Consider the following 52,069-nt stretch of genomic DNA (forward strand, 5'->3'; position numbering starts at 1 on the left):
ATCAGTTCTTTAGCGATTACTAATTTACAAAGAAAATTCGACAAACTGTTATTTTCCTATCTATTTATTAGGGTGGGAAACTTTAGTAAAGAAATAAATCGGAATATGTTTTGTCGGGCAGCTCCCTTGGCTTTCGTTGTCCGACCTGAAAAAGAATCGTCTCGTTCGGAGCATATACAGCTTTGTTTATCGGAGCTGCTCACCTTTTTCAACCTGATGAAACGGCCTTCTTCGCCATCCGTAACTACAAAGTTGCCATGGCGGGGAATACTGAGCTGACCGGCCTTCAGACGATGTGACAATGATAACATATTCTCTTTATAACATCTCCATACAAAGTTTGGATGACAATATTCTAAATTTTTAACATAATGCAAAAATAACAGTTTTCATGCTAAAATCCCTGAAAGCAGTGCAGAAGGGTTGCATAATTCTTGAAAAGAACATAGTTTTGCAACCCTAAAAATTATTATGGTATAGAATAGAGCACATGAAAAAGAAATTCGTTTATTTGTTAGGACTTTTGGTAATGGCTGTGGCTGTACAGGCACAGATTCTGACCCCTGTTAAATGGAAAATCCAACTGGAAGACTCTGAATTTGCAGAAAAGACTGTGACATTCACGGCAACGGCCGATCGGGGCTGGCATATCTACGATATGAACTTACCCAAAGGTGGACCGATTTCAACTTCGATCACCTATGAGAAACTCAAAGGCGTCGAGTTGCTTGGAAAGCCTGTGTCATCGGTAGCTCCCAGCGTTGTGCGCGACGAGCAAGCATATCCCGGTCTCGAATTGCGGTGGTATTCGGGAACCGTGACGTTCACTCAGAAGATCAAGGTGACCGATCCGAAAGCATTTAAGATGGTCGGTGAAGTGGAATACATGGCTTGCAACGACGAGTCTTGCCTGCCTCCCGAAGCGGAATCGTTTGCGTTCGATTACAGACACGTAAAAAAAACGACACAAGCCGCTGAAGCCGCTCCTTCCGACACGGTAGCCTCCGAAGAGCTTGCGGATGGAATGACACAAGCAGAGGGAGAGGATGCCATGCAAGCGTTGGAACTTGCTCCGGCGATGCACCATACCACAAAAACAGCAGCCCCCGATGGCGTGCTTACGCTTAGACAAGAATTGTGGACACCGGTGATCGGAGACCTCAAATCGTTCGGTGACGCGACGATTTCGGCTACCGATACTTCGTGGCTCTATATCTTTCTGGCCGGATTCATCGGCGGGTTGATTGCTTTGCTGACGCCTTGCGTTTGGCCTATGATTCCGATGACGGTAAGCTTCTTTCTCAAACGTAACAAAAGTCGCCAGAAAGCGATCCGCGATGCTCTGATTTACGGTGTCTCCATCATCGTAATCTACCTCACGATGGGACTTCTTATTACGGGTATCTTTGGAGCCAGCGCATTGAATGATCTTTCGACGAATGCTGTCTTCAATATCATTTTCTTCCTGTTACTCGTATTGTTTGCCGTGTCGTTCTTCGGGGCGTTTGAGTTGGTACTCCCGGCTTCATGGACGAACAAAATGGACAGTAAGGCCGATTCGACTTCCGGCATTTTGAGCATCTTTTTCATGGCCTTCACGCTGGCACTCGTTTCGTTCTCCTGCACAGGTCCGATTATTGGGACGTTGCTTGTTGAAGCCGCTTCGCAGGGTACAAGTATCGCTCCGGCCATCGGAATGTTTGGCTTTGCATTGGCGCTCGCCATTCCTTTTGCGTTGTTCGCCGTGTTCCCGAACCTGCTTCAGAACATGCCGAAATCCGGTGGATGGCTGAACTCGGTGAAGGTCGTTCTGGGCTTCCTCGAACTTGCCCTCGCACTCAAGTTTCTCTCCGTTGCGGACCTCGCATACGGTTGGCGAATTTTAGATCGTGAAGTATTCCTTGTGTTGTGGATTGTGATCTTCGTGTTGCTGGGTATCTATCTGCTCGGAAAGCTCAAACTCAAGCACGACAGCGACTTGCCTTATGTTTCCGTGCCGCGTCTCTTTATGGCGATCATCTCGCTTGCGTTTGCCGTTTATATGATTCCGGGGTTATGGGGAGCGCCGCTGAAAGCCATCAGCGCCTTCGCGCCGCCACTCTATACCCAGGACTTCAATCTTTACGAAGATGAGGTACATGCCGTTTATGACGACTATGAAGCGGGGATGGCTTATGCCACATTGGCTAATAAACCGGTGCTGATCGACTTCTCCGGTTACGGATGTGTGAACTGCCGGAAGATGGAAGCCTCGGTATGGACAGATCCTGCTGTCAAGAAAATGATTGATGAGAAATTCGTGCTGATTACGTTGATTGTCGATGACAAGACGAAACTGCCGGCCCCGATCATCATTCAAGAAAGTGGTAAGGAGCGTAAGTTGAAAACGATAGGTGACAAGTGGAGCTATTTGCAGCGTCACAAATTCGGGGCTAACGCACAGCCGTTCTATGTCATCCTCGATAATGAAGGAAAGCCACTCTCCCCCTCCTATGCTTTTGACGAAGATGTAGCCAAGTATGTAGGCTTCCTCGAAAACGGCCTGCGTAACTATCAGCAAAAAGGGAAATGAGGATGAGCACAAGAGAAGAACGTTTGGAAGCCTTCGGACGTCTGCTTGATGTCATGGACGAATTACGTGAGAAGTGTCCATGGGACCGGAAGCAGACGAATGAAAGCCTCCGTGCCAATACGATCGAAGAGACGTACGAATTGAGCGAAGCGATCCAGAAAAATCTTCCGGCTGAGATCAAGAAAGAACTTGGCGATCTGCTTCTGCATATTGTCTTCTATGCCAAAATAGGCGAAGAGAAGAATGAGTTCGATATCAAAGATGTTTGTAATACGTTATGTGATAAATTGATCTTTCGTCATCCTCACGTTTTCGGCGATGCGGTGGCTGAGAACAGCAGTGCCGTGGAGCAGTCGTGGGAGCAGTTGAAACTGAAAGAAAAAGACGGAAACAAAACCGTGCTCGACGGAGTGCCTTCCTCGCTTCCTTCGCTGATTAAGGCGTACCGCATGCAGGACAAGGCGCGCAATGTGGGGTTCGACTGGGAGAAGCGTGAGCAGGTATGGGATAAGATCCAGGAAGAACTTAACGAGTTTCGTTCCGAAGTGGATCGTATGGAAACCGACAAGATGGAAGCTGAGTTCGGTGATTTTCTGTTCGGAATGATTAATGCCGCGAGACTTTATAAAATCAATCCCGACAATGCGCTCGAGCGCACGAATCAAAAATTTATCCGCCGTTTCAACTACCTTGAAGAGCATACGATCCGGCAAGGACGATCACTCAAAGAGATGACGTTGGCCGAGATGGATGCTATCTGGGACGAAGCCAAACAACTCGGGCTCTGATTGGGGTCGCTTCGCATAAGCGCATAAGAATGTCCTGTCATTTATGATGGCAGGGCATTTTTTATGTCTTATGACAATTCCAGCATACGTTGGATCGGTTTGACGGCACGAAGACGAATCTCCTCGTCTACGAGTATCTCAGGCGTTTCGTCTCGCAGGCAGTGATAGAGCTTCTCCATCGTATTTAAGCGCATAAAGTTGCATTCGTTGCAGGCACACGTACTGTCGTTCGGAGGAGCGGGGATAAATGTCTTGTGCGGATTACGTTTACGCATCTCATGGATGATACCGCTCTCGGTCGATACGATAAACTCCGTTTTCGGCGATTGCACGGTATGGTTCAGCAATGCGGCCGTTGAGCCGATAAAATCGGCAATCTGCAAGATCGGTTGCTTGCATTCGGGATGTGCGATAACTTCTGCCTCCGGATGTGCATTCTTGAGGGCAAGGATTTTCTCCAGCGAGAATTGTTCGTGTACATGACATGCGCCGTCCCATAAAAGCATATTACGCCCGGTTATACTGTTGATATAGTTACCTAGATTCCGGTCAGGCCCGAAAATCAGTAAGGCATCTTGAGGGAACGACGCAACAATCTTGTGTGCATTGGTCGACGTCACAACTACATCGGTCAGTGCCTTGACGGCCGCCGAAGTGTTTACATACGAAATCACCTGATGATCCGGATGCGCTTTGACGAACTTCTCGAACTCATCGGCCGGGCAGCTGTCTGCCAGCGAACAACCCGCTTCCATATCAGGGATAAGTACTTTCTTCTCCGGACAGAGGATTTTAGCTGTCTCCCCCATAAAATGTACACCGCAGAGCACAATGATATCAGCTGTTGTCTTAGCCGCCCATTGAGCTAATGCAAGACTGTCGCCTACCTTGTCGGCGATATCCTGAATCCCTCCTGTCTGGTAATAATGTGCCAGAATAAACGCATTCTTCTCTTTTTTCAGACGGTTTATTTCTGCTGCATAATCAATCTTTTCCATCATAAATCACCCTTTACTTCAGGCTACAAAAATAATATATTTTTCCGGATAAGGTCATTTTGCGTATCGAGGCAACAGGGGTGACGCATTAAAATTGCATTGTCATTAGTTGTTGTGGCTTCATTCGAGCCAGTTTCTTTTGGATGCGAGGATGAACCTAAATTAAAACGATATTGATATGAGATTTACCGCCATCGATACCTCAGCTTGGGGGAAATGAAAAAGAGCATCGAAGAGCGGGCTCTTTGTATGAGAGAACGATTCGGCATGAAGCCCGAAATCCCCGACCTGTCGCACAATGGGGATGTTTGCCGAATACTGAGCATCAGCAAGCGAACGCTCCAGCACTATCGGGACAAGGGCATTATCCCCTATACTCAAATTGCAGGAAAAATCTTCTATCGCCTCTCCGACTTCAACCGACTACTACAAGATAATTATCGCTCTCAAAGTAAGTCTTTGTAATAAGGTAACTTACAAGGGTAGGATGTGTTCTTTTTCTCCATAGAGTAAATATTTCACGAAGATAAATTGCTAAAAATTTGATTGTATAAAATTTAATTATTACCTTTGCACTCAGAAATAGAAACAATGAAGAAGTACGATATATTGAAATTAGACAACCAACTATGCTTCCCTATATATGTGGCATCGAGGGAGATTATTCAGGGTTACAATCAATATTTTGGCGAACTGGATATTACCTACCCGCAATATTTGGTACTTATGGTACTTTGGGAAGAGGACGATATGACAGTAAACAGCATAGGTAAACGGTTGCATTTGGATAGCGGCACACTCACGCCATTGCTCAAACGAATGGAAATCAAAGGACTGATAGTTCGCAAACGTTGTACGATGGACGAACGAACCGTAAAAATCAGTCTTACCGACAAAGGAAAGCAGCTGAGAGAGAATGCCGTAAAAATACCGCCTCAACTGGCAAAAGATGTATCCTTAACCAACGAAGAGGTAGATACTTTAAAGAAACTAATTTACAAACTGATAAACAAAGAATAATAACATTTAAAAAGAACAATGAAATGAGACATCAAAAAACAATTGAAGCTTTACAGCTATTCACAACAGGATTGACCAATGGAGCTTTCGCTCACTTTGTGCAAGGTAAACATTTTGAATCGATGGGCTTTTCAAAACTCGGTGAGAAGTATAAAGAGCATTACACCGAGGAAATGGGCTGGGTGGAGAAGTTCATAGAGCGTATTAACGACCTCGGAGGCGAAGTAAAAATCGAAGACCAAAAGGGACGAGAAGTTGTAAAAGACCCTGTCGAATACATCAAAGCAGATCTCAAAATCCAAGAGCAAGGGGTAGAACTTTTGTACAACTGCATGGCAGAGCTAAAAGACGATCCCACAACTTACGAAATCCTAAAAGCCTATCTCGCAGACGAAGAGGAAGACCTCTATTGGAGTCAAGAGCAGATAGAGATGATAGAGATGATTGGTCGCCAAAATTGGCTAGTTAAACAGATGTAATTAATTCCAATGCTTAACAATCAAAAAAGAGTTTGCTTCATCAGTGTGGTGCAAACTCTTTTCTATTTAATTCTGCAGACCTCATAGTTATATGAATTTGTCCATATCCGAGGAAATCTTTTGGTCGGTGATTTGAGCATAGATTTGTGTGCTGGCAATGGATGTGAATGCCCCAACATCTTAGCGATACTCTCTATCGGGATACCCGCTTCCAAAGTCAGCGTGCCGAACGAATGGCGGGCAAGATGGAATGAAAGGGGCTGGCGGATACCGCAAGCCAAGCCGATGGCTTTGAGGTTCGCCCATACCTGCCTCTTGCTCTGTACCGCAGGAAAGATGGGAGCGTATTGATTGTTTTCTTTTGGAGGATATAAGCCATTAGTATTTGTTCCGCTATCGGATGCAGGCAGGGGTATCAGGGCTTCCACGTCCGTTTTCTGTCGCTTTCTGCATATGTGGCGTTTTCCTTCGCTGTTCGTTTCTATCTGACCATAGGAGAGCGAGCGGACATCAGAATACGCCAAGCCTGTGAATATGGAGAAAATGAATATCCGTGGGCTGAACTCAGATTCCTCATTCTGCAATGGGAGGGTGAGTAACGGCGACACTTCCGTTCTGTTGAGGAAGCGAGGCTTGCACACGACACTTTCATACTTTGCACCCTCGAAAGAATTACTGCGGATGGTCTTATAGTATAAGGGTTAAATCTTTGGTGAAGTAGATGAAACGCTCAAACTCATCGAAGAGTTTCGTTGGGGTAACGTATCTTCTGCACAAATCCACATTTTCTGCACTTTTCACCTCCAAGCAAACCACTACATCAAATCGCATTTTTCACACATTTCCAAATACTTAACGCTTATCTGCGACTTTCAGGACTTTCCACATATAATCTCAAAAGATAATTTCTTTACACCCCTTATAGATTTTTTGTCCATACGAATATGCTTTCCTGTAGTTTATGTTGCAAAATCCTCTATCCGAGTTGTATAAGCATTTTCAAGGGCTTTAATATCCAAAAGACTAATGCTGCGATTAAGCGTGTCGTGCTTCACTTATCACAATTCATCTTCCGTTTTTCAATCACATCTCCTGGTTCTTCTTCTCGTCCGGTTTTTACAAAAGGGGAGGGCATGATGTTCAAAAAAAAAATTGTACCTTTGTCGGCTGAATGATAGAGACAAAAAATAAATCAAATTCAAAAAAACAATGAACAAAAAAGCGATATTAATCATTTGTGACGGCTGGGGAATCGGCGACAAGAAGAAAGACGACGTAATTTCATGCACTCCTACGCCATATTGGGATTACCTATTGGAAACGTATCCGAACTCGCAGCTTCAGGCTTCGGGCGAAAATGTGGGGCTGCCCGACGGCCAGATGGGGAACTCCGAGGTGGGACACCTCAATATCGGTGCCGGACGCGTAGTATATCAAGACCTCGTGAAGATCAACAAGGCTTGCCGCGATAACAGCATCCTGAAAAATCCGGAAATCGTCCGTGCCTACGAATATGCCCGTACGACGGGTAAAAATCTTCATCTGCTCGGACTGACGTCGGACGGCGGTGTACACAGCTCGCTCGACCATCTCTATAAGCTGATCGACATCGCTCACGCGTACGGACTCCGGAACACATTCGTGCACTGCTTTATGGACGGGCGCGACACCGACCCGAAAAGCGGCAAGGGATTTATCGAACAACTGACGAAGTACTGCGCGGAAAAAACGGGTACGATAGCCGGTATCATCGGACGTTATTATGCCATGGACCGTGACAAGCGTTGGGATCGCGTCAAAATAGCATACGACTTGCTGGTGGAAGGCAAAGGCAAACCGGTGACGGATATGGTACAGGCCGTGCAAGACTGCTACGACTCGGATTCGGAAGCGCATAAAAATACGGATGAATTTATGGAACCGCTCGTCAACAGCTCCGTCGACGGACGCATCAAAGAGGGCGATGTGGTCATCTTCTTTAATTTCCGTAACGACCGCGCCAAAGAGCTGACCATCGTGCTGACACAGCAGGATATGCCCGAACAGGGAATGAAAATAATCCCGAACTTGCAATACTACTGCATGACGCCATACGATGCGACATTTAAGAATATGCACGTGCTTTTCGATAAGGATAATGTGGAAAATACGATGGGTGAATACGTGTCATCCAAATCGCTGAAACAATTACATATCGCTGAAACAGAGAAGTATGCGCATGTGACGTTCTTCTTCAACGGAGGCCGTGAGAAGCCGTTCGAAGGCGAAGACCGGATTCTTGTGCCGTCGCCTAAAGTGGCTACCTACGACCTGAAGCCGGAGATGAGTGCTTACGAAATCACAGACAAACTCGTAGAAGCCATCCGTACCAACCAATACGATTTCATCGTCTGCAACTATGCCAATGGCGATATGGTAGGACATACAGGCGTGTACGAAGCGATTGAAAAAGCCGTCGTAGCCGTCGACGCCTGCCTGAAAGATACGATCGAAGCGGCAAAAGCAGCCGGCTATGAAGTGATCGTGATTGCCGACCACGGAAATGCCGATCATGCGTTGAATGAAGACGGCACGCCCAATACGGCACACTCGCTCAACCCCGTGCCGTTCGTCTATGTGACCGAGAACAGGGCGGCTAAGGTAGCTGACGGTATTCTGGCCGACGTAGCTCCGTCGCTGCTTCATATCATGGGACTGGAACAGCCGGAAGAGATGACAGGCAAAAACCTGATTCAGGACTAAGACAGCCCCGTAAACGAATCTCGACATAAAAACCCCAAAAAGGGTGTGTGGCATGGCCGGCCGTAAGACCTGCTTGTGAACACACCCTTTACCGAATCATCCGATGATACAAATCGACGATACATTAGTCAGCCTCGACCTGATTGAACGCCAATTCTTCTGCGACCTTGCCAAATGCAAAGGCGAATGTTGCATCGAAGGCGACGCGGGCGCGCCGCTCGAAAAGGAGGAGTTCGACATCCTCCGCCGGATTCTGCCCGAAGTATGGGACGATCTCTCACCGGAGGCGCAGGAAGTTATCAACCGTCAGGGAGTAGCATGTATCGACGTGGACAGCGACATGGTCACGTCGATCGTCGACGGAAAAGATTGCGTCTTTACGTATTACGATGCCGACGGCACGTGCAAATGTGCCATCGAAAAAGCATATCGCGAAGGACGCATCAATTTTATGAAGCCGATCTCCTGCCACCTCTACCCCGTACGCATCACACGGCACAAGCATTTCCGCGCCGTCAACTACCATCGCTGGAAAATCTGTCGTGCAGCCGAAGTGCTGGGCGAGCACAAGCGCATGCCTGTCTATCGCTTCCTCCGTGAACCGCTGATCCGCTGTTTCGGAAACGGATGGTACGAAGCGCTTGACACCTGTGCCAAAGAACTCAACCGGAAAGGATACTTCCCTTCCACCGAGTAAAAGTTCCCTTTTTCATGTGACCGGCATATCATCCGCACGTATACCGGTCGCTTCCTGCAGGAAAAACCGGACAACGCTCTCTTTATTCGGCTATCACGAAATCGAGCTGTTTTCGTTCGAGATTGGCTTGTGCAATTTTGACCGTCAGCGGGTCACCGAGACGATATGTGCGTTTGCGTCTCCTGCCTACGAGCGCATAGTTTTCTTCGTCGAACGCATAGAAATCATCGTCCAAGTCGCGGATGGGCACCAGTCCTTCGCATTTGTTTTCGTTCAGTTCGACATACAGTCCCCACTCCGTCACGCCAGAGATAACGCCGTCGTAAACCCGGCCGATCTTATCGCTCATAAACTCCACCTGCTTGTATTTGACGGATGCCCGTTCGGCGTTGGCGGCGATCTGCTCCATCTGCGAGCAATGGTCGCAAAACTCCTCGTATCGATCTTTCTCCACGCTTCTTCCGCCCGTAGCGTACCGTTCTAGCAGACGGTGTGCCATCATATCGGGGTATCGCCGGATGGGCGAGGTGAAATGCGAATAATACGGGAATGCCAGTCCATAATGACCGATGTTCTCGGTCGAGTAACGGGCTTTTTGCATGGAGCGGATAGCCAGCGTCTCGATCAGGTTCTCTTCGGGTTTCCCTTGCGCTTTATCGAGCAGGTTATTGATGCCTTTCGTCAATTCGCTCTTGCTTCCGTCGGCTTTCAGCTTATAACCGAAACGGCGGATAAACTCGGCGAAGCTCTTCATCTTCTCCGGATCAGGCTGTTCGTGGATACGGTAGACAAACGTTTTCTTCGTCCTCCCCTTGGGCTGTTTGCCGATCGATTCTGCCACGACGCGGTTCGCCATCAACATAAACTCCTCGATGAGTTTGTTCGCCTCCTTCGACTCTTTAAAGTAAACGTTGAGCGGCCTGCCTTTTTCATCGATCTCGAACTTCACTTCGTACCGGTCGAAGTCGATCGAGCCGCTCGCAAAGCGTATCTTGCGCAACTGTTGCGCAAGATGATGGAGCGTCAGAATCTCGTCTTTGTAATCGCCCTGACCCGTTTCGATGATGGCCTGCGCCTCCTCATACGTAAAGCGGCGATTGCTTTCGATGATGGTACGTCCGATGCGCGAAGCCAGAACCTCGGCTTCATCGTTCATCTCGAGGACAACCGAGAAAGTCAGCTTTTCCTCGTTCGGACGAAGCGAGCAAAGATTATTACAGAGCGACTCGGGCAGCATGGGGATCGTGCGGTCGACAAGGTAAACGGACGTTGCACGTTCGTAAGCCTCTTTGTCGATGACACTGCCGGGTTTTACATAGTGCGTCACGTCGGCAATATGTACGCCGACTTCCCAAAGGCCGTTCTCCAACTTGCGTAACGACAGCGCATCGTCAAAGTCCTTCGCATCTTTCGGGTCGATGGTGAAGGTAACAACATCGCGGAAATCTTCGCGTCCGGCGCGGTCTTCGTCGGTGATCTCGGTCGGAATGCGGTTGGCCGCTTTTTCCACCTTTTCCGGATACGTGTAGGGCAGTCCGAACTCGGCCAGAATGGCGTGCATTTCCGTATCGTTATCGCCTGCTTTACCGAGAATATCGATAACTTCGCCCAGCGGATTCTTGGCCCCTTCGGGCCATTCGATGATGCGTACCACGGCCTTGTCGTTGTTGCGTCCGCCGTGCAAATGCTCGCGCGGGATAAAGATATCGTTCGACAGGGTTTTGTCTTCCGTCACTAAGAACGCATAGTCCTTGGCAATCTGCAATCGTCCGACGAACGTGCTTTTCTTATTTTCGAGCACCTCCATCACTTCGGCCTCCGGCTCGGCACCTCTGCGACGCGCGAAAAGCTGCACACGTACCTTGTCGCCGTCCATCGCATGGTGCGAATTACGTTCGGCTACGCGGATCGGTTCGCCGCCATCTTCGGGCAGGAACGCGTTGCGGCCGTTGCTCCGTCGCTGGAAGATGCCTACGGCCACGGTGCCGAGGCTGTTGAGGCGGAAACGTCCCGGTTCCACCTCGGCCAGAATACCGTCGCAGGTCAGCTCGTAAAGCAGATCGGAGACGTATAGCTTCTGCACCTGTGCTTCGATGCCGATGGATTTACTGAGTTGTTTATAGTTGTAAACCGCCTTCGGGTTCAGTTGAAAAGTGTTCAGTACGGCCTGTACAATGGCTTCTTTCTTCATTCGTTTGCTGCGCGAAGCCTTCTTTTGTTTTTTGTCGTTTTTTCGATTCGGCTTTGTGGCCGTCAGGTCTTTCTTTTTTTTAATCTTCATTGTTTTCTTTCTTTAATTCCTGCCCAAAATAATTCGGACGCAAACCGACAGCCCCCGGTTTGCAGGCAAATATGCAGCCGCTCAGAGGATAGGCGGCCAATTCTTCGTCGGTCAACCCTTCGCGGGCTGTGGTAATGTAAAGCGTGTCCATATTCCGACCGCCAAACGTACAGGAGGTCACGTTGGGCGCGGGTACTTCCACTTTGGTGATCAATTCGCCGGTGTAGGCATTGTAGCAATAGACGCCGAACCCTCCCCGTTGCGCCACCCAGAGATTATCGTTCCGGTCGATGGCCATTCCGTCGGGCATCCCGCTGCCCTGCGGGATATTGACAGCGATGCCGTTGGCAATGATATCGCCCGAACGCGCGTCGTAACGGTAACGTTTGATTTTGCCTGTCGGCGTATCGTTATAATAAATGTATTTCCTGTTTCTCGACCAGACGATACCGTTCGAGATGCTCACTCCTTTCACCATCGCATCGACCCGCCCGTTGGGACGGACACAGTACAGGGTCGCTTTTCCTTTCTCGCCGTCATCGCTCATCGTACCGACCCACAGCCATCCGTTGGGCGAACATTTGCCGTCGTTGCAGCGCAGACTGCCGCCTCTCGTCTCAATCGGTGCAATTTCTTCTTTGGCCTTGCTTTTCAGGTTCAGACGGACAATGCCGTTCTCAAGTGCTACGACCATCGTCTCCTCACTTTCAGGTACCACCGTGGTGACCTTCCGGTCGAACTTCCACGAGCGACATTTCTTCTTCTGCGGCAAAAACTCATACAACGTCTTGCTTTCGATGTCGACCCAGAACAGCGAATGTCGGTCGGGATGCCAGATCGGGCCTTCGCCTAATTGAGCTTCGGTCTGATAGACGACTTCGGCATTGATATGCTCGACCTGCGAGCACGATACCGCCATACCCGTCAGCATGACGACACACAGCAAAATTCCTATCTTTCCGAAGCCTCGCATTATTTCACCTGAATGATCCGTTTGATTTCGCTTAACTTATTTAACGCTTCCAAAGGCGTTAAATTGTTTACATCTAAATTTTTTATTTCGTCGCGCACCTGACTGAGCACCGGATCGTCGAGCTGGAAAAAGTTCAACTGATACCCTTCGCCGCCCGAAGCAAGGCTGCGAACGGGCTTCGCCGAGACGCCGTTCCGGCTGTTGTCCGCCTCCATCTGCTTCAGTATTTCATTCGAGCGTTTGACGATGCTTTTCGGCATGCCCGCCATCTTCGCGACGTGAATCCCGAAGCTATGTTCACTTCCGCCCGGCGTCAGTTTGCGCAGGAAGATGACCTTCTTGCCCGATTCCTTGACCGATATGTTGAAATTCCGGATGCGTTTGAACGAGCGTTCCATTTCGTTCAGTTCGTGGTAATGGGTAGCGAAGAGCGTTCGCGCGGACGCTTGAGGCTGTTCGTGGATATACTCTACGATAGCCCATGCGATGGAGATGCCGTCGTAGGTGCTCGTGCCGCGTCCCAACTCATCGAAGAGCACGAGGCTGCGAGGCGAGAGGTTGTTGAGGATATTCGCCGCCTCGTTCATCTCGACCATAAACGTCGATTCGCCTACCGAGATATTATCCGACGCTCCAACGCGGGTAAAAATCTTATCTACGCGGCCGATCCGTACGCTATCGGCCGAAACGAAGCTGCCGATCTGCGCCATCAGCGTGATCAGCGCCGTCTGCCGCAGCAACGCCGATTTACCGGCCATATTCGGGCCGGTGATCATCAGAATTTGCTGTTGTTTCTTATCTAAATACACGTCGTTGGCCACGTACGGTTCGCCCGCCGGGAGCTGTTGCTCGATGACAGGGTGACGCCCGCCTTTGATGTCGATCACGTCCGAATCGTCGACCACCGGACGTATGTACCGGTTGCTCTGCGCCGTCCGCGCGAATGAAAGCAGACAGTCGAGTTGTGCGATGACGTGAGCATCCTGCTGAATGGGACGGATATAGTTCGTCAGTTCGGCTACGAGTTCGTTGAAGAGCTGCATCTCGAGCGAGAGTATCTTCTCTTCGGCGCCGAGTATCTTTTCTTCGTATTCCTTGAGTTCTTCGGTAATGTAACGCTCCGCACTGACTAACGTCTGTTTGCGGATCCATTCGGGCGGCACCTTGTCTTTGTGTGTGTTGCGCACTTCGATGTAATAACCGAACACGTTGTTGAAGGCGATCTTCAGGCTGGGGATGCCGGTACGTTCGCTTTCGCGCTGTTGCACCCTCATCAGGTAGTCTTTGCCGGAGTAGGAAAGTTGGCGCAACTCATCTAGCTCGCTGTTTACGCCGTGTGCGATGACGCCTCCTTTGTTGACGAGTGCTGGCGGGTCGTTGCAAATTTCTTTCGCGATACGCTCGCTGATGGCGGCGCACGGGTCTAACTGTTCGCCGAATGCTTGCAACGACGGCTCGTTGCTGTTCAGACAGATCTCCCGTATCGGAGCGATGGCCTGCAATGCCGTTTTCAGCTGTACGACTTCGCGCGGCGAGACACGCCCGACGGCTACTTTCGAGATGATCCGCTCCAAGTCGCCGATTTCGCCGAGCAACCGGCACAGTTCGTCTTTGTCGTCCGGATGACGGAAGAAGTATTCGACCGTATCTTGCCGGCGGCGGATGGCGTCGAGGTCTTTTAGCGGAAAGAGCAGCCAGCGCCTGAGCAGGCGTGCGCCCATGGGCGAAGTGGTGCGGTCGAGGATGTCGAGCAGCGAGATGCCGCCCTCGTTCATCGTCTGCACCAGCTCGAGGCTGTGAACGGTAAATTTATCGAGCCGCACATACCGGTCTTCTTCGATGCGCGACAGCGTGCTGATATGCGCGACCTGCGTATGTTTCGTCTGATCGAGGTAAACGAGGATAGCGCCTGCCGCAACAATACCCTGCGACAAATCGGCCACACCGAAGCCTTTCAGACTCACGGTCTCGAAATGTTTGAGCAAACGCTCGTCGGCGGTGGAGGAAGTGAAGACCCAATCGTCCTGCTCGAAGAGGCAGTAGTGCAATCCGAACGCCTCGCCGAAGCGGCTGCGCAGGCCACGTCTGACAAGCACTTCCTTGGGAGCGAAGTTGGTCAGCAGTTTATCGATCGTTTCGGGCGTCCCCTCGGCCGTCAGAAACTCGCCGGTCGAGATATCCAGAAACGCAACGCCGCAGAGGCTTTTCCCGAAATGCACAGCGGCAAGGAAATTATTCTCGCGATGGTCTAAAACGTTGTCATTGATCGAGACACCGGGCGTGACTAACTCCGTGACGCCGCGTTTGACGAGTTTCTTCGCCAACTTCGGATCTTCCAGCTGATCGCAGATAGCTACCCGGCGTCCGGCGCGTACGAGCTTGGGCAGGTACGTGTCAAGCGCATGATGCGGAAAACCGGCCATCTCGACGTGCTGCGCCGCGCCGTTGGCACGCTTCGTCTGCACGATGCCGAGGATATCGGCGCCGACCACGGCATCTTCGCCGTACATCTCGTAGAAGTCGCCGACACGAAACAGCAGGATCGCATCGGGGTGCTTCGACTTGATGTCGAAGTATTGCCTCATCAAGGGAGTTTCTACTATTTTAGACACAATCGGTTTTTTACGTTTATTTTGTCTGAACAAAGATAACGCAAATTTTGCCGGCAAGCTGTAATTTTCATGTTTAATTTTGTTAGCTTCCTTATTATTTGATTATTGCAGAAAGAATGATTAACCGTCAGCCCTGCAAATTCTTCCTTTGAAGAGGAGGAGGGGGGATGTACCACTGCATTCGGTCTTTTTCGGTGCTATAAACAAAACGTGTGTATTTCCCGGTAAAAGTATCCCGGGTATCTAAAAACAAGTGCTTGTGATTTTCTTTCAGGCACAAGACGTATTCAGCCTCTGCCGAGATAATTTGCTCAGCAGTGCCGGTCTGTGCCCCCATCGCGTCAGGACAGATAATAGTCTCTTTAAGTGTCAGATTGTCTAACATTTCCGACATAACAGCCATTTCGCTTTCCTTGTTATCCGGAGTCTCTTGTGCCAGATTTAGGCGATAGAAACAGAGTTCTTGCCCCCACACAAATAAGTGGCTAATGCTATAACTAAAATATCGCTTAACTTATGCCTGCAACAACCCACAACCCACGGATCGGAAGCATGTAAATAATAGGGATCCATGCGCTTTCATAGCTCAAAGACAAACTCTTTTTTGATGAGGTTGCTCTGTCCGACACTTGTAGTCGTAGCGAAAACAGATTCGGAAATCGTATCTTTGCTTCCTGATGGAAGACAACGATAAAAAAGAAGCACGCCGCGCCGCGTTGTATGCGAGTCTGTTGATCGCTGTACCTTGTGCGGTACATATCGTCAATGTATGCTTCTCCCTGCGGCTGCAACGTTTCGGGCTGGCCCCACATGATCTTCGAGGATTGTCCGGCATTCTTACGATGCCGTTGCTGCATGCGGGATGGGAGCATCTGCTCTCCAACATGCCGCCGTTATGGGTGCTCACTTTTGGACTCATTCTGTTCTACCGTGAAAAAAGCCGGACAATTTTTGCTTACCTCTATTTGATGAGCGGATTGTTCACGTGGAGTATTGCTTCGGCCGGTTCCGTCCATATTGGAGCCAGTGGAGTGATATATGCTTTGGCGGCGTTTCATTTCGTGACCGGTATGATCCGGCGAGTACCCCGGCAGATGGCTTTCGCCCTGTTAGTCGCTTTTCTGTACGGTGGATTTGTATGGGCATTCTTTCCTTCGCTCTACAGGCATACAACCATCTCGTGGGAAGGACATTTCTCCGGCCTGGTCTCGGGTATTGTTCTGGCAATCTATGTACGTCGTTGGGGGCCGCCACCTCCACCTGATCCTTTTGAAGGCGAAGACGAAGAACCGGATGAAGATATCGAAGCTTACTGGAAGATACCCGACGAAGAACAGCCTTCCTCATCTGTCCCTGATGCATAGGAAGGCGTCGGATTGTCAGAAACGGCTTCATTGGGTATATATCCGTAATGAGGTACGTATTTTTTGCATACGAGAAACTTATTTTTACATCTTCGCAGCAGATCATTTTTTTTTCTTACATTTGTGGTCATACAATCATCCCGTTATGTTGAATAAAAGTTTAGTATCGATTGATCAATGTACGAAAGAAGATATTCTGCGTATTCTTGAGAACGCCCGGAAGTTTGAAGAAAATCCCGACCGCCGCCTGCTTGAAGGCAAGATTGCGGCCACACTCTTTTTCGAACCCTCGACACGTACACGTCTGAGCTTCGAGACGTCGGTGAATCGTTTGGGAGGACGTGTTATCGGTTTTCAGGACGCCTCGACCACCAGCTCGTCGAAAGGGGAGACCCTTAAAGACACGATTCTGATGGTCAGCAATTATGCCGATGTGATCATCATGCGCCACCATCTTGAAGGGGCTGCCCGCTATGCCTCCGAAGTGACGAAGGTACCTATCATCAATGCCGGCGACGGCGCCAATCAACACCCTTCACAGACACTGCTCGACCTCTATTCGATCAAAAAGACGCAAGGGACACTTGATAACCTGACCATCACGATGGTAGGCGACCTGAAATACGGACGTACGATTCATTCGCTGATTGTCGGTATGTCGCACTTCCATCCGACGTTCCATTTTATCGCTCCGGAAGAATTGAAGATGCCGGAAGAACAGAAGCATTTCTGTCGTACACACGGTATCGGATTTCATGAACATACCGTCTTTTCCGAAGATATTATCAACCAGACGGATATTCTTTATATGACGCGTGTACAACGGGAACGTTTTACGGATCTTGTTGAATACGAACGGGTCAAAAATGTGTATATTTTGCATAACAGGATGCTCGAACATTCGCGTCCGAATCTGCGCGTATTACATCCGCTGCCACGTGTGTACGAAATCGCTTACGATGTGGATGATAATCCGAAAGCGTATTACATCCAGCAGGCGCGGAACGGTCTTTTTACCCGCGAGGCGATTATCTGCGACGTGCTAGGCATTGATATAAAGACGAAAATCGACAATTAATCAGAGATAAAGATGTCAAACAAAGGTAAACGAAAAGAATTGCAGGTGGCCGCGCTTGAAAACGGTACGGCGATAGACCATATCCCCCCGGCTCAATTGTTTAAGGTGGCCGAATTGCTTGGACTTGATAAGATGGACAACCGCATTACGATCGGTAACAACTTTGAAAGTAAGAAGATGGGATGCAAGGGCATGATTAAGATTGCGGATAAGTTTTTTGAGGAAGACGAGATCAACCGAATCGCACTTGTTGCACCGAATGTTGTGCTCAACATCATCCGAGATTATGAAGTCGTAGAAAAGAAATGTGTTCGTCTGCCCGATGAACTGATTGATATCATCCGATGCAACAATCCTAAATGTATCACGAACAATGAACCGATGAAATCACATTTCTATGTGACAGATAAAGAGACAGGCGCCGTCAAATGCCGTTATTGTGAACGTAAAACGAATCAGGAAGAAATTACAATTAAATAGTAAGTCGATGCCGGCTTGCGAGGAAATTTTGCTGTAAAACAAACGATTATGAAACAGGACTGGAAACCGGGAACTATGATTTATCCGCTACCGGCGGTGATGATTTCGTGCGGAAGTGATCCGTCGGAATATAATATTTTGACTGTAAGCTGGGTGGGAACAATCTGCTCGAACCCGCCGATGTGCTATATCTCGGTGCGTCCCGAACGCTTTTCATATCCCATTCTGAAAAAGAATATGGAATACGTGATTAACCTGACGACTCGTGATATGGCATTTGCAACAGACTGGTGCGGCGTTGTTTCGGGGAAGGACCATCGTAAATTCGAGGAGATGAAACTTACTCCCGGATGCGCTTCTATCGTTCGGGCTCCGCTGATCGAGGAATCGCCGCTTTGCATCGAATGCCGGGTCAAAGAGGTGATGAGACTTGGCTCACACGACATGTTTATCTCTGAGGTCGTCAATGTGAAGGCCGACGAGAAATACCTTCATCCCGAGACCGGTGCTTTCGATATGCAGAAGGCAGATTTACTGACGTATGTGCATGGTAAATACTATGGAATGGGAGACTTGCTCGGTTTCTTCGGTTGGTCGGTAAAAAAGAAAAAATAAGCACATGGGGAGATTTATTCTCTTGATATTAAGCGCGATGTGCTATATTGCGGCACCAGCTCAGTCACTTATCAAGCCGGATCATAAGGTGGTGAATCTGGGAGTAAAGGTCGGGTTGCGGGCTTTACAGTCGGATATTTCATCGATTGACTTGGATGAGGTCAGGTTTGAAGATATCCACCTCAAACACGATGTAGGTTATATGGCTGGTTTTCTGATACGGGTCAATGTCGACCGTTTTTTTATTCAGCCGTCAGCCTTTTGGAATTATTCGAGCGGAGACATTCGGTTCGATGTGATTCGTCCCGCTTCGGAGCAGACAAACGAATCAGCCATGGAATTTCCCCAGGCGATGACGATGGAGATCAAATCGCTCGAAGTACCGGTGGTGGTAGGTTACCATTTGATTAAACAACGTCCGTATGTGTTTAGTCTTATGGGCGGAGTCAAGTTAAAATATAATTACGACGTGCAGTTTACGGCGAATAGTCCGCATACTTCTTTCTCATATAACGGGGATACATCGCCTTATCATTGGGCGGCCTACACGGCGATGGAAGTACTGATCGGCAAACTGACTTTCGATATCGGCTATGAATACGGCCTGAATCGCTTGCATTCTGATTTCGATCCGTTTTCATATCATTCGGGAGGAACGGAGAGAGCCTCATCGTTGCATATCAGTAAATACCTGAACGGGTTGAGCATGTCGGTGGGTATTCTGTTCTAAAAAAGAGCGGAAGACTTGTTTACTTAGAACAGGTTTGCGGTACGCTTTTTTCGCCTCCGGAAAATCTCCGATAACGTAGAAAAATCTTTGTGAAACATCAGCCCCACCCCTTGTCGGGTCGGTGACTTCATATTATATCGGTAATACATGTCGTTGGCATGGTTGTACGCTTTCAGACGTATTTCGCCGGAAGGAGTCAATTTATATTCCAGATCAAACTCTCCGACAAATGCATTATTTTGAATGTAATTGTCACGATAACCGAAGTTTCCGTTAAATAACAAACGGTTGTTTAATAACTGACTTGAAAGAAGCATCTCCACTTCGGTATCCGTGACCCCATCTTGACGAGAGCGGATATTCGTTCCGATCTGCACCTTATCTGTCAGACTGTTCAGGATGCCGGAGAGCTGCGACGACAAAGCCGAAGATGCCATGGCGCTGAACTCATTCGACCGATACGCATTTTTTGAGTAGTCCGGGGTATAGAATTTGTTGAGTACAAGCAGGTAGACGATCTGTCGCGTCATCATATCTTCCGTGCCGATGAACGAACGTACTTGCCGCGCCAGTTCATGGGTTGAATTCGGGAACTCCATATCGAACGAGATCGTCGGGTTTTGTAGTCGTCCGTTCAGTTTCAGCAGGCAGTTTACTGGGATGTTACGTTGAATACCGCTTTCCACAGCCAAGCGTTCATCCAAATCTTGGATATTGGCTTTCAAGTGATAGCTTGCATCCAGACTAAGCAGTGCGCTCAGCGGATCGCCACGAAAATCGATGCGACTCCCTTCCCGAATCTTAAAGTCTTTGCGGATTAATTGTTGCAGACTGAAATTGTAGCTTCCTTCCCGGATCGTATATCCTCCATACATGGCCAAATTGCTGCTTGTTCCGTATTGGATTTGGAGATTGCCGCTTCCGTCGCCTTTTATTTTGTCTCCGCTGACAGGGTCTAAAATCAGTTCCAGCTTGGCGTCCGGAGTTACATCGGCAACGATGTTGATGCGTATTTCCGTTCCTTCATTATCGTCATTGGCAGCCTGTGCGATTGTTCTTGTAAGGGTACTGTCTTTTGTCGTCGGATTGTCCTTAAATCGGATGAAATCGTACTCTTCGGCTGATGATCCGTTGGCAAAGTTGAAGCCGACTGTCGTATTGCGGTCGCTTCGCATATTGGCGTTGATATGGATAAGTCGTTCGGTGCCTCGAAGGCTGGCATTTCCCGTTCCGTATAAGACTCCGTAAATGTTGGGGTTTATTCTTTCCGAAGCATCGTATAACAATAGATTGTTTGCTTTGATGTCGGCTGAAAAACCGAAATCCCGAAGGTGATCGTGCTGTACGGTAAAGTCGACAGCTCCCTTATTTCCATGTTTATCGTGAATAACAATATTTCGGCCTTCGATGGTGGTAGGAGTCATGAAAACGGAATCGGAAAAAGAATATACGGTCTGAAGGAAATCGACTCCAATACGGCCATTCCGGATCAATGCTTTTCCTTCGAACGAGAGATCGGAAAAAGGCCCATACAGATGCAGGTTTCCATAGCAATTACCTTCAAATACTTGGGTGAAGGAGCTGAGATATGGACGTAACAGACCGATATCTAAATCTTTTGCATCAAAATAAAGAGAAAGCCCCTCTTTTTCGCCGACGGGATAAATGTATCCGTTGACATCCGTCCACGTCGAGCGGTCTTTGTAGATGGTGCCCAGCAGCAGGATGCCATTCTGGTCGTTATCCCATTCGCTGAAAAGATTCAGACGTCCTTGCACGACTCTGTTAAACGAAAAATCTTGCACTTCAAGATTGGTGTTGATGATGCGGCTTCCGTAAAGATCATTCAGGCGGAAAGTTCCGGTAGCCCGTCCTCCGAATTGCAGGGCGGGAATGTTTACAATGTCGAAAATGTAGCTTAACTCGATGTCGTTCAAATCGAGTGTAAGGGTTTCCTGAGGGCTGAAAGAAGAGATTGTCCCGTTGATTCGGAGGTACTGATCGCCTTTAGATAGATGGATGTTGTCTACGAATATCTTTTCTTTATCAATGGTGATGGAGGCCGGCTGGATATTCCAGGTGGAATCTTTGACGATGATTCTGTTCGGTTCGATAGAGATTTTAGAAAGCAGCTTTTTGCTTCCGTCTTCTTCCGTTATGGAAAATTGCGTGGAAGAAGAGAGGGCTATTTTAACTCCGTCTTTCTGGTTGTTTTCCAGTGTGAAAGAAGTCCTCAATCGGTCGTTGGCGGCATCGGCCTTGATGTGGATTTGGTTCTGAGAGCCTTTCTGTTGCAGTTGAGTCGCTCGTATTTCTGCTTCCATAGCCCCATTCGGATTGTTTAACACGATGGAACCATCTTTGAAGACGGATTGGGAAACCTCGAATCGAGGTAATGAAGCATTGAGATGGAATCGTCCATTCGGATTGTCGTAGTGCCCGAAGATGCGCGACGGAGCTAGCAAGGCGACCGGGAGCTTCAACGCTTTAGAGAGTCGTTCGGTATTCTCAATGTTTATCGTAAAGGAATAACTGTCTATTCCGATAGAAGTACTTGGAGGGAAAGTCGTGCTCAGCGAAGGAAGATAAGGACGAATAAGATTCACCAGCGAAGGTAGAAGATGAGTGAAAGAACAGGAGCCGGTTACTTCTCCGTTCAAAAGATCCGAATAGACTGTTAGTTTCCGTTCGGAGGATATTCCCGATGCCTGAATGTGTGCCGTATTCAGTAGAAAAGTATCGGTACGTGTCAGGAATGACAGATTGTCGATGGTAATCTGTCCTTGGAAGTTATCGATATGGTTACCGGTGATGTTGCTATTTACTTGGAACGAAAGCTCGGGCGAATCATATTTTTCGGTGAGATGTAGCTTGTCCGGACGGAAATGTTCCAACGTGGCGGAGAAATTGAATTCCGACTGTTCTCCATTGTTGTTGAAGAGCCCTTCGGCATGAAGTTTCCCGTTCGGGTCATCGATGCGGATGGTACCGTTGAATTCTTTCGGACGGAAGCCCCCGGAGAGTAAGATGTTCTCGTATGTATACTTTTCGTATTCAAACCGGTCGATTTTGGCCTGAACAGTGCCGGAAAACGCCCCGTTGGCCGGCTTGGAAGCATCCAACTCCGCCTTGAATTGAACTTTTCCATAGGGGGTGTTTTCGTTGAACAGAGGTGCGATATCCAATTCGGAAGATGAGATTTTACCTTTCAGATACGTCGCAAATCGGTGTTCCTTCTCCCGACCGATAAGCATATCCATCTCAAGCGATCCGATGTCGGAAGATAACTTGCCGAAAGCTACCAGCTGATCGATGAATCCGGAGATTTCTCCGGTAAAATGGATCATCCCGAGTCGGTTAATAGGCGTAGGAAGCGACACGGGCGTTTCTTGAAAGTTATGGATGATCCGCTCTAAACTTTCTGAGGCCAGTTGTAAGTTGCTTATTTGTCCGAATAAATAACTTTTTTCCGGATGCCAGATATTTTTCAGGTTCATCTGTGCTTTCAGCGATAGGGTACGGCCCTGTCTTACTGTTAAGTCGCGAACTGTCAGATTATCCATTGTTCCCGATGCGGAAGCCGACAGCTGAAAAGGCTCCGAAGCATTTTGAAAGGCCGGCACAAATGCGGACAAATCACTGAGACTGATTTCAGAAGGAGCGATCTGTATTGCTAAGGGAGCTTCTGTCTGTTCTTTCACCAGTCGGTCGATGCTGCTTCGGACGGAAACGCCGGCAATATGCAATTGTGTCTGTGGCAAGAGTATCTTTAACTGACGAACAGTGACACTGTCTTGATTACCGGTTACGAAAGCGGATAACTTATTCAACCGGAATCCCGATCGTTCTTTCATACTGAGCTTATGAATCTCTACCGAAAAGGTCGGAGCGTGCAAGGTCGGCAATATTATTTTCCCGTTAATATCCTCTAAATGAATATGTCCGGCGCTAAATCGATTATCCGGAAAGGGTACATTAAGCACATCATATCTCAGGCGTCCCCGACGAATTATAATTGAATTGATCTTTAGGTCTATACTCGTTTTGGAGAGCGTATCTTTTGATGCAAAGGCATCCATAACAAATTGAAGGTTTAAAGGACTGTCGGGCGTCTCCCGTTCGATGTTAAGCGAGAAACCAAACAGGCGGACGGTCGTGAAAACCCATTGTCCGTGGAGCAGCGGCCAGATTTTGAATCCGGCCGAGATATGATCAGCTTCAAACAGCTTCTGTCCGTTTTGATCGTCGATCGAAACATCTCCCAACACGAGACGGTTTAACCACTCGATATCGACTTTACCTACGGTAACAGGCACGTTAAGCCGGGCGGAGAGTTCTTTCTCCGCCTCCGATGCAATCTTCTCCTGTACCATCGGGATATGCAGTAGCAATGCGGGAAACGCATAGCCTATCCACCCAATGATGAGCACCGTTATAACGATGTATTTTAAAGCTTTAATATTGCGATCTGTTTATATGAACGGCCTGAAAATCAAATTTAACTCACAAAACTAATCATTATCGCCGTAGATTTTGTTATTTTGTGCCCTAATTTTCGTTAAGCGAAACCGAAGACTTTAGTATGACAAATAATAATGTAACGATATTGGGGATTGAATCTTCGTGCGACGATACATCATGCGCCGTGATACGTGACGGGGTACTGCTTTCGAATGTGATTGCGGGTCAGGCAGTACATGAGGCCTATGGCGGTGTTGTGCCGGAGCTTGCGTCGCGGGCGCATCAGCAAAATATTGTACCGGTCGTTTCGGAAGCGATCAAGCGGGCGGGCATTGACAAATCGGAATTGAGCGCCATTGCTTTTACGCGGGGGCCGGGCTTGTTAGGCTCGTTATTAGTAGGCACTTCTTTTGCCAAAGGACTGGCTTTGTCGCTGGGGATTCCAATGATTGAGGTCAATCATTTGCAAGCTCATGTGTTGGCACATTTTATCAAGCAGTCTCCCGAAGATCACGATCACCCGTCATTTCCTTTTATCTGTCTGTTGGTGTCCGGAGGAAATTCGCAGATTATCAAGGTGGATGCCTACGACCGGATGGAAGTGGTGGGCCAAACGATCGACGATGCTGCCGGAGAGGCGTTCGACAAATGTGCCAAAGTGATGGGGCTGGGTTATCCGGGCGGGCCGGTCGTCAATCGGCTGGCGAATGAGGGCGACCCGAAAGCGTTTGTTTTCAGCAAGCCGCATATTCCCGGATACGATTACAGTTTCAGCGGATTGAAAACATCATTTCTCTATACGTTACGTGATGAGTTGAAGACGAATCCCGATTTTATCGAACAACGGAAAGCCGACCTCTGCGCTTCGCTTCAGGCTACGGTCATCGATATCCTGATGAACAAATTGCGGAAGGCTGTTGATGATTTCGGCATTTATGAGGTTGCCGTGGCCGGAGGGGTTTCGGCTAACTCGGGGCTGCGCGATGCGTTTCATGACCATGCCCGTCGGTTTGGTTGGAAGATTTACTTGCCGCCGAACGCTTTTACGACCGATAATGCGGCGATGGTGGCCATGACCGGATATTTTAAATATTGGGATCGGATCTTTTGTCCGATGGATGCTACGCCATTCGCACGGGTGGAATTGTAGCCGGGGAAGCGAAATCTTAATTGTAGAAAGAAATGACTGTAGAGATTATAACGATCGGAGACGAACTGCTTATCGGACAGGTGGTAGATACGAATTCGGCATGGATGGGTTCGCTATTGAATGATAACGGATTCGAGGTGGTACATAAGACGGTTACAGGCGATAAGGCAGAGAATATCGTATCAGCTGTCAATGCGGCAGGATGTCGTGCCGATGTGATTTTGATTACCGGAGGATTAGGGCCTACCTCGGACGACTTGACATTGCACGCTCTATGCGACTGTTTCGGCGCATCGTTACGTTTTTCGGAAGAGGTGTATGTCCATATTGAAAAGATTTTCTCACGTCGGAATTTGACGATGAACGAACTGACCCGGAATCAGGCTCTGGTGCCCGACAAAGCGACTGTGATTCGGAACGAAGCAGGGACAGCTCCCTGCACATGGTTCGAGCGCGACGGCAAAGTCTTTGTTTCGATGCCCGGTGTTCCGGCCGAGATGAAGTGGTTGATGACGCATGAAGTTATTCCCCGTCTGAAAAAAAGATTCCGTCAAGATTTGTATATCAAGCATGAAACATGTTGGGTGACGGGGTATACCGAGTCGGCTTTGGCAATTGAATTGGCCGATTTTGAGAAGCGTCTGCCTTCGTTTGTAAAACTCGCTTATTTGCCGCAGGCCGGTATCATCCGTCTGCGACTGTCGGCATATAGCCGGACGTCGGAAGAAGCGGAAACAACGCTTGCGGCTTTGCGGAAAGAGCTTGGACAGAGATTGCACGGACAGATCAATCCGGAAGGAGACAAGGATATCGAAGTCCTGGTCGGTGAGCGTCTGCGTGCACGAGGACAGACGGTCGGAACGGCTGAGAGTTGTACCGGCGGTGCCATTGCCGCGGCGCTGACATCTGTAGCCGGAAGTTCGGACTATTATGTGGGCGGTGTGGTGTCATACTCGAATGCATTGAAACATAAACTTCTGAATGTATCCGAAACGGATCTGGAGCGGTACGGGGCTGTCAGCCGGCCGGTGGTCGAGCAGATGGCACGCGGAGCCTTGCGGGTTCTGGGCTGCGATTATGCGGTGGCCACTTCTGGTCTTGCGGGGCCGGGAGGCGGTACGGCGGAGAAGCCTGTTGGAACGGTATGGATCGCTGTCGCTCACGGAGACGATGTCGTTTCCAACGAATTTCGTTTCTCGAACGTTCGTGATCAAAATATTCGCCGGACAGTGAACATGTCTCTGCTTATGCTGTTGAACGAGATGAGAGATCGTCAACCATAGCGTCAATGGACTCTGCCGATATAACCGTTTATATAATTCATTCAATATTTATGCCGTTAAACTTACCTCCTAACTTACCGGCCATTGAGCTGTTGAAGAGAGAACGAATCTTCGTGATGGATTCGTTACGGGCAACGAAGCAGGATATTCGTCCGTTGCGTGTGATCGTGCTCAATCTGATGCCGTTGAAGGTTACAACGGAAACCGATCTCGTACGATTGCTCAGCAATTCGCCTTTGCAGATCGAGTTGGAGCTTATGAAGATCAAGGGACATACCCCGAAACATACTCCGATCGAGCATATGCGTGAGTTTTACAAGGACTTTGATGAGATGCGCGAGTGTTTCTACGACGGGATGATTATCACCGGCGCTCCTGTCGAGCAGATGCCTTTTGAGGCGGTTACCTACTGGAATGAGTTGACGCAGATTCTCGAATGGGCTCGGACACATGTCACTTCTACCTTATATATATGCTGGGCGGCCCAGGCGGCCTTGTATCATTTTTACGGAGTACCGAAGCATGACTTGCCCGCGAAGCAATTCGGTATTTTCCGTCACACCCTGAATGCTCCGTTTCTCTCCATTTTCCGGGGCTTTGACGATGAGTTCTACGTTCCCCACAGTCGCCACACGGAGGTGCGACGCGAAGATATCATGCAAGTTCGTGAGTTGAAAATCCTTTCCGAGAGTGAGGAAGCCGGTGTTTACATGATGATGGCACGCGGAGGACGCGAGTTCTTCATTACCGGTCACTCGGAGTATGCGCCCGATACGCTCGACGGCGAATATAAGCGCGATGTGGCCAAAGGATTACCTATTGAAAAGCCTGTCGGTTATTATACGGACGACGATCCGTCGAAGCCCCCCTTGGTGCGTTGGCGCGGGCATGCGAACTTGCTGTTTGCCAACTGGCTGAACTACTATGTCTATCAGGAGACTCCTTTTTGCGCTGCCGACATCGGCCGGCTCGGAGATTTGTCGTGCCCTAATGCCTGAATGATGATCGCTCAACCGATAGAATTACTTGCGCCGGCCAAAGACCTGCACTGTGGGAAGGAGGCTGTGCTTCACGGGGCCGATGCCGTATATATCGGTGCGCCGAAGTTCGGCGCGCGTGCGGCGGCCGGTAATTCGCTCGACGACATCCGTGCGCTGTGTGACTTTGCTCATATATATAATGTAAAGATTTACGTTGCTCTGAATACGATCCTTAGAGACGAGGAGTTGACGGATGCGGAACGGATGATCCATCGGCTTTATGATGCCGGTGCAGATGCTTTGATTGTGCAGGATATGGGGATTACACGTCTCGATATCCCGCCGATTCCGTTGCATGCAAGTACGCAGATGGATAACTGTACTCCTGAAAAAGTGGCGTTTCTCGGCCGTACCGGCTTCGAGCAGGTGGTGTTGGCGCGTGAGTTGACGCTCGAAGAGATACGAGAGATTGCCGCGCATGCCCCGAATGTGACGCTCGAAGCGTTTGTGCACGGTGCGTTGTGCGTCAGTTACAGTGGTCGCTGTTACCTGAGTCAGGCGCTTACGGGGCGCAGCGCCAATCGTGGTGCCTGCGCACAATGTTGTCGCCTGCCTTATACGATGGTTGATGCGGATGGCAAGACGATCGCATCCGGTAAGCACTTGCTTTCATTGCGCGATATGAACCGCTCGGACGATCTCGAAGCGATGCTGCATGCCGGCATTACGTCGTTCAAGATCGAGGGACGCCTGAAAGATATGTCGTATGTTAAGAACATCACGGCTTTTTACCGCCGCCGCTTAGATGCCATCATGGCCAAGCATCCGATGTTCTTCCGCGCTTCTGCCGGACGTTCGTCTTTCACGTTTGAACCATGTCCGGAGAAGAGTTTCAACCGGAGCTTTACGGGATATTTTCTGCACGGTCGGGAGGCGGAGATCACGTCGTTTGATACGCCTAAATCGATCGGTGAACCGGTCGGAACGGTGAAAGAGGTGCAGGGACGTTCGTTGACCGTATCGGGATTGAAGCCTTTACATAACGGCGACGGCCTTGTCTTCCTCAATGCACGGGGCGAGCTGGAAGGATTTCGCGTGAACCGAACGGAAGCTCATCGCATCTTTCCCGCTCAGATGCCGTCCGTAAGATCGAAGACGGTTCTATACCGCAATTTCGATCATGATTTCGAGGCGGTGCTGGCGAAGCCGTCGGCCGAACGTAAGATCAAGGTCACGATGGAATGGAGCGATTGTCCCGCAGGGTTTGCTTTGACGATAACGGACGAGACGGATGCTTGCGTAACCGTCGTTCGGCCGTTTGCGCATGAGTCGGCACGGAAGCCGCAGTCCGACAATATCCGCATGCAGTTATCGAAACTCGGAGAGACACCGTTCGAAGCCGAAGATATTACGGTGACGATGCGCGAAAACTATTTCGTGCCTTCATCGTTTTTGGGCGAGATGCGTCGCGAGGCGGTAGAAAAACTGCTCGCCGTGCGTCGGATTCGCTATCCCCGTCGGTATGCCAAGCGTCCGGTGTGCAATGAAACCGTTGCATTCCCTTCCACGACGCTCAATTATACGGCGAACATTTATAACGCACAAGCCGAAGCGTTTTATCGCCGGCACGGCGTGCAGCGGCTTGAGCGTGCATACGAAGAAAGACCGCTTGACGGCGTTCCGCTGATGTACACCAAACATTGCCTGCGTTACAGCATGGGGTGGTGTCCGGTGCATCACAAACGGAAATCGCCGTATAGAGAACCTTTCTATCTCAAATATAAAGACACCTCTTTAAGGCTTGAGTTCGATTGTCGGTGCTGCGAGATGCGGGTCATAAAGTAAGCGGGACGGAGAAGGATTGGGTTTTTCCGTTTCCTTTACTCCGTTACTTTCCCCAGAAATTTCCTGATATGTTCGACTGTCTCACCCCGGCGAGCCGTATAATCTGTCAGCTGGTCCTCTCCGATGCGACCGATCATGAAGTAACGAGATTCGGGATGTGCAAAATAGAAGCCTGCCACGGACGACGTGGGTGAGAGCGCTCCGTTCTCGGTGATGGCGATCCCGATGCGGTCGACTCCGATCAATCGGTCTAAACTGAATATCAATCCCTGATCGGGAAGGGAAGGGTATCCCACAGCCGGCCGGATGCCTCGATAATGGGCACGAAACATCTCGTCGACGGAAAGCTCTTCGTCCGGTACATATCCCCAATATTCACGACGCACTTTCGTATGCAGATATTCGGCGGATGCTTCGGCCAGCCGGTCGGAGAGAGTCTGGAGCAACATCAGGTGATAGCTGTCTTCTTCCTGTTCATACCGTGCACGCAACTCTTCCATGCAATCGCCTGCCGTTACCGCAAATACGCCGACATAATCGTTCCGTCCTTCCGAAGCCGGCATGACATAATCGGCTAATGAGAGGCACTGTCCTTTGTCGTTCGGCAACTGTTGGCGCAAGACAGGGATAACTGTGTCGGCAATGCGGATGTTGTCGCCTTCGCTTACCGATGGAAAAATCTCATAAAGAGCCTTACAGCAAGCGTTTCCTGCTATCAGCCGCTTCAAGAGAGCCTGTGCATCGTTATAGAGTTTAAGCGCTTCTTTCGCCTTGGCACGTTCCGCCTCCGGACGTTTTTCGAGCCACGCAGCACGGCATGCCGGGCAGTCATGCAGTTGCATCAGATCGTCGTAACGGCCGGTTATCCTCCATGCCGTAAAGAGGAATACCCAGTTGATGTACGGCACAATTTCGGCCACAGGGATGGCGAGCAGCTGTAAGCCTTTTTTCTTCGGTTCGGCAGGCGTATAGTTCGCCCAATCCGTCTGTAAATTGAGCTTCTGTGCCTCGGCATACGGCAAGAGGGGTTTTACCTCCTCGTTCGATTTGGCTTGACGCAGACGCTCGTATTCATCCGTCAGTTCACTCACATAGGCATCATGCGTGGCGGGGTTGAGCAGCTTGGCGGCAATCAGCGGATTTTGCGAGGCATCAACGACATGAATCACGGGATGGTCGTAATGCGGTGCTATTTTCAGTGCGGTATGCAGCTTCGAGGTGGTGGCGCCACCAATCATAATCGGGGTAGAGAAGCCGGCCTTCTGCATCTCGTCGGTTACGTGTACCATCTCTTCGAGCGACGGGGTAATCAGTCCCGACAGGCAGAGCAGGTCGGGCTTTTCGTTACGTACCGTTTCGATGATTTTTTCCGCCGGCACCATCACGCCGAGGTCGATCACTTCGTAATTATTACATGTCAGTACAATAGAGACGATGTTTTTGCCGATGTCGTGCACATCGCCTTTAACGGTGGCAAAGACGACCTTGCCGGCTTTGGCCGCACCGGACGATGTTTTTTGCGCTTCGATGGCCGGCTGAAGGATGGAGACGGCTTTCTTCATCGTGCGTGCCGTTTTCACGACTTGTGGCAGGAACATTTTTCCCGCACCGAACAGCTCGCCGACGCGGTTCATCCCGTTCATCAGCGGCCCGTCGATAATGGCAACGGCTTGTCCGTACCGTTGCAGAGCTTCTTCCAGGTCTGTTTCAAGGAAATCGCCGATCCCTTTCAGCAACGCGTATTCGAGTCGTTCGTCGAGCGACCGGTCGCGCCATGCGTCATGTGTCTTTTCCTGCTCGCCGGAGGCCTGCTCGATATGACTCTGTGCATAGGCAATCAGTTCTTCGGCCGCCTCGGGACGACGTGCCAAGATCACATCTTCGAGGAGGTTCCGGAACGATGGTTCAATATCTTCATACGTGACCGATGCCGACGGGTTCACGATCCCCATATCCATACCTTCGCGAATGGCGTGATAGAGAAAGACGGAGTGCATGGCTTCGCGCACATAGTTGTTTCCGCGGAATGAGAACGAGAGGTTACTTACGCCGCCACTTACCTTCGCTCCGGGCAGATGTTTTTTGATCCATTTTACAGAGCGGATAAAGTCGAGACCGTAGCCGTTATGCTCGGGCATACCGGTCGCGATAGCCAGCACGTTCGGATCGAAGATGATGTCCTGTGGAGGAAACCCGATTTTTTCGGTCAGCAGACGGTAAGCGCGTTCACAGACTTCGATTTTGCGTTCGAAAACGTCTGCCTGTCCCTGCTCGTCGAACGCCATCACAACGGTTGCCGCCCCTAATTGCCGTATCCTCGCGGCACGTATCAGAAACTCTTCTTCTCCTTCTTTTAGACTGATGGAGTTGACGATGCTTTTACCCTGCACACACATAAGCCCTTCTTCGATGACTTGCCATTTAGATGAATCGATCATCACGGGCACACGTGAGATGTCGGGCTCGGAGGCGATCAGGTTGAGGAATGTTTTTATCTCTTCTACGGCATCGAGCAGTCCGTCGTCCATGTTGATGTCGAGCACTTGCGCGCCGTCTTCAACCTGTTTGCGGGCGATGGTTAGCGCCTCTTCGTAATTCTTCTCCTTGATCAGGCGGAGGAACTTGCGTGAACCGGCCACGTTACAGCGTTCGCCGATATTCAGGAAGTTGTTTTCCGGCCTGACTTCCAACAGTTCGAGTCCGGAGAGCCAAAGCGCATCCGGTGGAGGTACGGGCATGTGCGGACGTGCATGGAGGATGAGTTCGGAATATTGGGTAATATGCTCGGGGGTTGTCCCGCAACATCCCCCGACGATATTTACCAGTCCCTCGTCGATGAAGTCTTTGATTTGCGCAGCCATCTTCTCCGGGGTCTCGTCGTATCGTCCGAACTGGTTGGGCAAACCGGCGTTTGGATAAGCGCTGATAAAGTACGGGGCAATGTCGCCCAGCTCTTTGAGGTACGGTTTCATATCGGCTGCTCCGAATGAGCAGTTTAGCCCGATACTCATCAGCGGAATATGCTGGACGGAGGCCAGAAAAGCAGCGAGTGTTTGACCGGACAACGTACGTCCTCCCTGTCCGGACAAAGTCAGAGAGAGCATGATGGGACGTTCCCGGTTTGGGGTGCGCATCACGTCCAATGCAGCTTCGAGGCCGGCTTTTACGTTCAGCGTATCGAACGTTGTTTCAAAGAGGATGAGGTCTACACCACCGTCGATCAGCGCCTCTACCTGTTCATGGTAGGCTCGGAACAAATCCATGTATGAGACGGCTCGGAAAGCCGGATCACTCACGTCGGGGCTCATCGAGGCGGTTTTATTTGTCGGTCCGAGCGATCCGGCCACGAAAATGGAACGTTCGGGATGTTCGTTCATGTAGTCGTCGGCCAGTTGGCGTGTGAGCCGTCCGGCTGCGAGATTCATCTCACGCACGAGAGAGGTCATGCCATAGTCTTCCATCGAAATGGCGTTAGCATTAAACGTATTGGTGGTGAAGATGTCGGCGCCCGCGTCAAGGTATTGCCGATGTATCGAACGGATGACTTCGGGGCGCGTGATGTTGAGCAGGTCGTTATTGCCTTTGAGCGCTCCGGGGAAATCGGCAAACTGTTCGCCACGGTAATCCGCTTCGGTCAGTTTAAAGCCTTGTATCATCGTCCCCATCCCTCCGTCGAGGATCAGGATGCGCTCGTCAAGTAATTGTTGTATCGTTTTTTTCGTCATGAATATACTGTATTTTGAAGTATGCAAAAGTACGGAATTTAAAAATTATCGTGTACATTTGTCCGAAAATAACATCCGTCGATGAAAAAAGGAGCGAAAAGTTTCACGTTTTATGCGTTGATGATTTTGGTTTTCGGGTCGTTGATGTATGTCGTCATCCGCGAAGGCGAAAGCCATCAGAGGGTGACGGAGGCGGTTGTGCAGGCGGATGCGCCGAAGAATCTGGCCGAGGGGTTTACCGTTTTTCTGCAACTGGTGTCTGAGCATGTTCACTCTTCGTTCGGATTGTTGTTGCTGCAAATCATTGTCATTCTGATTACATGCCGCATTGTCGGAGTGCTTTTCAAGAAGATCGGACAGCCGATGGTGATCGGTGAGATTTTGGCGGGAATCATTCTGGGGCCGTCTGTGCTCGGGCATTTCGCACCAGAGTTTTCACAGTTCCTGTTTCCCAAAGAATCGTTATCGAACATTAACCTGTTCAGTCAGTTCGGACTGATGCTTTTCATGTACACCATCGGGATGGAATTAGACATGGGGGTGGTACGCAAGAAATTGCGGGAGACGATGATGATCAGTTATACGTGCATGTTGATGTCGTTCTTCCTCGGCATGCTGGCCGCCTATCTTGTCTATGACCGGTATGCCGATCAGCATACGCCTTTTTTGCCTTTTGCCCTGTTTGTCGGCATCACGATGAGTATTACGGCTTTTCCAGTGCTGGCACGCATCATTCAGGAGCATCGTCTGACGCGTACGCATTTGGGCACGGTGGCGCTGGCCAGCGCAGCCAATGGCGATGTTACGGCGTGGTGTCTGCTGGCTATCGTGGTGGCAGTTGCACAGGCCGGTACGATGCTGAGCGCAGTTTATAATATCGTTTCTGCAGCCGTGTACATCCTGATGATGTTTACTGTTGTACGTCCGCTGTTGCGGATGGTCGGCAACTTGTATCATAACAAGGAGGTGGTGAGTAAACCGCTCGTGATGCTGATGTTCCTGCTCTTGCTGATGTCTTCTTATCTAACCGAAATCTTGGGTCTGCATGCGCTGTTCGGCGCCTTTGTCACAGGATTGGTAATGCCGGAGAATTTGCGTTTCCGGAAAATTATGACGGAAAAGGTCGAAGATGTATCACTTGTGCTGTTCCTTCCGCTGTTTTTCGCATCGACAGGGTTGCGAACCGAAATCGGGCTGATTGATTCGCCCGACATGTGGCTGACCTGCCTGCTCTTCATCGCTTTCTCGACTGTTGGAAAGTTCGGCGGCGCGTTGCTTTCGGCACGATTTGAGAACGAAAGCTGGAAAAATAGTTTCTCGCTCGGAGCGTTGATGAACACACACGGACTGATGGAGCTGATTGCGCTTACCATCGGATATGAGATGAAAATCCTCCCGTCCCCCATCTTCGTGATGTTAATTTTGATGACGCTTGTCACCACGTTTATGACGACTCCGCTCCTGAAGTTCATCCATCTTTGCTTCCGCACGGGTGAGAAGATCAAACAGCAACGGATGGAGCAGTTTAAAGAAGGGCGGTTTAAGGTGCTGCTCTCTTTCGGGCGGGCAAGCAACGGACAGATTATGCTTGATGTGGCGCATCAGATGTTCTCGCAGGGTAAGGACAAACTTGATCTGACGGCATTGCACCTGACGGTCGGGGCGGATATCAACCCGCTGCATACCGATAATTTTGAGCGTGTCAGTTTCGGTCCCATCCTCTACGAGGCGCGCAAACTGAATATGCAGATACATACGCGTTACGAAGTGGCGGATCATGCGAGCGAATCCATCGTCCGTATCGTCAATGACGAGCCGTTCGACTTCCTGCTTGTGGGCGCCGGTATCTCGATGAGCAACCTCTCGTCCGATATGGATGCGCGGAGTATCCAAAAGTCGTTCTTCGGAATCTTCAAGAAACTCAAAGTGCAAGACCTGTTCTCGCCCGGATCGCTGATTCACGATAAAACGAAGGAATTCATTGAGCGGAGTCACTCGTCGGTGGGGGTCTTCATCAACCGAGGGTTCGTACAGGCGAACCATATCCTGATCCTGATCAATTCGTCGGACGATCTGATCTTGCTCGACTACGTGCGCGTGTTGCTGCGGTCGACGCATGGCACAGTCAGCCTTCTGAACCGGACGAATTTCGTCTCCGACCCAAGCGACCACATCGTCCGTACCCTGACTGATTTCACGAACGAGACGGAGAACGCGCACATACTGCCCGAAAAGAACGTGATGAGCGAATCGTTCAGCGATCATGATTTTATGCTCGTCAGCTATACGGCGTGGAACATTATTTCGGAAGAATGCAAAGACGCCCTTCAGGATATGCCCTCCACACTGATCATTAACCATCGGGAGAAGGAGTAAACGCGCGTTCCTGCGACCAAATAGTTTTATGTGAAAGAAACAACGGCGTTCCCAAGGTGCAAGTAAAATCGGGGGAAGGCGTTGACGGCATACGCGGGCGATACGTTGTTCCGTGTCATGAAACAGGCGGCTGTATCGCTTGTCGCCGGAATTCGGCACAAACGACGGCAGCGGCGACTGCCACATTCAATGATTCCGCACATTCGTGTCCTTCGGGGAAGTTGGGGATAAAAAGTCGTTCGTTAATCTGCGCCTCGACAGCCGGCCGAATGCCGTTCCCTTCATTACCCATAACGAGAATACCGTTAGGCGACAATTTCTTCCGATACAGGTTCTCACCGTCGAGGAACGTGCCGTAACACGGTGTCCGGTATTGCTTAAGGTATTCGACGAGATCGGCATAGTGGATCTGCACACGAGCCAATGCTCCCATCGTAGCCTGTACGGCCTTCGGCCCGAAAGCGTCGGCCGTATCCGTACTGCAAACGACGTGTGCGATACCGAACCAGTCAGCCATCCGGATAATCGTGCCCAGATTGCCGGGGTCTTGAATACCGTCGAGGGCAAGGATGAGTTGTGAGTTTGGATCAGCTTCGTCGAGCCGGTATGTGGGTCGGCTGAAAACGGCCAGTACATCCTGAGGTGTCTTTAGCAGACTAATCTTACGCATTTCGTCGTCACGGACTTCGATTACTTCGCCGATACATAAGTCAGGTTGTGCCTCGACCCACGACGAGCGGGCTGCCATCCATTCGCATTCGAAAACCTTCATCAAGTCTGCCACCAGCTTGTTACCCTCTGCCACAAACAATTGTTGCGCATCCCGGTACTTCTTCATCTCCAGCGCACGTACCTGTTTAATTCTTGCTTTACTCAACATGCCGCATCATTTTTAGGAACTCAAAAGTACGTCAAATAATTTATTTCGCGTACATTTGTGCTGCTAAAAGACGATATGAGCCGATATGTCCGCCTGATTCTGTGTATAAGCCTTGTTGCATGTTGCTGGTCGTGCAGCACGACAAAGTATGTGGGTCAAGATGAATACCTGCTGGATAAAGTGGACATTTCGGTCGATGACAGCCGCGTGAAAGCTGACGACCTCAGATCGTATCTCCGTCAACAACCCAATTATAAAGTGTTCGGTATCTTGAAATGGCCGCTGTATGTCTATAGTTGGTCGGGACGAAACGAAAAGCAATGGTTCAACAAACTGTTGCGTCGCATCGGAGAGCCGCCTGAGATTCTTGACACAACCCTTGTCGGACAGTCGCATAAAGAACTTCACCGGTACATGATCAATAAAGGGTTCATACACGCCGACGTTCATTACGCCATTGATACATCTGAACGTAAAAAAGCGACTGTGCGTTATGCGATCACTGCCGGCGAACCTTACCGCATCCGCGAGTATCGCACGCAGGTGAACGATGCGCGTATCGACAGTATCATCCACCTCAAAGCACCGAAGGTATCGTGGCTGAAGGGGGTGTTCCGTTTAGCTCCCGAAGAATATACGCCATTGGTACAGTCCGGCAGTCTCTTCGATCGGGACGTGCTCGATCAGGAGCGGCAACGTCTTACCAACCTGCTGCGCCAACACGGATATTATGCCTTTAATCGCGATTATCTTTATTTCTGGGCAGACAGTGCACACAATCAACAATTCGTCGACCTCGATTTGCATATCAAACCTTTCCGTCCGGTCATGTCCTCCGATTCGATTAAAGAGCGTCCTCACCGGCGTTATTACATCGATAAGGTAAGTGTCGTGACGGGTTATGATCCGTTAGCACCCGAACATACACGCATCGCACCGGTCGACTCCGTATGGAAACGTGGCGTATGGATTTACCACAACTCTAAAAAACATCGTCTGCGATCGGGTGTTCTTGCACGCCGCTCCTACCTTTTGCCCGGACAGCTGTACAGCGATCGCAATATGGAACTGACATACTCCGCGTTTGCCAATCTGGGAGCCTTGCGCCACGTCAATATCCGCTATGACGAACGCGAGGAAAACGACACACTCAAACTCGACTGTACCATCCTTACCGCTCCGGCCCAAACGCAAGGTTTCGGTATCGAAATAGAAGGAACCAACTCGAGCGGTGATCTGGGCTTCGCATCGAGCCTGAACTATCAACATCGTAATCTGTTCGGTGGCTCGGAGCTCTTTACGGCTAAAGTACGGGGAGCTTATGAAGCGCTATCGGGCGGGAACAGTCAGGCCGGATGGGGGAGCTATTGGGAATTTGCCGGCGAAGCATCCATGCTTTTTCCTACATTCGTTTTTCCGTTTACAAGTTACGACTTCCGTCGAAAAGTGCGTGCCACAACCGAATTTAAATTCAGCTACGACCAGCAACGACGACCGGAATACCGGCGCGCCATCCTTTCCGGAGGCTGGAACTATATCTGGCAGAACCGGACGAATAATCTGGCCCGTCATACGTTTAAACTGCTCGACGTAGACTATATCTATATGCTCTATATCGATACGGCATTCTGGAATATCCTGCCGGAAATCACGGCCAAATACAACTATTCCGACCTGTTCATCGTCAGCTCCGGGTACACTTACTCGTTCAACAACTACGACCCGATGAAACGCGGGCGAAGTACTTACTCTTTGCGTCTTTCCCTCGAACTGGCCGGAAATACTCTGTACGGATTGTCGAACTTGTTAAATACGGAAAAAGATGCCGATGGCCGTTACAAACTCTTCGGCACACATTATTCGCAATTCGTCAAAGGCGATATCGATTTTGCACGAAGCCTGACGATCGACAATCGCAACTCTTTCGCCTTCCACCTCGGTGCCGGCATCGGTTATCCTTATGGAAACAGCAAGGAACTGCCTTTCACCCGTCGGTATTTTGCCGGCGGTGCGAACAGTAACCGCGGCTGGTCGGTACGTTCGCTGGGGCCCGGAAGCATGCCTATCACGGATGCTACGACGTTCGTGAATCAAGTGGGCGACCTTCGCCTCGACGCGAATCTGGAATATCGAAGCAAACTGTTTTGGAAATTTGAGCTGGCCGCCTATATCGATGCGGGTAACATCTGGACTATCCGCAAATACGATTATCAGCCTCAAGGGAATTTCGACTTTACCCGCTTTTATAAAGAGGTCGCTCTCTCGTACGGATTAGGAGTGCGACTCGACTTCGATTACTTTCTGATTCGTCTTGATACAGGAATGAAAGCCTACAACCCGCAGGAAATCGGTCATCGCAAATGGGCAATTACTCGCCCCAACTTGACTGATCAGTTCGCATGGCATTTCGCCGTCGGATATCCGTTCTGATTCCTTAAATAAAAAGAAAAAAACAAGCATTTATTCTTTAAGTTCCTAAGTGTATTGTTTTTTTATTATTTTTGCATCGTATAAAGACAAAAATATGAGCATATACCATTTACAGAATGCATGGAAAAACTTCCGGATTTTCTTCCTGTTTATTGGCATGGCAGGATGTGAAGTGCACACCTCCGATCTGATTGAGATCGATGAACATGGGAACAGAATCAATAATAACGGAATTCATATCGAGACATCCCTGCTTAGCGTCGGTATGAAAGCGTATGCTCTCGACTCCGTTTACACCGAATTGATGCTGGAACAACAGAAAACAGGGAGAGTAAAGATCGTGGGATTTCGTAAGGGAATGATTGGTGAAGACCAAAAGCAAATCTCGTGGGATAAGAAACATCCGCACATCCGGTATGGATATGATTATACGTACTACGATAAATCATACGAGTATAAAATCCTGTCGCTCGAAGATCACGGATTTGTTGAAGATATGGAAGTCTGGAAAGACAGCAATTTGTATGTTCAATTAAAATATCATTATGATCAGGGCGGGTATTTATCGAAGGTCGAGATCTTAAACAAGCGGTCAGTCGTTCTTTTTCAGTATGATTATCTGAATGCCAAAAAACGTTCGAACAGCATTACTATCATCGAAGAGCCGGAAGGGCGTTATTATACGGTTCAGCTTTCGTCCCGAAAGATCGAGAATAAAGGTTATGTCTGCAATGTACTGCGCTATGCCGGATCACCGTTGACTAACGAGGTGATCATCAATCCGGATCTGTATTATCTGGGCATTTACGGTACTCCGGTGAAGTACCTTCCGGATGTTCCGATCGAGAGCGGTTCATACAGAGATGCAAAAGGAGATGTACAAGGGGTCTACTCTCGTGTGGGACCTTGCCAATATTTCTACGAAGATCAAGATGAAAAGCATTAGAAAGCGTGACTTTGCTTAGTGGAAAGAACCACGATTTTTATTCACTTAAGTTGAAACTACAGCATAGATATTTTCGATCGAAAAATTTCGTTTCCTGAGAGTTTTTATTACCTTTGCCGACTGACAACAAACCAGATAAGAGAAACGTCGTTATTACGGAATACAACGCATGGAGTACCGTGGCGGTCGATGCGGGAAAAGAGGCAAGGAATATGGAATATAAAACATTAGTCCGCTTGGAGGACGTGACGTTGTGCATGGAAGAGAATATCGTTTTGCGCAACGTGTCGTTGACGCTGCACAACGGTGAATTTGTTTATGTCATCGGCAAGGTCGGTTCGGGGAAGAGCAGCCTGCTGAAGGCTTTGTACAGCGAGATTCCCGTCTGGGAAGGCGAGGCGACGGTCATGGGCTACGACTTGTGCAACATGCGACGCCGCGACATCCCTTATTTGCGTCGCAAGCTGGGCATCGTCTTTCAGGATTTTCAGTTACTGACCGATCGATCGGTATTCAAGAATCTGGAGTTCGTATTAAAAGTTACCGGCTGGTGCAGAAAAGAAGAAATTGCCGGACGCATTCAGGAGGTGCTCGAGCAGGTGGGCATTCCGAACAAAGGATACAAGATGCCTCACGAGTTATCGGGAGGAGAACAGCAGCGCGTGGCGATTGCCCGGGCATTGTTGAACACGCCGGAGATTATTCTGGCCGATGAGCCGACGGGCAACCTCGATCCCGAGACGAGCGGACAGATCGTACAGCTCCTGCACGACATCTGCAAACGGGGCACGGCGGTGATTATGACGACCCATAATTACAACATCGTGGAGCGTTTCCCCGCGCGTGTCGTCAAATGCGAGCAGGCAGGGCTGCACGACATTGCGAGTCCGCAAGAGAATGCCATCATTCGGAAATGAATTATATCAACAAATAACAGCAAAATACACGACGCAAATGAACGTTTTAAAATTCGGCGGCACATCCGTCGGTTCGGCGCAGCGGATCAAAGACGTTGCCCGATTAATCTGCGACGGGACTCCCAAGATCGTCGTTCTGTCGGCCATGTCGGGTACGACCGATTCGCTGGTCGAGATCGCGGATTATCTCTATAAAAAGAACCCCGACGGCGCCAACGAAGTCATCAATACCCTTTCGCTCAAATATACTGCAGTCATCGACGAACTGTATCGCACCGCGCCGTACAGGCAGCGGGCGAAAGAGCTTGTGGCGTTGCACTTCGACGAGATTCGCTCGCTGATCAAAGACCTGTTTACCATGTTTGAAGAGAAGGTGATTCTGGCGCAGGGCGAGTTAATGTCGACCGGAATGATGAACCTTTATCTTGAGGAGCAGGGCGTCCGATCCATCCTGCTTCCCGCGCTCGATTACATGCGTACAGACAAGAACACAGACCCCGACCCGATCTATATCCGGGAGAAACTGAACGGCTTGCTCGAGCAATATCCCGACGTGAACCTGTTTATCACGCAGGGATACATCTGCCGCAATGCCTACGGAGAGATCGACAACCTGCAACGGGGCGGCAGCGATTACACCGCCTCGCTCGTAGGGGCGGCGATTCATGCCGGAGAAATTCAGATCTGGACGGATATCGACGGGATGCATAACAACGACCCGCGTATGGTGGAACATACGGCGCCCGTGCATCAGTTGCACTTCGACGAGGCGGCCGAGCTGGCGTACTTCGGCGCCAAAATCCTGCATCCCACGTGTATTTTGCCGGCCAAGCAGAATAACATTCCCGTGCGACTGCTCAACACGCTTCAGCCCGACGCGCCGGGTACGACGATCTCGAACGTGACGGAGAAAGGCAAAATCAAGGCCGTCGCCGCCAAAGACCATATCACCGCCATCAAGATCAAAAGCGGGCGAATGCTGCTGGCCACCGGTTTCATGCGTAAAGTGTTCGAGACGTTCGAGAATCACCGCACACCCATCGACGTGGTAACAACCTCGGAGGTCGGGGTGTCCGTAACGATCGACAGCACGAAACATCTGGAAGAGATCGTAGACGATCTGAAAAAATATGGTACCGTGACGGTCGATCGAGACCTTGTCATCGTTTGCGTAGTCGGCGATCTGGAGTGGGACAATGTCGGGTTCGAGGCCCGGATCATCCATGCCCTCAAGGATATCCCCGTCCGGATGATTTCGTATGGCGGAAGCAACTATAACGTCTCGCTGATCATCAAGGCCTCGGACAAGCAACGGGCGTTGCAGGCGCTGAGCGATCATCTGTTCAACGAAAACGCACCGGAGGCGTGATTTCCCGGCAGAGGAGGCGTAGCATGATCAAAGGAGTTTTCCCGGTAAAGCAGTTTCGGCAGCAGGACACACCGTTTTATTATTACGATATGGCTTTGCTCCGGAAGACGCTCGACGCGCTGACGGCAGAGACCGAAAAATACGGATATCATCAGCATTACGCCGTCAAGGCCAACGCCAACCCGCATATCCTGTCGGCTATCGCGGCGCGCGGGTTCGGCGCCGACTGCGTGAGCGGCGGAGAGATCGAAGCGGCGCTGGCGTGCGGCTTCCTGGCGTCGAAAATTGTCTTTGCCGGTGTGGGAAAGGCCGACTGGGAGATCCGGCTGGGGCTGGAACACGACATCGCATGCTTCAACGTCGAATCGTTGGCCGAGCTGAGGGTCATCGACGAGCTGGCGGCCGAACGGAAGCAGACGGCGAGGGTGGCCTTGCGGGTCAATCCCGATATCGACGCCCATACGCATGCCAAAATCACGACCGGTTTGCAGGAGAACAAGTTCGGCATCAACCTGAGCTTGCTGCCCGGCGTCTTCGCCGGGATGCGCGGCATGAAACATGTTCGTTTCACAGGGCTGCATTTTCATATCGGTTCGCAGATCACGGACATGTCGGCGTTTCGCGATGTGTGCATCCGCAGTAACGATTTGCAGGACGAGCTGGAAGCGCAGGGTATTACGGTCGGCAATGTGAACTTCGGAGGCGGCCTCGGTATCGACTATCATCATCCGAATCATCTCGATGTGCCCGATTTTGAAAGCTATTTCGCGGTGTTTCACAAACTCGTTCGCCGTCGTCCCGGACAACAGATTCATTTCGAGCTGGGGCGGGCGGTCGTCGGACAGTGCGGCTCGCTGATCTCGCGGGTGCTGTATGTGAAAGAGGGCGAGACGAAGAAGTTCGCCGTGCTCGATGCCGGTTTCACCGAGTTGCTGCGCCCGGCTTTTTACGACGCCTACCACCGTATCGAAAATATCACGAGCGAGGGGAAGACGGAGCGTTACGACGTAGTCGGCCCCGTTTGCGAATCGTCCGACGTATTCGGCAAAGAGGTTGAACTGAACGAAGTGCGTCGTAACGACCTGATCGCGTTCCGTTCGGCGGGAGCATACGGCGAAGTGATGGCCATGCGGTACAATGGCCGGCCGTTGCCGAAAGCCTTTTTCTCCGACCGTTTGCCTTGAGGATATACACCGGGGCAAAGTGTTCGGAAAGTTCCGACACCTTGCCCAAGTACTTTTTTCTGCTTTCGGAAAGTTCCGACACCTTCCCAAGGAATATTTTCTGCTTTCGGAAAGTTCCGAAATCTTGCCGATGAACATTTTCATGCTTTCGGAAGGTTCCGACACCTTGCCCAAGTACTTTTTTATACTTTCGGAAAGTTCCGACACCTTGCCCAAGTACATTTTCATGCTTTCGGAAAGTTCCGACACCTTCCCAATGTACATTTTCATACTTTCAGAAGGTTCTGAACTGTTTTGCGTGTACTTTTTTGCCGTTTCATCCGTCAGGCTGATTGTTCGATACGCACAGGCAACGGGGAATACAAAAGAAAGGATGCCCTTCACCATACGGAAGAAGCATCCTTTACACACTATTATTCAAAGGGGGTTATCGATCAATAGGTGCGTTCCAGCAGCCATGCGTCCTGAAAGTTGGGGAAGAACTTCGCCCGTATGGCGTCGCGGCTCTTCTCCGCTTCCTTGCGTGTCTCGTGACTGGTCAGAATGACCCGCAGCATGCCTTGTTCGTTCTCGCCCAAAACCGGCATATATCCTTCATTTTGCATCCGCTCTTTCAACGAGTAAGCATTCGTCTTATTCTTGAAGCTGCCGATTACGACGCTGTAGAGTTTGATTCCTTCGGGATTCTCGCCGGATATCGGAGTAATCTTCTCCTGACGGGTAGCCGTCGAGGTTTTTGCTTTCGTCACCGGTGTAATCTGCTCTTCGACCGGCTCCGAGTTCGTCATCTCACGCTCTTTAGCCTGCTCGTAAGCAGCTTTGTATGCGCTTTGTTTCGATTTGCAGGAGACACAACACATCATCACCACGCAAAGAGCCATGCTTAACAATCCTAACTTTTTCATATCGGTTTATGGTAAAATTGATGTTGCAAAGATATAAATAAATTTGAATTCAGGCTTTAGATGCTGCTTTTTATTTCAGTTCGCGGATACGGATATTCCGGAATTTCACGGGCGATCCGTGTCCCAGAAAGCCGATATGGCCGGATTTGTTGAACAGTCCCGGATGGGCCTTGCCGTCCATCGTGCCGTTCTTCGCAGCCTCTTTCAGGTCGCCATCCACGATGACTTCGCCGTTGAGGGTGACTTTGATGCGGTTGCCGTCTGCCACGATCTCTTCCGTGTTCCATTCGCCCGTGGGCTTGAGGAATCCGCGGCGCGCGGGGATGACGCCGTACACCGATCCGTGATACTGATATTCGTGCAGGTCGCGATAGACCGGATGTTCACTGTCGAGTACCTGAATCTCCATGCCGACATAAGCGGCGTCGCCTTCCATGGGTGTGCGGATGCCGACGCCGTTGTTGGCCGCCGGCGTCAGCTGAAATTCGAAACGATAGACGAAGTTCGCATATTCTTTTTTCGTGTACAGATTACCGCCGAATTTCGTATCGCCGGCTACGGAGATGCAGCCGTCTTCAATCGTATAGTCGACCAGATTGCCTGTCCACTCGTGCATGTTCGTTCCGTCGAAAAGGATCTGAAAGCCTTCCTTTTCTTCTTCGGCCGAAAGGCGGAACGGCTCCGGACGATGCAGTTCCTTTACGTAGATGTTACGGTAGTATACTTTGCTGCCGTGCGCCTGCAATTCGATCTGTTCAAGCGCGGGGACGGGCTGCGAGCGATCCCAGTAGTTTTCCATCACGACATTATCGACGACGAGGATACCGTTCAGTTTGACGGTCACGCGGTCGCCCACCATTTTAATGTACATCGTGTTCCATTCGCCCAGCTTGTTGTCTGCCACAGTGAGCGGTTTGCTCGGATGCGTCTGGTTGTTATACAGTCCGCCCGATCCGACTTGCGCACCGACGTCGACACGCGACGTATCCCACATCTGTACTTGCGGCGTGCCGCGCAGATAGATGCCGGCATCGGGTTCCTTGCCGTCGGGGTCGAGCATCCAGTCCACGTACATCTCGAAGTCGCCGTATGGTTTCTCGGTACAGATATTGTCGTAACCCGTTCCGTCGAAGACGAGCAGGCCGTTTTCCACTTTCCAGTCGCGACGCATGGCCTCATCGGCTTTGGCTTGTTGTTTGGCCAACTCGGCCGGTTTCATCTTTGCGCGGCTGACCGGATTTCCGACGAGCCCTTTCCATCCGGTCAGGTCTTTGCCGTTGAAGAGCGGAACGAAGCTCTGTGTTTTCGGCATCTCGTCAAGATGCTTGCGGATGGACTGACGCTGATAGTCGGCGTCGGGGTTGCTCAGTGATGCGGCGGCCTGCCTGAGCAGATTTTCCACCACCTCGCCGGTATATTCCGGATGGTCGAGCGCGATATTCATAACGGCTATGGCCGAAGTTTCTTTCAAGGCGGGTTCATTCATATACTCTCCGGCGCAAAGGAGCGCGAAATACGTGCCCGTTTTGCCCATCAACGAGATCATCCGGCGTTTCTCGGCGTCGGTCTTTGCCAGCTCCAGCGCCTTGCGCAGGTATATCATACGGTTCTCGCCCGTCATGGCGGGGTTCGAGGCCAGCTTCACATAACCGGCCAGCGCCCGGGTGAAATAATCCGAGGCCGAAGCGTCACGACAGATGTCTATCAGCGGAGTGGCGGCCTCGATGTCGTTCCAGTGAAGCAGCGCATCGAAAGCGGCTTCTTTGGCTGCGCCGATGTTTTCGCCGAATCCTTTCACGATCATGTCCAGCGCGCGTTTGTCGCCGGTAGCTGCCAGCGGTGTATAGTAGAGGTGGCTCTTGCCTGCTCCGGCATTGAGCAGTCGGCGCGATAGCGTTTCAAACTGTTGCGAGGCCGTCTGCGACGATAACGCCGAGATAAGCGCCTGCTGTACAGCCTCTACTCCCGAGGGCTCGACCGTTTCGAGCATGCCGCACAGATTCGTGATATCTTTTTCGCCCACGACATCCCTGAGTGCGGCGAATGCGGCCGTTTTTACTTCGGGTGAGGGCGATTGGGTCAGCTCCAACACATTGTTCAGGAAAGCGGTGGCTTTACGTGTGGACAGCAGCTCGAGGGTGGCGATTTTGCCTCTGTCCGAGGCCGACGGTATTGTTTTGACTACTGCCGGCGCGATATCGCCATGAGGGGGCATGGCCTGAAATGAGCGCAACGCCTGTTGCCCGAGTTTGATCAGATTCGTGTCGCTGCTTGCTAAAAGCGAGGCTAACGGGGCGATCGATTGCGAGTTGCCCAGCTCGACCAAGACCATCGCGGCCGCTTCTTTTACCGGGAATACGGGACTGTTCAACAACTTCTGAAGCGTTTGAATGCCGGTTGTCTCGATACCCGTTTCAACCGTATTGAGCATGTTGCGCTTCGTGGCGGACGCCTGTGCTTCGCAACGCATCCAGTTCAGGATATCGGTCTGTAATTCCGGTTTCATTTTGGGCAGCGCCTTGATGAGATGGGTGTATAATGCTTTGTCGGCAAAGCGCGAGGAGGCTCGCAACGCCTCGCAACGGTACTCCCTCGACGGGTCTTTCAGCGCGTCGTTCAGTATCCTGAGGCCGCCTTTGTAGTCGGCCGCCCGCATGATGGCCTGCATCGCAGCGATGTGGATACCGGTCTGTCCGGCATTCGTCGATTTCTTGAGGAGATCGGCCGCCGCTTTCACCCCTTCTTTGACATCGCCCTGCGCAATGACGCGGTTTATAAGGCGGATATACGCTTCGCCGGCACCGGTCTTCTCCATCGTATAGCCGGCTTTCCGGGCTGCCGCGGCCAGCTCGGGCAGCGAGGCTTTTGTCCCTACTTTGCTCAGTGTTTCAAAGAGTACCTTCAGGGTCTCCGGCTGATTCGTGTTCAGCAAGGCCTTCAACAGCGGTTCCGTACCGGCTGCGGGGACACGTCCCAATGCCTGAATGATGTTCCGTTCGGCTTCCTGCGACCGCGCGCTGCGGCTCTTCAAGGCTGCCTGCAGAGCCTGTGCGGCCGATTCGCTGCCGATGGCGGCAAGTGCCTGTGCGGCCGGCGCGCTCAACGCGTCGTCGGCCAGATAGCTTGACAACTTATCGACACAGGCGTCCGAACCGATATGTTCCAGCAAACGGATCGTAAAAGCTCTCGTTTCGCGGTCGTTCGTCTGATCCAGCGCCTTCAGACACGCATGTTCCATCGCGGTACGGGTAGCGGCCTGATCGGGGCCCATCACATAATTAGCCCATCCGTCCAGGGCATATTCCACAGCGATGTTATTGCCTTTGCCCGAAGGATCGAACCTTTTCAGCAGGCTTAATACGCCTTCTTCACCGGTGGCGGTCAGTTCGTGCATCAGCCGGTTGTAGTCGGTTTGTTGGTGTGCGGGCATCTGCGCCAGCACATCGGCGATGACCGTTTGCGTCGCCCGGTTGGCCGGGGTCTGTGCCGTCAGGCTTCCTGCATATAACGCCAGTGCACTGCTCAATATAATAAAGTACTTTCTCATTGATTTCATAGTTGATGATTATTTAAATTCATGAAAGGAACGCAGCCGTTCGCATCCGGAAGGATGGATGTCTGCATGCGCCCGACTTTCTCTGTTAGATGTTCCATGGCGCCCGCATCGGCTGGTCAAGTAACCGGTTGGCCTCTTCGTCGTTGATAAACTCAAGTTTTGCAGGGTCGAAGTGCAGGGTCCGGTTTAACCGGAGCGCTACGGCGCCCAGATTGACGATCGTCGACGAGCGGAAACCGTTGCGTTCGTTCAGCGCGAACGGCTGACGCGTCTTCACACACTCGATGAAATCGGTCTGTTGCGGAGCCGGTTCGGGATAATCGGCCAGTTTCTTCTCCCAGTTCGGGATATCACATACGAAATTCTTATATACGTTGCCGTTCGGTCCGGTGATGTAAGGCGTATCGGGGTTGCCGTAGTTGCCTCCCCAGAGCACGATCTGGCAGCCGTCTTCGTAAGTATAGGTGATCGATCGCCATGTACCGACGGCGTCGTGGTGTTGCTGCGGTGCATCCACTTCAACTTTGACGGGGCTGGTGTCGTCTTTCATCAGGAAATATTGCACGGGATCGATATAATGCTGTCCCATATCGCCGAGTCCTCCTCCATCGTAGTCCCAGTATCCGCGGAACGTCTGATGCACGCGGTGCGCATTGTACGGTTTATAAGGAGCCGGGCCGAGCCAGAAATCGTAATCGAGCTCCGACGGTACGGGCTGCGGTTCCAATGCTTCCTTGCCCACCCAATAAAATTTCCAGTCGAAGCCGGTATATTTGCTGATCGTTACTTTCAACGGCCATCCGAGCATGCCGCTTGCGATCAGTTTCTTCAACGGCTTCACCGGCGTGCCGAGACCGTAGAACGGATCGGAAAAACGGAACCAGGTGTTCAGGCGGAAAATCCGGCCGTATTGTTTCACCGCCTCCATCACGCGCTTCCCTTCGCCGATGGTACGTGTCATCGGCTTCTCACACCAGATGTCTTTACCGGCCTTCGCTGCTTCGACGGCCATGATGCCATGCCAGTGCGGAGGGGTGGCAATATGCACGATGTCTACATTCGGGTCGGTAATCAGTTCGCGAAAATCATGATACGCCGCGATCTTGTCGGTCACCAGAGCTTTTCCCAGCTCCAAGTGATTTTTGTCTACATCGCAGACCGCCACAAGGCGTGTGCCTGCATAACTGAGATGTCCGCGCCCCATGCTTCCGGTACCGATAATCCCTTTGGTCAACTGGTCGCTCGGCGCAATAAATCCTTTCCCCAACACGTTGCGGGGCACGATAGTGAAAAGTGCCGCACCGCCCAGAGTCTTCAGAAAATTCCGTCTGTTTGTTCCCATAGATAAATTGTATGATTAGAAAGTTCAATTCATTTATTTTTTCGGCTGACAAATCTACAAAAAAAATGTGGTGATTAAGCCGGAGCATTTTTCTCTTTGCAAAAAATAACGTGCCTGCCAATCGGTTTGTGCTCGTCATTTCTCTAAATTCGGTCTTGTTCCTGCTTTCTGAAGGAGTTCAAACCAATGTCAAATACATTTCGGAGACATCAACCCGAATTTGCGCTAAATGGCTGCATGAAACAGGTAAATTGACTAACTTTGCCGGAACATTACACTCCGGCAAAGTCGTTTTCTTCGGAACACGCTTTTTTGAATTGATCAATGATAAAACATAAATATATGAATAAACATCTTCTTCCGAAAGCCGGTCTGTTGACCGCTTCGGCCCTTACGCTGGCCTCGTTGCAGGCGCAAGAGAACGAACGGCCGAATATCGTATTGATTTATGCTGACGATATCGGGTTCGGCGACTTCTCATGCTACGGTGCTATCCGCGTTCAAACACCTCATACCGATGCGCTCGCAGACAACGGCGTGCGATTCACCAATGCGCACTCGGCTGCCGCCACCAGCACTCCTTCGCGCTACGGTCTCTTTACCGGAGAATACCCGTGGCGCAGAAAAGGCACGGGGATTGCCGCGGGCGATGCCGCGCTGATCATCCGTCCCGACCGGCTGACGCTGCCCAAAATACTCCGTCAGGCCGGATACACTACCGGAGCCGTAGGCAAATGGCATCTGGGGATGGGCGCCGAGAACGGCAAACAGAACTGGAACGAGCGAGTAGCTCCCGGACCGGCCGAGGTGGGATTCGATTACTCGTACATCATGGCGGCTACGGGCGACCGTGTGCCGTGTGTTTACATGGAGAACCAGCGTGCCGTCAACCTCGATCCCAACGACCCGATCTCCGTCAGCTATACACAGAACTTCGAGGGCGAGCCTACCGGAAAAGAAAATCCCGAACTGCTGACGAAGCTGAAGCCCAGCCCTGATCACGGGCACAACCAGAGCATTGTGAACGGCATTTCGCGCATCGGCTACATGAAAGGCGGAAAGGCGGCGCTGTGGGAAGACGAGAATATTGCCGACAGCATCACGGTGCACGCCGTGCGCTTCATCGAGAAGAACAAAGATCGTCCGTTCTTCCTCTATTTCGGGACAAACGATGTGCATGTGCCGCGTTTCCCGCACCCTCGTTTCCGCGGTAAGACCGATATGGGACATCGCGGCGATGCCATCGTGCAGTTCGACTGGTCGGTGGGCGAGGTTGTGCGGGCATTGAAAGAGGCGGGTATCTTTGAGCGTACACTGATCATCCTTTCAAGCGATAACGGCCCTGTAGTAGACGACGGTTATGCCGATGAGGCCGTTGCACGTCTCAAGAATCACAAGCCATGGGGCCCGTTCCGTGGCGGAAAATACAGTACGTTTGAAGCCGGAACGCGTGTGCCGTTTATCGTACACTGGCCCGAACGGGTGAAAGCCGCCACGTCGCCCGCGCTGGTTTCGCAAATCGATATGACGGCCACGCTGGCCCGTCTTGTCGGGGCGAAAAACATCGCGGATATTCCTGCCGACAGTCGCGACCAGCTATCTGTATGGTTAGGCAAAGACCAGAAAGGAAGGGAATATGTGATCGGTGCCGGCGCGTCGCTGACGGTGTTAACGCCGGAATGGAAATACATCGAGCCAAGTCAGGCTTCACCCTACAATGTGCTGACAAATACCGAGCTGGGCAATCATCCCGAAGAGCAGCTTTACCATATTGCGACCGACCGAGGCGAATACGACAACATAGCGAAGGAGAAGCCTGAAATCGTCGGCGAAATGAAAACGATTCTCGAAAAAGAGAAAAGCAAAGGCGTGGGAATGGAACTGTAAGCGACGAGAAGTATTTCTCGTGTGTTTTTTTAATGTGATTGAGGAGGAGGACTGTCGGGAGGACCATCCTCCTTTTTTAGTTCCGGATAGAAGGAACTGAATCGGACGCGAGCTTTAGTATCGGCGAAATGTATACGTCGTGTCGCCGGCATGCAGTATCAGCCGCCGGCCGTCGATGTAATCGACAGTAAAAGTACGCCGGGCGTTAGGCCAGTCGGTATGCGGGAGGAAATCCTTGACCAGAATCGTATAATTCGTCAGCTCTAATTTCAACGTATGCTCTTCGGGTTGCACCTTATACCCGTAGGTGTAGAAGTAATCGTTCGAAAGAGGACGGTATATCTGATACATGAACAGCGATTCGGATTGGAAGTTATACCATACGGTATCGACCTGTGCGATGCTCCCTTGTGTCTCGACGGTTTGCAATTGCCATTTACCCATCAGCCGGTCACTGATCTCGTGCCGGCATGCCACACATAGCCATGCGATGAGCAGCATCCAGATGCCTCGTTTCATTCCTCTCATGTTCTGTTTCTTTTTCTTTACGCCGACAAAGGTACAAGACTCTTTTCGTTTGCCCAAACAGTCCGTGTATAGTCTTTGTACAGGAAAGAATACAGAGAATGGAAGATCGTATAGGAGAAGGCATGCAGGTTGAAAATAGATGAAAAGAGCCGTCCCGGAAATGAGACGGCTCTTTTTGTACACCTTTCTTTCCGTCCTTTTACGGAATCACCACTTTTTGTCGGGCTAAGCCTTCGATGCTAACGATGTATATGCCCTGTGCTAACGGAATAGAAGTTTGTCCTTCGGCAATCCGAGCCCGATGAACCAACTGTCCGGTGAGCGAATAGATCTGTACGTCCGTTGCTTTTGTCGTACGAATCTGAAGCGTACCCTCTTCCGCACGGATAGCGTAGCCGTGATCGATCGATATGTTCGAGACGGGACTCACACCGGAAAGTTGAATGTTCAACGGCTCGGTCACTTTCGGGAAGACGAGTGTTACCGTTCCGTCTTCATTATGAGTGATGCGGATACCGCCTTGTTCCTCATCCCGTTTCTTTGAATTTGTCTTTACCTGAATGTATTTCAGACTGTAACCATCGGCCGGGGTGAGCGTCATCGTAAAGTCCTTCTGGCTTTTTGTGTAGTGAAGACCTTGACCCGGATACGTTGTTATGTTCGGATATGTACCGATGATGACTGAATGGATGAGGTCCATAGAGTGGATATTCGGATGATATTCGTATGCTCCCATATCTACCACATCGTCGTAGATTCTATCTAGACTGCCCAGATCAATTACGAGCGCTTGGGTGTACTGTGCTTTAAGCGGGCTGAACAGCACGGTCGAGGTACGGTTGCGAAGGCCTGAAAGCACGAACGGGTTGTAGCCTG

37 protein-coding genes and 1 pseudogene are annotated in these 52,069 nt (G+C 50.5%); 23 read left to right on the forward strand and 15 right to left on the reverse strand.

Annotated features, from left to right (window positions below; all coding sequences use genetic code 11):
• Positions 1-490: 490 nt before the first annotated feature.
• Both ACTTKA_RS06815 and mazG read left to right on the forward strand, forming a co-directional pair.
• Positions 491-2,572, forward strand: a complete 2,082-nt coding sequence (locus ACTTKA_RS06815) for a protein-disulfide reductase DsbD family protein (RefSeq protein ID WP_442724446.1) — start codon at positions 491-493, stop codon at positions 2,570-2,572.
• Between the two features lie 2 nt (positions 2,573-2,574).
• Entirely contained in the window at positions 2,575-3,360 is a 786-nt protein-coding gene (gene mazG / locus ACTTKA_RS06820; RefSeq protein WP_442724447.1) for a nucleoside triphosphate pyrophosphohydrolase, read from the forward strand.
• Between the two features lie 68 nt (positions 3,361-3,428).
• Here the strand turns inward: mazG and nadA are convergent, their stop codons facing one another.
• Positions 3,429-4,361, reverse strand: a complete 933-nt coding sequence (gene nadA / locus ACTTKA_RS06825) for a quinolinate synthase NadA (RefSeq protein ID WP_442713956.1) — start codon at positions 4,359-4,361, stop codon at positions 3,429-3,431.
• A gap of 246 nt (positions 4,362-4,607) precedes the next feature.
• Between nadA and ACTTKA_RS06830 the strand changes: the two genes are divergently transcribed.
• The 3 genes from ACTTKA_RS06830 (at position 4,608) to ACTTKA_RS06840 (ending at position 5,857) form a co-directional block, all read left to right on the forward strand.
• Positions 4,608-4,823, forward strand: a complete 216-nt coding sequence (locus tag ACTTKA_RS06830) for a helix-turn-helix domain-containing protein (protein ID WP_442724448.1) — start codon at positions 4,608-4,610, stop codon at positions 4,821-4,823.
• Between the two features lie 126 nt (positions 4,824-4,949).
• Positions 4,950-5,378, forward strand: coding sequence for a MarR family winged helix-turn-helix transcriptional regulator (locus ACTTKA_RS06835; protein ID WP_442724449.1), 429 nt, complete (start codon positions 4,950-4,952; stop codon positions 5,376-5,378).
• A 23-nt stretch (positions 5,379-5,401) separates the two neighbouring features.
• A complete protein-coding gene (locus tag ACTTKA_RS06840) occupies positions 5,402-5,857 on the forward strand; it encodes a ferritin-like domain-containing protein (RefSeq protein ID WP_442724450.1) in 456 nt (151 codons plus the stop codon).
• Between the two features lie 62 nt (positions 5,858-5,919).
• Here ACTTKA_RS06840 and ACTTKA_RS06845 read toward each other — a convergent pair whose 3' ends face one another.
• Together ACTTKA_RS06845 and ACTTKA_RS06850 are read right to left on the reverse strand one after the other, a co-directional pair.
• On the reverse strand, positions 5,920-6,498 hold the full coding sequence (locus tag ACTTKA_RS06845; protein ID WP_442724451.1) for a site-specific integrase: 579 nt from the start codon (positions 6,496-6,498) through the stop codon (positions 5,920-5,922).
• A gap of 252 nt (positions 6,499-6,750) precedes the next feature.
• Positions 6,751-6,906 (reverse strand): annotated as a pseudogene (locus ACTTKA_RS06850) (ISAs1 family transposase); the annotation flags it as partial.
• A 160-nt stretch (positions 6,907-7,066) separates the two neighbouring features.
• Here ACTTKA_RS06850 and gpmI point away from each other — a divergent pair.
• Both gpmI and ACTTKA_RS06860 read left to right on the forward strand, forming a co-directional pair.
• The gene (gene gpmI, locus ACTTKA_RS06855; protein WP_442724452.1) at positions 7,067-8,599 is read left to right on the forward strand and encodes a 2,3-bisphosphoglycerate-independent phosphoglycerate mutase; all 1,533 of its coding nucleotides are present in this window, start codon (positions 7,067-7,069) and stop codon (positions 8,597-8,599) included.
• A 103-nt stretch (positions 8,600-8,702) separates the two neighbouring features.
• Positions 8,703-9,296, forward strand: coding sequence for a DUF3109 family protein (locus ACTTKA_RS06860; RefSeq protein ID WP_442724453.1), 594 nt, complete (start codon positions 8,703-8,705; stop codon positions 9,294-9,296).
• Positions 9,297-9,378: 82 nt separating this feature from the next.
• On the opposite strand, the gene rnr is transcribed toward ACTTKA_RS06860, so the two are convergent.
• From rnr to ACTTKA_RS06880, 4 genes are all read right to left on the reverse strand, one after another.
• Positions 9,379-11,577: a ribonuclease R gene (gene rnr, locus ACTTKA_RS06865; RefSeq protein WP_442724454.1), complete on the reverse strand. Its 2,199-nt coding sequence runs from the start codon at positions 11,575-11,577 to the stop codon at positions 9,379-9,381.
• On the reverse strand, positions 11,567-12,496 hold the full coding sequence (locus ACTTKA_RS06870; protein WP_442713978.1) for an SMP-30/gluconolactonase/LRE family protein: 930 nt from the start codon (positions 12,494-12,496) through the stop codon (positions 11,567-11,569). The genes rnr and ACTTKA_RS06870 overlap by 11 nt, the downstream gene beginning before the upstream one ends.
• Positions 12,497-12,549: 53 nt before the next feature.
• Positions 12,550-15,135 (reverse strand): DNA mismatch repair protein MutS, encoded by a 2,586-nt coding sequence (mutS, locus tag ACTTKA_RS06875; protein ID WP_442724472.1) that lies wholly within the window; start codon positions 15,133-15,135, stop codon positions 12,550-12,552.
• A gap of 154 nt (positions 15,136-15,289) precedes the next feature.
• A complete protein-coding gene (locus ACTTKA_RS06880) occupies positions 15,290-15,565 on the reverse strand; it encodes a hypothetical protein (protein WP_442724455.1) in 276 nt (91 codons plus the stop codon).
• 274 nt (positions 15,566-15,839) lie between these two features.
• On the opposite strand from ACTTKA_RS06880, the gene ACTTKA_RS06885 reads away from it, so the two are divergent.
• The 5 genes from ACTTKA_RS06885 to ACTTKA_RS06905 all read left to right on the forward strand — a co-directional run bounded on the left by ACTTKA_RS06885 (position 15,840) and on the right by ACTTKA_RS06905 (position 19,429).
• Entirely contained in the window at positions 15,840-16,526 is a 687-nt protein-coding gene (locus ACTTKA_RS06885; RefSeq protein WP_442724456.1) for a rhomboid family intramembrane serine protease, read from the forward strand.
• 145 nt (positions 16,527-16,671) lie between these two features.
• A complete protein-coding gene (gene pyrB, locus ACTTKA_RS06890) occupies positions 16,672-17,604 on the forward strand; it encodes an aspartate carbamoyltransferase (RefSeq protein WP_097560752.1) in 933 nt (310 codons plus the stop codon).
• Between the two features lie 12 nt (positions 17,605-17,616).
• On the forward strand, positions 17,617-18,084 hold the full coding sequence (pyrI, locus tag ACTTKA_RS06895) for an aspartate carbamoyltransferase regulatory subunit (protein ID WP_014224279.1): 468 nt from the start codon (positions 17,617-17,619) through the stop codon (positions 18,082-18,084).
• A gap of 48 nt (positions 18,085-18,132) precedes the next feature.
• Positions 18,133-18,699, forward strand: coding sequence for a flavin reductase family protein (locus ACTTKA_RS06900; RefSeq protein WP_442713961.1), 567 nt, complete (start codon positions 18,133-18,135; stop codon positions 18,697-18,699).
• 4 nt (positions 18,700-18,703) lie between these two features.
• The gene (locus tag ACTTKA_RS06905) at positions 18,704-19,429 is read left to right on the forward strand and encodes a porin family protein (protein ID WP_080948639.1); all 726 of its coding nucleotides are present in this window, start codon (positions 18,704-18,706) and stop codon (positions 19,427-19,429) included.
• A gap of 23 nt (positions 19,430-19,452) precedes the next feature.
• Here ACTTKA_RS06905 and ACTTKA_RS06910 read toward each other — a convergent pair whose 3' ends face one another.
• On the reverse strand, positions 19,453-23,802 hold the full coding sequence (locus tag ACTTKA_RS06910; protein ID WP_442724473.1) for a translocation/assembly module TamB domain-containing protein: 4,350 nt from the start codon (positions 23,800-23,802) through the stop codon (positions 19,453-19,455).
• 209 nt (positions 23,803-24,011) lie between these two features.
• On the opposite strand from ACTTKA_RS06910, the gene tsaD reads away from it, so the two are divergent.
• Genes tsaD through ACTTKA_RS06930 form a run of 4 tightly spaced genes read left to right on the forward strand, consistent with a single transcriptional unit; the run spans position 24,012 to position 29,148 of the window.
• A complete protein-coding gene (gene tsaD / locus ACTTKA_RS06915; protein WP_097560749.1) occupies positions 24,012-25,040 on the forward strand; it encodes a tRNA (adenosine(37)-N6)-threonylcarbamoyltransferase complex transferase subunit TsaD in 1,029 nt (342 codons plus the stop codon).
• Between the two features lie 32 nt (positions 25,041-25,072).
• On the forward strand, positions 25,073-26,323 hold the full coding sequence (locus ACTTKA_RS06920) for a competence/damage-inducible protein A (protein WP_442724457.1): 1,251 nt from the start codon (positions 25,073-25,075) through the stop codon (positions 26,321-26,323).
• A gap of 50 nt (positions 26,324-26,373) precedes the next feature.
• Positions 26,374-27,321, forward strand: coding sequence for a homoserine O-acetyltransferase MetA (gene metA, locus ACTTKA_RS06925; RefSeq protein WP_442724458.1), 948 nt, complete (start codon positions 26,374-26,376; stop codon positions 27,319-27,321).
• Positions 27,322-29,148 carry a peptidase U32 family protein gene (locus ACTTKA_RS06930; protein WP_442724459.1) on the forward strand — a complete coding sequence of 609 codons (1,827 nt, stop codon included), beginning with the start codon at positions 27,322-27,324 and terminating at the stop codon, positions 29,146-29,148.
• 35 nt (positions 29,149-29,183) lie between these two features.
• On the opposite strand, the gene metH is transcribed toward ACTTKA_RS06930, so the two are convergent.
• On the reverse strand, positions 29,184-32,873 hold the full coding sequence (metH, locus tag ACTTKA_RS06935; protein WP_442724460.1) for a methionine synthase: 3,690 nt from the start codon (positions 32,871-32,873) through the stop codon (positions 29,184-29,186).
• Positions 32,874-32,954: 81 nt separating this feature from the next.
• On the opposite strand from metH, the gene ACTTKA_RS06940 reads away from it, so the two are divergent.
• Positions 32,955-35,249, forward strand: coding sequence for a cation:proton antiporter (locus ACTTKA_RS06940; RefSeq protein WP_442724461.1), 2,295 nt, complete (start codon positions 32,955-32,957; stop codon positions 35,247-35,249).
• A 115-nt stretch (positions 35,250-35,364) separates the two neighbouring features.
• Here the strand turns inward: ACTTKA_RS06940 and ACTTKA_RS06945 are convergent, their stop codons facing one another.
• On the reverse strand, positions 35,365-36,129 hold the full coding sequence (locus tag ACTTKA_RS06945) for an RNA methyltransferase (RefSeq protein ID WP_442724462.1): 765 nt from the start codon (positions 36,127-36,129) through the stop codon (positions 35,365-35,367).
• A 75-nt stretch (positions 36,130-36,204) separates the two neighbouring features.
• Here ACTTKA_RS06945 and tamL point away from each other — a divergent pair, with 75 nt between their 5' ends.
• The 5 genes from tamL to lysA all read left to right on the forward strand — a co-directional run bounded on the left by tamL (position 36,205) and on the right by lysA (position 42,975).
• On the forward strand, positions 36,205-38,559 hold the full coding sequence (gene tamL / locus ACTTKA_RS06950) for a translocation and assembly module lipoprotein TamL (RefSeq protein WP_442724463.1): 2,355 nt from the start codon (positions 36,205-36,207) through the stop codon (positions 38,557-38,559).
• A gap of 94 nt (positions 38,560-38,653) precedes the next feature.
• Entirely contained in the window at positions 38,654-39,505 is an 852-nt protein-coding gene (locus ACTTKA_RS06955) for a hypothetical protein (RefSeq protein ID WP_442724464.1), read from the forward strand.
• A 212-nt stretch (positions 39,506-39,717) separates the two neighbouring features.
• Entirely contained in the window at positions 39,718-40,422 is a 705-nt protein-coding gene (locus ACTTKA_RS06960) for a cell division ATP-binding protein FtsE (protein ID WP_442724465.1), read from the forward strand.
• Between the two features lie 37 nt (positions 40,423-40,459).
• On the forward strand, positions 40,460-41,791 hold the full coding sequence (locus ACTTKA_RS06965) for an aspartate kinase (protein ID WP_442713973.1): 1,332 nt from the start codon (positions 40,460-40,462) through the stop codon (positions 41,789-41,791).
• Positions 41,792-41,814: 23 nt separating this feature from the next.
• Entirely contained in the window at positions 41,815-42,975 is a 1,161-nt protein-coding gene (gene lysA / locus ACTTKA_RS06970) for a diaminopimelate decarboxylase (protein WP_442724466.1), read from the forward strand.
• A gap of 434 nt (positions 42,976-43,409) precedes the next feature.
• Here the strand turns inward: lysA and ACTTKA_RS06975 are convergent, their stop codons facing one another.
• The 3 genes from ACTTKA_RS06975 to ACTTKA_RS06985 form a co-directional block, all read right to left on the reverse strand.
• Positions 43,410-43,880 carry an SPOR domain-containing protein gene (locus ACTTKA_RS06975; RefSeq protein ID WP_314748890.1) on the reverse strand — a complete coding sequence of 157 codons (471 nt, stop codon included), beginning with the start codon at positions 43,878-43,880 and terminating at the stop codon, positions 43,410-43,412.
• Between the two features lie 70 nt (positions 43,881-43,950).
• Positions 43,951-47,427 (reverse strand): family 16 glycoside hydrolase, encoded by a 3,477-nt coding sequence (locus ACTTKA_RS06980; protein WP_442724467.1) that lies wholly within the window; start codon positions 47,425-47,427, stop codon positions 43,951-43,953.
• A gap of 94 nt (positions 47,428-47,521) precedes the next feature.
• Complete coding sequence (locus ACTTKA_RS06985; protein ID WP_442724468.1) at positions 47,522-48,778, reverse strand: Gfo/Idh/MocA family oxidoreductase; 1,257 nt, start codon at positions 48,776-48,778, stop codon at positions 47,522-47,524.
• Between the two features lie 342 nt (positions 48,779-49,120).
• Between ACTTKA_RS06985 and ACTTKA_RS06990 the strand changes: the two genes are divergently transcribed.
• Positions 49,121-50,665, forward strand: a complete 1,545-nt coding sequence (locus tag ACTTKA_RS06990; RefSeq protein WP_442724469.1) for a sulfatase family protein — start codon at positions 49,121-49,123, stop codon at positions 50,663-50,665.
• A gap of 114 nt (positions 50,666-50,779) precedes the next feature.
• Here ACTTKA_RS06990 and ACTTKA_RS06995 read toward each other — a convergent pair whose 3' ends face one another.
• On the reverse strand, positions 50,780-51,193 hold the full coding sequence (locus tag ACTTKA_RS06995) for a lipocalin-like domain-containing protein (protein WP_442724470.1): 414 nt from the start codon (positions 51,191-51,193) through the stop codon (positions 50,780-50,782).
• A gap of 199 nt (positions 51,194-51,392) precedes the next feature.
• On the reverse strand, positions 51,393-52,069 hold a 677-nt coding region (locus tag ACTTKA_RS07000; protein ID WP_442724471.1), incomplete at its 5' end, for a DUF6383 domain-containing protein.

It is taken from the genome of Tannerella sp., from assembly GCF_052170195.1.
Taxonomy (GTDB): domain Bacteria; phylum Bacteroidota; class Bacteroidia; order Bacteroidales; family Tannerellaceae; genus Tannerella.

Excerpts from the sequence above, each read along its gene's own strand:
- ACTTKA_RS06815 (WP_442724446.1), top strand. The coding sequence starts at position 491 with ATGAAAAAGAAATTCGTTTATTTGTTAGGACTTTTGGTAATGGCTGTG.
- mazG (WP_442724447.1), top strand. The coding sequence starts at position 2,575 with ATGAGCACAAGAGAAGAACGTTTGGAAGCCTTCGGACGTCTGCTTGAT.
- nadA (WP_442713956.1), bottom strand. The coding sequence starts at position 4,361 with ATGATGGAAAAGATTGATTATGCAGCAGAAATAAACCGTCTGAAAAAA.
- ACTTKA_RS06830 (WP_442724448.1), top strand. The coding sequence starts at position 4,608 with ATGAGAGAACGATTCGGCATGAAGCCCGAAATCCCCGACCTGTCGCAC.
- ACTTKA_RS06835 (WP_442724449.1), top strand. The coding sequence starts at position 4,950 with ATGAAGAAGTACGATATATTGAAATTAGACAACCAACTATGCTTCCCT.
- ACTTKA_RS06840 (WP_442724450.1), top strand. The coding sequence starts at position 5,402 with ATGAGACATCAAAAAACAATTGAAGCTTTACAGCTATTCACAACAGGA.
- gpmI (WP_442724452.1), top strand. The coding sequence starts at position 7,067 with ATGAACAAAAAAGCGATATTAATCATTTGTGACGGCTGGGGAATCGGC.
- ACTTKA_RS06860 (WP_442724453.1), top strand. The coding sequence starts at position 8,703 with ATGATACAAATCGACGATACATTAGTCAGCCTCGACCTGATTGAACGC.
- rnr (WP_442724454.1), bottom strand. The coding sequence starts at position 11,577 with ATGAAGATTAAAAAAAAGAAAGACCTGACGGCCACAAAGCCGAATCGA.
- ACTTKA_RS06870 (WP_442713978.1), bottom strand. The coding sequence starts at position 12,496 with ATGGCGGTATCGTGCTCGCAGGTCGAGCATATCAATGCCGAAGTCGTC.
- mutS (WP_442724472.1), bottom strand. The coding sequence starts at position 15,135 with ATGAGGCAATACTTCGACATCAAGTCGAAGCACCCCGATGCGATCCTG.
- ACTTKA_RS06880 (WP_442724455.1), bottom strand. The coding sequence starts at position 15,565 with ATGGCTGTTATGTCGGAAATGTTAGACAATCTGACACTTAAAGAGACT.
- ACTTKA_RS06885 (WP_442724456.1), top strand. The coding sequence starts at position 15,840 with ATGGAAGACAACGATAAAAAAGAAGCACGCCGCGCCGCGTTGTATGCG.
- pyrB (WP_097560752.1), top strand. The coding sequence starts at position 16,672 with ATGTTGAATAAAAGTTTAGTATCGATTGATCAATGTACGAAAGAAGAT.
- pyrI (WP_014224279.1), top strand. The coding sequence starts at position 17,617 with ATGTCAAACAAAGGTAAACGAAAAGAATTGCAGGTGGCCGCGCTTGAA.
- ACTTKA_RS06900 (WP_442713961.1), top strand. The coding sequence starts at position 18,133 with ATGAAACAGGACTGGAAACCGGGAACTATGATTTATCCGCTACCGGCG.
- ACTTKA_RS06905 (WP_080948639.1), top strand. The coding sequence starts at position 18,704 with ATGGGGAGATTTATTCTCTTGATATTAAGCGCGATGTGCTATATTGCG.
- ACTTKA_RS06910 (WP_442724473.1), bottom strand. The coding sequence starts at position 23,802 with ATGGTACAGGAGAAGATTGCATCGGAGGCGGAGAAAGAACTCTCCGCC.
- tsaD (WP_097560749.1), top strand. The coding sequence starts at position 24,012 with ATGACAAATAATAATGTAACGATATTGGGGATTGAATCTTCGTGCGAC.
- ACTTKA_RS06920 (WP_442724457.1), top strand. The coding sequence starts at position 25,073 with ATGACTGTAGAGATTATAACGATCGGAGACGAACTGCTTATCGGACAG.
- metA (WP_442724458.1), top strand. The coding sequence starts at position 26,374 with ATGCCGTTAAACTTACCTCCTAACTTACCGGCCATTGAGCTGTTGAAG.
- ACTTKA_RS06930 (WP_442724459.1), top strand. The coding sequence starts at position 27,322 with ATGATGATCGCTCAACCGATAGAATTACTTGCGCCGGCCAAAGACCTG.
- metH (WP_442724460.1), bottom strand. The coding sequence starts at position 32,873 with ATGACGAAAAAAACGATACAACAATTACTTGACGAGCGCATCCTGATC.
- ACTTKA_RS06940 (WP_442724461.1), top strand. The coding sequence starts at position 32,955 with ATGAAAAAAGGAGCGAAAAGTTTCACGTTTTATGCGTTGATGATTTTG.
- ACTTKA_RS06945 (WP_442724462.1), bottom strand. The coding sequence starts at position 36,129 with ATGTTGAGTAAAGCAAGAATTAAACAGGTACGTGCGCTGGAGATGAAG.
- tamL (WP_442724463.1), top strand. The coding sequence starts at position 36,205 with ATGAGCCGATATGTCCGCCTGATTCTGTGTATAAGCCTTGTTGCATGT.
- ACTTKA_RS06955 (WP_442724464.1), top strand. The coding sequence starts at position 38,654 with ATGAGCATATACCATTTACAGAATGCATGGAAAAACTTCCGGATTTTC.
- ACTTKA_RS06960 (WP_442724465.1), top strand. The coding sequence starts at position 39,718 with ATGGAATATAAAACATTAGTCCGCTTGGAGGACGTGACGTTGTGCATG.
- ACTTKA_RS06965 (WP_442713973.1), top strand. The coding sequence starts at position 40,460 with ATGAACGTTTTAAAATTCGGCGGCACATCCGTCGGTTCGGCGCAGCGG.
- lysA (WP_442724466.1), top strand. The coding sequence starts at position 41,815 with ATGATCAAAGGAGTTTTCCCGGTAAAGCAGTTTCGGCAGCAGGACACA.
- ACTTKA_RS06975 (WP_314748890.1), bottom strand. The coding sequence starts at position 43,880 with ATGAAAAAGTTAGGATTGTTAAGCATGGCTCTTTGCGTGGTGATGATG.
- ACTTKA_RS06980 (WP_442724467.1), bottom strand. The coding sequence starts at position 47,427 with ATGAGAAAGTACTTTATTATATTGAGCAGTGCACTGGCGTTATATGCA.
- ACTTKA_RS06985 (WP_442724468.1), bottom strand. The coding sequence starts at position 48,778 with ATGGGAACAAACAGACGGAATTTTCTGAAGACTCTGGGCGGTGCGGCA.
- ACTTKA_RS06990 (WP_442724469.1), top strand. The coding sequence starts at position 49,121 with ATGAATAAACATCTTCTTCCGAAAGCCGGTCTGTTGACCGCTTCGGCC.
- ACTTKA_RS06995 (WP_442724470.1), bottom strand. The coding sequence starts at position 51,193 with ATGAGAGGAATGAAACGAGGCATCTGGATGCTGCTCATCGCATGGCTA.